The 48,970-nt window shown below is 69.5% G+C and carries 50 protein-coding genes and 3 tRNA genes; 21 read left to right on the top strand and 32 right to left on the bottom strand.

Features of this window, described 5'->3' with window-relative positions:
- Positions 1-465 precede the first annotated feature (465 nt).
- Positions 466-852: a 50S ribosomal protein L7/L12 gene (gene rplL, locus ABZZ22_RS18635; RefSeq protein WP_179660967.1), complete on the bottom strand. Its 387-nt coding sequence runs from the start codon at positions 850-852 to the stop codon at positions 466-468.
- A gap of 90 nt (positions 853-942) precedes the next feature.
- On the bottom strand, positions 943-1,524 hold the full coding sequence (gene rplJ, locus ABZZ22_RS18640) for a 50S ribosomal protein L10 (protein ID WP_179660966.1): 582 nt from the start codon (positions 1,522-1,524) through the stop codon (positions 943-945).
- 261 nt (positions 1,525-1,785) lie between these two features.
- Here rplJ and ABZZ22_RS18645 point away from each other — a divergent pair, with 261 nt between their 5' ends.
- Together ABZZ22_RS18645 and ABZZ22_RS18650 are read left to right on the top strand one after the other, a co-directional pair.
- Complete coding sequence (locus ABZZ22_RS18645) at positions 1,786-2,775, top strand: aldo/keto reductase (protein WP_354934012.1); 990 nt, start codon at positions 1,786-1,788, stop codon at positions 2,773-2,775.
- 192 nt (positions 2,776-2,967) lie between these two features.
- Positions 2,968-4,167 carry an MFS transporter gene (locus tag ABZZ22_RS18650; protein WP_354934014.1) on the top strand — a complete coding sequence of 400 codons (1,200 nt, stop codon included), beginning with the start codon at positions 2,968-2,970 and terminating at the stop codon, positions 4,165-4,167.
- Positions 4,168-4,370: 203 nt separating this feature from the next.
- Here the strand turns inward: ABZZ22_RS18650 and ABZZ22_RS18655 are convergent, their stop codons facing one another.
- From ABZZ22_RS18655 to ABZZ22_RS18665, 3 genes are all read right to left on the bottom strand, one after another.
- Positions 4,371-5,081 (bottom strand): maleylpyruvate isomerase family mycothiol-dependent enzyme, encoded by a 711-nt coding sequence (locus tag ABZZ22_RS18655; RefSeq protein ID WP_354934016.1) that lies wholly within the window; start codon positions 5,079-5,081, stop codon positions 4,371-4,373.
- Positions 5,082-5,091: 10 nt separating this feature from the next.
- Positions 5,092-5,967 (bottom strand): aminoglycoside phosphotransferase family protein, encoded by an 876-nt coding sequence (locus tag ABZZ22_RS18660; protein ID WP_354934018.1) that lies wholly within the window; start codon positions 5,965-5,967, stop codon positions 5,092-5,094.
- A 73-nt stretch (positions 5,968-6,040) separates the two neighbouring features.
- Positions 6,041-6,580, bottom strand: coding sequence for a CGNR zinc finger domain-containing protein (locus ABZZ22_RS18665; RefSeq protein WP_354934020.1), 540 nt, complete (start codon positions 6,578-6,580; stop codon positions 6,041-6,043).
- 64 nt (positions 6,581-6,644) lie between these two features.
- On the opposite strand from ABZZ22_RS18665, the gene ABZZ22_RS18670 reads away from it, so the two are divergent.
- Entirely contained in the window at positions 6,645-7,817 is a 1,173-nt protein-coding gene (locus ABZZ22_RS18670; protein WP_354934022.1) for an MFS transporter, read from the top strand.
- A 104-nt stretch (positions 7,818-7,921) separates the two neighbouring features.
- Here ABZZ22_RS18670 and ABZZ22_RS18675 read toward each other — a convergent pair whose 3' ends face one another.
- The 6 genes from ABZZ22_RS18675 to rplK all read right to left on the bottom strand — a co-directional run bounded on the left by ABZZ22_RS18675 (position 7,922) and on the right by rplK (position 13,294).
- On the bottom strand, positions 7,922-8,689 hold the full coding sequence (locus ABZZ22_RS18675) for an amino acid ABC transporter ATP-binding protein (RefSeq protein WP_354934024.1): 768 nt from the start codon (positions 8,687-8,689) through the stop codon (positions 7,922-7,924).
- A complete protein-coding gene (locus ABZZ22_RS18680) occupies positions 8,689-9,501 on the bottom strand; it encodes an amino acid ABC transporter permease (protein ID WP_354934026.1) in 813 nt (270 codons plus the stop codon). The genes ABZZ22_RS18675 and ABZZ22_RS18680 overlap by 1 nt, the downstream gene beginning before the upstream one ends.
- Positions 9,498-10,289: a transporter substrate-binding domain-containing protein gene (locus ABZZ22_RS18685; protein ID WP_354934028.1), complete on the bottom strand. Its 792-nt coding sequence runs from the start codon at positions 10,287-10,289 to the stop codon at positions 9,498-9,500. The genes ABZZ22_RS18680 and ABZZ22_RS18685 overlap by 4 nt, the downstream gene beginning before the upstream one ends.
- A gap of 78 nt (positions 10,290-10,367) precedes the next feature.
- Positions 10,368-11,933, bottom strand: coding sequence for a carboxylesterase family protein (locus tag ABZZ22_RS18690; protein WP_354934031.1), 1,566 nt, complete (start codon positions 11,931-11,933; stop codon positions 10,368-10,370).
- Between the two features lie 153 nt (positions 11,934-12,086).
- Entirely contained in the window at positions 12,087-12,803 is a 717-nt protein-coding gene (gene rplA / locus ABZZ22_RS18695) for a 50S ribosomal protein L1 (protein WP_354934033.1), read from the bottom strand.
- A 62-nt stretch (positions 12,804-12,865) separates the two neighbouring features.
- The gene (gene rplK / locus ABZZ22_RS18700; RefSeq protein ID WP_354934036.1) at positions 12,866-13,294 is read right to left on the bottom strand and encodes a 50S ribosomal protein L11; all 429 of its coding nucleotides are present in this window, start codon (positions 13,292-13,294) and stop codon (positions 12,866-12,868) included.
- A 234-nt stretch (positions 13,295-13,528) separates the two neighbouring features.
- Here rplK and ABZZ22_RS18705 point away from each other — a divergent pair, with 234 nt between their 5' ends.
- Positions 13,529-14,716 carry a lytic transglycosylase domain-containing protein gene (locus ABZZ22_RS18705; protein ID WP_354934038.1) on the top strand — a complete coding sequence of 396 codons (1,188 nt, stop codon included), beginning with the start codon at positions 13,529-13,531 and terminating at the stop codon, positions 14,714-14,716.
- A gap of 55 nt (positions 14,717-14,771) precedes the next feature.
- Here the strand turns inward: ABZZ22_RS18705 and ABZZ22_RS18710 are convergent, their stop codons facing one another.
- A complete protein-coding gene (locus ABZZ22_RS18710; protein WP_354934041.1) occupies positions 14,772-16,172 on the bottom strand; it encodes a LamG domain-containing protein in 1,401 nt (466 codons plus the stop codon).
- Positions 16,173-16,456: 284 nt separating this feature from the next.
- Between ABZZ22_RS18710 and ABZZ22_RS18715 the strand changes: the two genes are divergently transcribed.
- The 3 genes from ABZZ22_RS18715 (at position 16,457) to ABZZ22_RS18725 (ending at position 19,896) form a co-directional block, all read left to right on the top strand.
- A complete protein-coding gene (locus ABZZ22_RS18715; RefSeq protein ID WP_354934044.1) occupies positions 16,457-16,813 on the top strand; it encodes a winged helix-turn-helix domain-containing protein in 357 nt (118 codons plus the stop codon).
- Between the two features lie 98 nt (positions 16,814-16,911).
- Positions 16,912-18,627, top strand: a complete 1,716-nt coding sequence (locus ABZZ22_RS18720) for an alpha-glucosidase (protein WP_354934047.1) — start codon at positions 16,912-16,914, stop codon at positions 18,625-18,627.
- Positions 18,628-18,738: 111 nt separating this feature from the next.
- A complete protein-coding gene (locus ABZZ22_RS18725) occupies positions 18,739-19,896 on the top strand; it encodes a glycosyltransferase family 4 protein (protein ID WP_354934049.1) in 1,158 nt (385 codons plus the stop codon).
- Positions 19,897-20,067: 171 nt separating this feature from the next.
- Here the strand turns inward: ABZZ22_RS18725 and nusG are convergent, their stop codons facing one another.
- The 3 genes from nusG to ABZZ22_RS18740 all read right to left on the bottom strand — a co-directional run bounded on the left by nusG (position 20,068) and on the right by ABZZ22_RS18740 (position 21,316).
- A complete protein-coding gene (gene nusG, locus ABZZ22_RS18730) occupies positions 20,068-20,889 on the bottom strand; it encodes a transcription termination/antitermination protein NusG (protein ID WP_354934052.1) in 822 nt (273 codons plus the stop codon).
- A gap of 62 nt (positions 20,890-20,951) precedes the next feature.
- A complete protein-coding gene (gene secE / locus ABZZ22_RS18735; RefSeq protein WP_160025598.1) occupies positions 20,952-21,227 on the bottom strand; it encodes a preprotein translocase subunit SecE in 276 nt (91 codons plus the stop codon).
- Between the two features lie 16 nt (positions 21,228-21,243).
- Positions 21,244-21,316, bottom strand: a tRNA-Trp gene (locus ABZZ22_RS18740).
- 128 nt (positions 21,317-21,444) lie between these two features.
- Between ABZZ22_RS18740 and ABZZ22_RS18745 the strand changes: the two genes are divergently transcribed.
- From ABZZ22_RS18745 to rlmC, 5 genes are read left to right on the top strand one after another with little or no spacing between them, the layout of a single operon-like run.
- Positions 21,445-22,728 carry an aminotransferase class I/II-fold pyridoxal phosphate-dependent enzyme gene (locus tag ABZZ22_RS18745; protein WP_354934055.1) on the top strand — a complete coding sequence of 428 codons (1,284 nt, stop codon included), beginning with the start codon at positions 21,445-21,447 and terminating at the stop codon, positions 22,726-22,728.
- On the top strand, positions 22,725-23,771 hold the full coding sequence (locus ABZZ22_RS18750) for an adenosine deaminase (RefSeq protein WP_354934058.1): 1,047 nt from the start codon (positions 22,725-22,727) through the stop codon (positions 23,769-23,771). Before ABZZ22_RS18745 ends, ABZZ22_RS18750 begins: the two co-directional genes overlap by 4 nt.
- A 24-nt stretch (positions 23,772-23,795) precedes the next feature.
- Positions 23,796-24,401 (top strand): DUF4190 domain-containing protein, encoded by a 606-nt coding sequence (locus ABZZ22_RS18755; protein WP_354934061.1) that lies wholly within the window; start codon positions 23,796-23,798, stop codon positions 24,399-24,401.
- Between the two features lie 3 nt (positions 24,402-24,404).
- On the top strand, positions 24,405-24,809 hold the full coding sequence (locus ABZZ22_RS18760; RefSeq protein WP_354934064.1) for a DUF4190 domain-containing protein: 405 nt from the start codon (positions 24,405-24,407) through the stop codon (positions 24,807-24,809).
- Positions 24,810-24,812: 3 nt separating this feature from the next.
- Positions 24,813-25,940 carry a 23S rRNA (uracil(747)-C(5))-methyltransferase RlmC gene (gene rlmC, locus ABZZ22_RS18765; protein ID WP_354934066.1) on the top strand — a complete coding sequence of 376 codons (1,128 nt, stop codon included), beginning with the start codon at positions 24,813-24,815 and terminating at the stop codon, positions 25,938-25,940.
- Positions 25,941-25,955: 15 nt separating this feature from the next.
- On the opposite strand, the gene ABZZ22_RS18770 is transcribed toward rlmC, so the two are convergent.
- Complete coding sequence (locus ABZZ22_RS18770; RefSeq protein WP_354934069.1) at positions 25,956-26,330, bottom strand: DUF6223 family protein; 375 nt, start codon at positions 26,328-26,330, stop codon at positions 25,956-25,958.
- A gap of 171 nt (positions 26,331-26,501) precedes the next feature.
- On the opposite strand from ABZZ22_RS18770, the gene ABZZ22_RS18775 reads away from it, so the two are divergent.
- Complete coding sequence (locus ABZZ22_RS18775) at positions 26,502-27,611, top strand: sensor histidine kinase (RefSeq protein WP_354934071.1); 1,110 nt, start codon at positions 26,502-26,504, stop codon at positions 27,609-27,611.
- Complete coding sequence (locus tag ABZZ22_RS18780; RefSeq protein ID WP_354934073.1) at positions 27,608-28,279, top strand: response regulator transcription factor; 672 nt, start codon at positions 27,608-27,610, stop codon at positions 28,277-28,279. Before ABZZ22_RS18775 ends, ABZZ22_RS18780 begins: the two co-directional genes overlap by 4 nt.
- On the opposite strand, the gene ABZZ22_RS18785 is transcribed toward ABZZ22_RS18780, so the two are convergent.
- From ABZZ22_RS18785 to ABZZ22_RS18835, 11 genes are all read right to left on the bottom strand, one after another.
- Positions 28,257-29,297, bottom strand: coding sequence for a UDP-N-acetylmuramate dehydrogenase (locus tag ABZZ22_RS18785; protein ID WP_354934075.1), 1,041 nt, complete (start codon positions 29,295-29,297; stop codon positions 28,257-28,259). The two genes, ABZZ22_RS18780 and ABZZ22_RS18785, sit on opposite strands and share 23 nt — an antisense overlap.
- Positions 29,290-29,715, bottom strand: coding sequence for a MaoC/PaaZ C-terminal domain-containing protein (locus tag ABZZ22_RS18790; protein WP_354934078.1), 426 nt, complete (start codon positions 29,713-29,715; stop codon positions 29,290-29,292). Before ABZZ22_RS18790 ends, ABZZ22_RS18785 begins: the two co-directional genes overlap by 8 nt.
- Complete coding sequence (locus tag ABZZ22_RS18795; RefSeq protein WP_354934081.1) at positions 29,715-30,122, bottom strand: MaoC family dehydratase N-terminal domain-containing protein; 408 nt, start codon at positions 30,120-30,122, stop codon at positions 29,715-29,717. The genes ABZZ22_RS18790 and ABZZ22_RS18795 overlap by 1 nt, the downstream gene beginning before the upstream one ends.
- Positions 30,123-30,282: 160 nt before the next feature.
- Positions 30,283-30,453 carry a 50S ribosomal protein L33 gene (rpmG, locus tag ABZZ22_RS18800; RefSeq protein ID WP_292648570.1) on the bottom strand — a complete coding sequence of 57 codons (171 nt, stop codon included), beginning with the start codon at positions 30,451-30,453 and terminating at the stop codon, positions 30,283-30,285.
- A 46-nt stretch (positions 30,454-30,499) separates the two neighbouring features.
- A tRNA-Met gene (locus ABZZ22_RS18805) sits at positions 30,500-30,573 on the bottom strand.
- 50 nt (positions 30,574-30,623) lie between these two features.
- Positions 30,624-30,696, bottom strand: a tRNA-Thr gene (locus ABZZ22_RS18810).
- Positions 30,697-30,769: 73 nt separating this feature from the next.
- Positions 30,770-32,200: an amidase gene (locus ABZZ22_RS18815; protein WP_354934085.1), complete on the bottom strand. Its 1,431-nt coding sequence runs from the start codon at positions 32,198-32,200 to the stop codon at positions 30,770-30,772.
- A gap of 52 nt (positions 32,201-32,252) precedes the next feature.
- Positions 32,253-32,930 carry an LrgB family protein gene (locus ABZZ22_RS18820; RefSeq protein WP_354934088.1) on the bottom strand — a complete coding sequence of 226 codons (678 nt, stop codon included), beginning with the start codon at positions 32,928-32,930 and terminating at the stop codon, positions 32,253-32,255.
- Entirely contained in the window at positions 32,927-33,316 is a 390-nt protein-coding gene (locus ABZZ22_RS18825; protein WP_354934091.1) for a CidA/LrgA family protein, read from the bottom strand. The genes ABZZ22_RS18820 and ABZZ22_RS18825 overlap by 4 nt, the downstream gene beginning before the upstream one ends.
- Positions 33,313-34,248, bottom strand: a complete 936-nt coding sequence (locus ABZZ22_RS18830) for an ROK family protein (RefSeq protein ID WP_354934094.1) — start codon at positions 34,246-34,248, stop codon at positions 33,313-33,315. Before ABZZ22_RS18830 ends, ABZZ22_RS18825 begins: the two co-directional genes overlap by 4 nt.
- Before the next feature lie 44 nt (positions 34,249-34,292).
- Entirely contained in the window at positions 34,293-35,321 is a 1,029-nt protein-coding gene (locus ABZZ22_RS18835; RefSeq protein WP_354934097.1) for a pirin family protein, read from the bottom strand.
- A gap of 109 nt (positions 35,322-35,430) precedes the next feature.
- Here ABZZ22_RS18835 and ABZZ22_RS18840 point away from each other — a divergent pair, with 109 nt between their 5' ends.
- Positions 35,431-36,597, top strand: coding sequence for a glycosyltransferase (locus ABZZ22_RS18840; RefSeq protein WP_354934100.1), 1,167 nt, complete (start codon positions 35,431-35,433; stop codon positions 36,595-36,597).
- Between the two features lie 96 nt (positions 36,598-36,693).
- Positions 36,694-36,915 (top strand): hypothetical protein, encoded by a 222-nt coding sequence (locus tag ABZZ22_RS18845; protein ID WP_354934103.1) that lies wholly within the window; start codon positions 36,694-36,696, stop codon positions 36,913-36,915.
- A 2-nt stretch (positions 36,916-36,917) separates the two neighbouring features.
- Here ABZZ22_RS18845 and ABZZ22_RS18850 read toward each other — a convergent pair whose 3' ends face one another.
- Together ABZZ22_RS18850 and ABZZ22_RS18855 are read right to left on the bottom strand one after the other, a co-directional pair.
- Entirely contained in the window at positions 36,918-37,805 is an 888-nt protein-coding gene (locus ABZZ22_RS18850; RefSeq protein ID WP_354934106.1) for a DMT family transporter, read from the bottom strand.
- 69 nt (positions 37,806-37,874) lie between these two features.
- Positions 37,875-39,569 carry a hypothetical protein gene (locus ABZZ22_RS18855; RefSeq protein ID WP_354934109.1) on the bottom strand — a complete coding sequence of 565 codons (1,695 nt, stop codon included), beginning with the start codon at positions 39,567-39,569 and terminating at the stop codon, positions 37,875-37,877.
- 316 nt (positions 39,570-39,885) lie between these two features.
- On the opposite strand from ABZZ22_RS18855, the gene ABZZ22_RS18860 reads away from it, so the two are divergent.
- A complete protein-coding gene (locus ABZZ22_RS18860; protein ID WP_354934112.1) occupies positions 39,886-40,434 on the top strand; it encodes a type III effector in 549 nt (182 codons plus the stop codon).
- Positions 40,435-40,566: 132 nt separating this feature from the next.
- Here ABZZ22_RS18860 and ABZZ22_RS18865 read toward each other — a convergent pair whose 3' ends face one another.
- A complete protein-coding gene (locus tag ABZZ22_RS18865) occupies positions 40,567-41,745 on the bottom strand; it encodes a Fic family protein (protein WP_354934115.1) in 1,179 nt (392 codons plus the stop codon).
- A gap of 124 nt (positions 41,746-41,869) precedes the next feature.
- Between ABZZ22_RS18865 and ABZZ22_RS18870 the strand changes: the two genes are divergently transcribed.
- Both ABZZ22_RS18870 and ABZZ22_RS18875 read left to right on the top strand, forming a co-directional pair.
- Positions 41,870-42,820, top strand: a complete 951-nt coding sequence (locus ABZZ22_RS18870) for a metallophosphoesterase (protein WP_354934118.1) — start codon at positions 41,870-41,872, stop codon at positions 42,818-42,820.
- 94 nt (positions 42,821-42,914) lie between these two features.
- Positions 42,915-44,174 carry a serine hydrolase domain-containing protein gene (locus ABZZ22_RS18875; RefSeq protein WP_354934121.1) on the top strand — a complete coding sequence of 420 codons (1,260 nt, stop codon included), beginning with the start codon at positions 42,915-42,917 and terminating at the stop codon, positions 44,172-44,174.
- A gap of 24 nt (positions 44,175-44,198) precedes the next feature.
- Here ABZZ22_RS18875 and ABZZ22_RS18880 read toward each other — a convergent pair whose 3' ends face one another.
- Positions 44,199-44,834, bottom strand: a complete 636-nt coding sequence (locus ABZZ22_RS18880; protein WP_354934124.1) for a response regulator transcription factor — start codon at positions 44,832-44,834, stop codon at positions 44,199-44,201.
- Positions 44,827-46,083 (bottom strand): sensor histidine kinase, encoded by a 1,257-nt coding sequence (locus ABZZ22_RS18885; protein ID WP_354934127.1) that lies wholly within the window; start codon positions 46,081-46,083, stop codon positions 44,827-44,829. Before ABZZ22_RS18885 ends, ABZZ22_RS18880 begins: the two co-directional genes overlap by 8 nt.
- Positions 46,084-46,246: 163 nt before the next feature.
- Here ABZZ22_RS18885 and ABZZ22_RS18890 point away from each other — a divergent pair, with 163 nt between their 5' ends.
- A complete protein-coding gene (locus tag ABZZ22_RS18890) occupies positions 46,247-47,320 on the top strand; it encodes a gluconolaconase (RefSeq protein ID WP_354934130.1) in 1,074 nt (357 codons plus the stop codon).
- The gene (locus tag ABZZ22_RS18895; RefSeq protein WP_354934133.1) at positions 47,317-48,618 is read left to right on the top strand and encodes an ankyrin repeat domain-containing protein; all 1,302 of its coding nucleotides are present in this window, start codon (positions 47,317-47,319) and stop codon (positions 48,616-48,618) included. Before ABZZ22_RS18890 ends, ABZZ22_RS18895 begins: the two co-directional genes overlap by 4 nt.
- Positions 48,619-48,970 lie beyond the last annotated feature (352 nt).

Consider the following 48,970-nt stretch of genomic DNA (forward strand, 5'->3'; position numbering starts at 1 on the left):
GACGTCTTTCCAGATGAGCTGCTTACCAAAGCTCTTGGTCAGCCCTTCGATCTTTACGTCTACACCCATCCGGGCCGGCTCCCTTCCTGTTCGCGGGGGTCTCCCTCAAGTCCCCTACTGCCCGACTAACGGCAGAGTGTGACAGTGGTTACGCATTTCCCGCGACACGCGTCACACTTTTGTAAACCATAACGGCCTGCGAACGGTGACGGTGATCACCACCCGAGACGAAGTGCCCCGCTTGCGCCCGACGATCGGATCGGCGACCGGTCGGGGCTGGCGTGTGTTCAAGATAACGAAACAAACCGCAGGGGGCTACTCCCGAGTAGCCCCCCGCGGCTCGAACGATCGCAGAACTGCGCTGCAGTTTCACCGACATGTGGCGAAAATGTGCCCGAAATGTAGCAAGCCCGGGTCCGGCGGAATCCGCCGAACCCGGGCTGAGCTAGGGCCGAAGCCCTCAGATCACTTGACAGTGACGGTGGCGCCGGCGGCCTCGAGGGCCTCCTTCGCCTTGTCAGCGGTCTCCTTGTTGGCGGCCTCGAGGACAGCCTTGGGGGCGCCCTCGACGAGCTCCTTGGCCTCCTTCAGACCGAGGGAGGTCAGAGCGCGCACCTCCTTGATGACGTTGATCTTCTTGTCACCAGCGGCCTCGAGGATGACGTCGAACTCGTCCTTGGCCTCCTCAGCAGCAGCGGCCGGGGCGCCCGGGGCGCCGGCAGCGGCAACGGCGACCGGAGCAGCGGCGGTGACGCCGAAGGTCTCCTCGAACTCCTTCACGAACTCGGAGAGCTCGATGAGGGTGAGCTCCTTGAACGCGTCGAGCAGCTCTGCGGTGGTGAGCTTAGCCATGATGGCTTCCTTTCTTGGTGGCCCTCTGCGTTTGGTTTGAGTACGCAGCAGGGCCGGGTTACAGGTGGTGGTTAGTTACGACCGGGGCGATTACGCCTCGGCCGGAGCCTCCTCGGCGGCGGCCGGCTCAGCGGCACCACCTGCGAGGATCGAGGGGTCCTCCGCGGCCTTGGCCTCGAGAGCGGCAGCGAGCTGCGCGGTCTTCGTAGGCAGGGCGTTGAAGGCGTAGAGCGCCTGCGACAGCGACGCGGTCATCGCGCCGGCAAGCTTGGCGAGCAGGACCTCGCGCGACTCGAGGTCGGCAAGCTTGCCCACCTCAGCAGCGTCGATGGCCTTGCCGTCCAGGTATCCACCCTTGATGACAAGGTTGGGGTTGGCCTTGGCAAAGTCACGCAGACCCTTGGCCGCCTCGACGACGTCACCCTGGATGAAGGCGATCGCGGTCGGGCCGGTCAGCAGGTCGTCGAAACCCTCGATGCCGCTCTGCTTGGCGGCGATCTTGGTCAGCGTGTTCTTGACCACGCCATAGTTGGCGTTCTCACCGAGCGAGCGGCGAAGAGTCTTCAGCTCGCCGACGGTGAGACCACGGTACTCGGTGAGCAGGGCGCCGCTCGAGGCGCTGAACTTCTCAGCGATCTCCGCGACGGCAGCCTGCCTTTCAGCCCGCGCCATGGGTCTCCTTCTTCCGGGAATCGATCCCCCCGGCGACGGGCCCGCGAATGACAAACGCCCCGAGCGCAGGCTCAGGGCGTGACGTACGATCTCGTCTTGCTCTTCACCTACGCGGGCCGTCCGCATCCTGCGGAACCTTCGATCAGGTGCATGCACACCTGACAACCGGCGGTCTCTGGTTTCGAAACACAATTATGCGTACGCCGCGGGGCGGGGCCAAATCGGCGGGTTGGGTCGCCTGAGCACCGGTACGTTTGCGGCATGAAGAGTCACACCTTCGGCAGGATCGATCGCTCGGCGTCGGTCATCGGTCTCGGCACCTGGCAGCTCGGCGCCGACTGGGGCGAGGTCAGCGAGTCGGACGCCCTGGAGGTCCTCGAGGCCGCGGTGGGCGACGGCGTGACCTTCCTCGACACCGCAGACGTCTACGGCGACGGCCGGAGCGAGCAGGTGATCGGTCGGTTCCTCCGCTCGCACGAGGACGTCTTCGTCGCGACCAAGATGGGGCGTCGGGCGGAGCAGGTTCCCGCGAACTACACGCTGAGCGCCTTCCGCGAGTGGCTGGACCGCTCGCGCACCAACCTCGGGGTCGACATGATCGACCTGGTGCAGCTGCACTGCCCGCCCACGGAGACCATCGATTCCTCGGCCACCTACGACGCGCTGGACACCTTGGTCTCCGAAGGCGTCATCGCGGCGTACGGCGTCAGCGTGGAGACCTGCGACCAGGCCCTCGCGGCGATCGCGAGGCCCAACGTGGCCTCCGTCCAGATCATCCTGAACGCCTTCCGGCTCAAGCCGCTCGACCGTGTTCTTCCAGCAGCCGCGGAGGCCGGCGTCGGGATCATCGCGCGAGTGCCGCTGGCGTCAGGGCTGCTGTCGGGCCGCTACTCCGAGTCCACCACGTTCGCCGACGACGACCACCGCACCTACAACCGTCACGGCGAGGCCTTCGACGTCGGCGAGACCTTCTCCGGCGTCGACTTCGCCACCGGCGTGAAGGCCGCCCAGGAGTTCGCCGCGCTGGTGTCCGAGCACGGCCCCTCGGGCGCCTCCCCGGCTCAGGTCGCTCTCGCCTGGGTCGCCCAGCAGCCCGGCGTCACCACCGTCATCCCCGGCGCCCGCAACCCGGACCAGGCCCATGCCAACTCGGCTGCCGGCTCGCTCCCGCCGCTCTCCGAGGAGCTTCTCGGCGGCGTACGCCGGATCTACGACGCCCACTTCCGCGAGGCCGTCCACTCCCGCTGGTGACCGACCCCAGCCGAGACGTCACTCCGGTCGGCCGAGACGTCGGCTCTGCAGGCCGAGGCGTCACTCGCGTCGGCCGAATGGGCACCGAGTTGCCGATTCGGCCGACCTGGGTGACGTCTCGGCCGACGGGAGTGACGTCTCGGCGGGCGAAAAAATAGTGAGCATCGGTAAGGAATCCGGCAGAGTAAAGGGGTGACGACGGAGACGACGCCCGGGGAGTTCCGGTTCCGAGACATCGCGGTGGTGGCGTACGCCCCCTCGATCGTCAGCGCGATGGGGCACGGCGCGGTGATGCCTGTCCTGGCGCTGCGGGCCACCGACCTGGGCGCGGACGCGTCCATGGCCGCGTTCGTGGTCGCGCTGCTCGGCATCGGTTCGCTGGCCACCTCGCTGCCGGCCGGCTCGCTGGTGGCGAGGATCGGCGAGCGGCGTACGTTGATGGGCGCCGGGGCTCTCGACGCGGTCGCGATGACCGTGGCGTTCCTCAGCAGCTCGGTCGTCGTGCTCGCCATCGCGGTGTTCGTGAGCGGGATGAGCTGGACCGCGTTCCTGATCGCACGGCAGGGCTTCCTCATCGACGCGACCCCGCTCACCCACCGGGCGCGGGCGATGGCGCTGCTGGGCGGTTCCTTCCGGATCGGGGTCTTCGTCGGACCGCTGCTCGGCGCCGGGCTCATCCACGTCTTCGGTCTCCATGCGGTCTTCCTGTTCGCGGCCGCGATGTCGCTGTGCTCGGCGGTGATCGGTGGCTGGATGCCCGAGCTCGGCCGATCCCGATCCCGTGAGCACGGTCATCTGAGCGTACGCAGCGTGCTGTGGGCCTACCGCCGGACCTTCGCGACGCTCGGCGTCGCCGTGGTGATCATCGGGATCTCGCGGTCCGTACGCATCGGCCTGCTCCCCCTGTGGGCCCACCACATCCACCTCGAGGCATCGGTCGTCTCCCTCCTCTTCGCCGGCGCCGCGCTCGTCGACATCGCCCTCACCTTCCCCGGCGGCTGGCTGCTCGACCACAAGGGACGCCAGATCGTGGCGGTCCCGGTGGTGCTCTCCGTCGGCATCGGCTGTCTGCTGCTGCCCCTCACCGACTCGGCGCTCACGTTGGGTGCCGTGATGGCGCTGATCGCGATCGGCAACGGTCTGGGCTCGGGGATCGTGATGACGCTCGGCGCCGATGCCGCGCCGGCCGACGGTCGGGCGCAGTTCCTCGGCGGCTGGCGGCTGTGTGGCGACATCGGCGGCACCGGCGGACCGCTGCTGGTCTCCGGCCTGGCCGCGGTCTTCTCGATCGCCGCCGCGCCGGTCGCGCTCGGGATCTTCTCGCTCCTCGGGGCGGTCTGGGTCGGCCACTGGACCGGCCGTGCCGACCGGTTGCGGCTCACGGGGCGCTGACGACGCTCGCCGCTGGTCGACCGATCGACCTAGATGATTGATGCGCGGTCTGACCGGCCGCTTCACGCTCGGCATCCACGCTCGCGGCGTTGCCGCCCCTCGAAAGACACCCGGTATTCCTTCGAGGCGAGGTCTGAACGAAGTGGCCTTTGCGAGCGCGGCGCCGAGCGCGAATCGACTCGCCCAGCCCTTGCATCAATCATCTAGGGGACGATCGCGCGGGTCAGGGCCTCGTCGAGAGCGGCCGAGTCGCCGGTGACCGTCAGGCCGGCGGAGACCGGAGACAGGCGGCCCCACAGCAGGAGGGCCAGGTCCCGGGCGGACCCGGAGACGTACACCTTCTGCACCGCGTTCGGAGCCCCGATCGCCCAGGTGTGGTCGGTGTCGGTGGCGGTGAGCTCGATGCGGGTCACGATCTTCCGCGCGCGCTTCAACTCGATCTGCCGCGGATACATGACGGTGAGAACTTCGTCGACGGAGTCGACCCAGAGCTCCGGGGTCGCCTCGGGGGCGGAGAAACCGAGCGCCGAGCGGATGTCCCAGAGGTGGACCAGGGTCTCGTGTACCTGACGTCGGAACCAGAACGAGACCGGCCCACGGCCGTCCTCGGTCAGCCCGTTCAGGATCCGGCCGGTCGCCTCCGGCCCCAGCCCGGAGAGCGTCTCGTGCAGCTCGGCGGCCTGCGCCTCGTACGTCGCGACCAGGTCCAACGGGACCGGCAGCGGCTCCGCGGTCTCGTCGCGCGCCATCGCGGCCGCCCAGTGGTGCACCCCGGCCAGGTGGTCGGCGAGGTCACCGACGGACCAGTCGTCGCACGACGGCACCGGCCGGTCCGGGTCGGCCTGCTTCAACGCGGCCGCGAACTCGGACTGCAGGTCGCCGAGGGTCACCAGGAGGTCGTCAGGCGTCAGCACGCGGCCGACCTTACTTGCAGCGCGGCAGCACCGCAGCGAGCCGTTCTTCGAGCCTCACGAGCATTGCCGGATCGGACCAGATCGGCGGACGACCCGGCGGCGGCAGGAACCCGACGAGGTCCATCACGTCGAAGTACGGCTGGGGCGCCCGGCCGGTCCGCGCACCGTAGGCGTCCGCGAACGCATCCGCCGGCCCGCTGCCTTGGCGAACGGCGATGTTCGACGCACAGTGGGCCACGTCCAACCACGCCGGCCCTACCGACGTCTCGACCCAGTCGACGACGCCACTGATCCTGCCACCCGACCAGAGCACATTGCGCAGCGCGAAGTCGCGGTGGATGAAGCACGGGTCGTATGCAGGAGGGGCCGTACGGAGCACCGCGAAGGCGTCGTCCCACAGCCCTCGATCCGCAGCCCAGCCCGGGATGACGAACTTCTCCTCCCATGCCCACGACTGATAGTCCCGCAGAGGGATGGTCGGCTCGATCGCATGGATGTCGGCGAGCAGCTGCGCGAGCAGACCGAGCGAGTCGGTGTCCGTCCTCAGCTGGTCGACCTGCCCGGGAAGCAGCGTCATCAGGTGTGCCGGATGCTCACAGCGTTCCCCATGACGGTCCAGGGCAAGTGACCGCGGCGCGGGCACTCCACTTCCCTCCAGCATCTCCTGGATCTCGGCCTCTCGACCGTTGAGTGCCGCCCCGTGCGTACGCCACGGTTCGTTGGTCGTGAGCCGCAGGATCGACTCGGTTCCAGAGTCGGTCCGAAGCGCGAGCATCTCGCCCGTCGCCCCGCCGGCAAGGGCACGTACGTCCCGGACCGGCGCCCCCAGCACCTCCGCGACCCACTCGAGCGCAGCAGAGCAGTCCACCTCGGTGTCGGTTCGCACGCGGCAACCCTAGAAGGTAGTTCGGGACGTTCCTGCCCATTACTCGCCGGTAGATGGACAAGGACGTCCCGAACTACTTCTGGCGAGCGCGATGTGCGGCCGCCTTCACGCGACTCTGACAGCGGGTGGTGCAGAATCGGCGCCCGGCGTTCTTGGACGTGTCGACGAAGACCCGGTCGCACGGGTCGGCCTCGCAGACGCCGAGCCGGCCGGCCAGGTCGGAGCCGATGGCCAGCGCCAGCCCGGCCGCGATGCCGGCACCCCAGCCGATCACGAGCCCGGACTCGCGTCCGTGGAAGTGGAGCGCCCAACCTCCCCCGCGTGCCCGGTCGAGCTGCGGGACCGAGCCCATCTCCCGCATGAGCGCGTTGACCTGGGTCGCCGCGGCGTCGAGGTCGCCGTTAGCCGCAGCCTCGAACACCACGCGGAGCGATCCGGCCAGCGCGACCATCCCGTCAGCTGCGGCGTCGTCGACCCGCGGCTGGTGGTCGGGACGGGTCAACAGGGCTTGTACGACCCCGGCGCGCTGCCCGAGCGGTGGCGGCTCGACGGCGTGGGTGCCGTCGTGACCGGCCGTCAGCGCGTTGACGAGCTTGCAGGCTTGCTCCGTCACCGCATGCACGTGACTGTCGAAATGTATTTGACCAGTCACGGCCGCTGGATCTACGGTCTCACTCATGACTGCCATTCAACCATTGACCCGTCACGAACGCATGCGATGGCCACGTTCCCTCGTCGCACTGGTCATCGCCCGGGCGGTCAACCGGCTGGGCTCGTTCGCCATGGCTTTCCTGGCGGTCACCCTGGTCGAGGTCCACGGCGCCTCGCTCACGACCGCGGGAGCCGTGGTGGCCGCCTTCGGCCTCGCCACCATTCCCTCTCGGCTCCTCGGTGGCTGGCTGGCCGACGCCGTGGGCCGACGACCGACGATCGTCGTAGGACTGGTCGCCTGTGCTGCGGCTCAGCTGGTCATCGCCGCCTCCCCCGGAGTCATCGGCGCACTGGTCGGCGCGACGCTGCTCGGACTGGCCTATGAGATCTACGAGCCCGCCTCTCAAGCGCTGATCGCAGAGTGCGTCGAGCCGGAGCGGCGGCCGCAGGCGTACGGGCTCTACGGCGCGGCGATGGCGGTGGCCGGCGTCGCCGCAGGTGCGCTGGCGGCGATCCTGGGCGGCGTCGACCTCCGGCTTCTCTTCGTCGCCGACGCCCTCACCTGCCTCTGCGCGGCGGCGCTGGTCCTCGCGCTCGTACGCGACACCAGCAGGCCACGCTCGTCCCGGGACCGGTCCGGCGCGAGCCCCTGGCGTGACCGCAGGCTCCTGACGATGCTCGCCCTCGGCACCGGCTTCGCGACCGCATGGATCCTGAGCACGGTCGCCCTGCCCCTCACCGTCTCCGCTCGCGGCCACGACGCCGCCGCCACCGGCTGGCTGCTCCTGGTCGCCGCGCTGGCCACGATCGCCGGCCAACGCCTGCTCCGCGGCGCCGCCGGGCGGCCGTTCCCGCTGATGCGCGCGGGACTGGCCCTGATGGCGGTCGGCTTCGCCGTCATCGCGTACGCAGCGCCGTTGCCGTTGCTGGGGCTCGGCTGCGCGATCGTCGCCCTCGGCGAGGTGCTCCTGCTCGGCCCGCCGATCGCCCTCGTGGCAGGCCTGGCGAGCGACGCCTCGCGAGCCGGCTACCTGGCGGCGTACGGAACCTGCTGGGGCATCGCACAGACGATCGGACCGATGCTCGCGACCGGGCTGATGTCCCTCGGGACACCGATCGTCTGGCTCGCGGGCGTGGGTCTCTGCCTCGTTCTCGCAGCGGTCACCGCCGCTGTCGCCCGCATCTGTTCACCGAGGTGACTCGGTCAGCGCCCACTTCCTTCGCGGAACTCCACGAGGGAAGCGCGACCCGACCGAGTTACCCTTCGACAGGCTCAGGACATCGCCTCGGTGAACATCCAGCCTCAGAGCACGCGCGCCAGGAACTCCTGGGTGCGCTCGTGCTGGGGGTTGCCGAGGACGTCGGCGGGGAGGCCTTCCTCGACGATCACGCCACCGTCCATGAAGACGACCTTGTCGGCCACCTCGCGGGCGAAGCTCATCTCGTGGGTGACGACCATCATGGTCATGCCCTCGGCGGCCAGGTCCTTCATGACGGCCAGGACATCACCGACCAGCTCGGGGTCGAGCGCGGAGGTGGGCTCGTCGAAGAGCATCATGTCGGGGTTCATCGACAGCGCCCGCGCGATGGCGACGCGCTGCTGCTGTCCGCCGGAGAGGTGAGCGGGATAGGCATCGGCCTTGTCCGAGAGCCCGACCTTCTCCAGGTTGGCCCGGGCGATCTCGACCGCCTCGGCCCTCCCCCGCTTGAGCACCTTCTCCTGCGCGACCGTCAGGTTGCGCAGCGCGGTCATGTGCGGGAAGAGGTTGAACTGCTGGAAGACCATCCCGATCCGGGCGCGCAGCGCGTCCACGTCGGCGTCCGGGTCGGTGATCTCCTCGCCGTCGACCAGGATCGTGCCACTGGTCGGCTCCTCGAGGAGGTTCACGCAGCGCAGCAGCGTCGACTTCCCGGAGCCCGAGGGCCCGATCACGCAGACGACCTCTCCGCGCGCGATGTGGAAGTCGATGCCCTTGAGCACCTCGTTGTCACCGAAGTACTTGTGCAGGTTCTGTACGTCGATCACCGCCGCGCCGCGCTCGGCAGCCGGTGTCGTCTCGGTCTGGGTCATCAGCGGGCCTTCCCGGACTTGGCTTCCATGCGGCGTACGACGATCGAGAGCGGCACCGTGATCAGCAGGTAGCACAGCGCGATCGTGACCATCGGGGTCAGGTTGGCGAAGGCGTTCATGTTCTCGCGGCCGAACGCGGTCAGCTCGTACTCGTCCAGGGACAGACCGAGGATGTAGACCAGCGAGGAGTCCTTGGTGAGCAGGATCAGCTCGTTGGTCAACGGCGGCAGGATGATGCGGAACGCCTGCGGGATCACGATCGTGACCATCGCGCGCGTGTGGGTCATGCCCAGGGTGCGGGCCGCTTCGTACTGCCCCTTCGGCACCGCCTGGATGCCCGCGCGGATCGTCTCGGCCATGTAGGCGCCGCCGACCAGACCGAGCGCCAGCGTCACCGTGGGGATGTTGCCGAGGTTCACACCGAAGGCGATCGGCAAGCCGAGGCCGAGCACCAGGAAGACGACCAACGCCGGCAGCCCACGAAAGAGCTCGATGATGCCGGTGGAGATCCACCGGTACGGACCCACGCTCGAGAGCCGCATCAGCGCCAAGACCAGTCCCAGCGCCAGACCGAAGGCGAAGCCGCAGGCGGTGTAGATGATCGTGTTCTTGAGCGCGATCAGGATGACATCGGGAAACAGCTGCGAGGCGATGTCGACGTCGAGGAACGCCCGCCTGATCTCACCCCAGTCGGCGATCAGGGCAAGGACGACGACCAGCAGCACCAAGATGGCGTACTGGATGTAACGGACGAGCGCCGCGCGTTTGCGCGGCGACATCCGCTTCTTGGGAACCACTGCCGCGTCAGTCACTGCGCGGCAGCCTCCCCGAACCACTTCTTGTAGACCTCGTCATAGGCGGCCTTGTCGTTGATGCCCTTGTTGAGCGCCTCGAGCAGCTCGTCGTTGCCGCCCTTCTTGACGGTGAAGCCGTACGCCTCACCGGTCTGGAACTCGCTGGTGATCTCCATCTCCGGGTTGGACTTGACGAAGTCGTAGAGGAGACCGTTGTCGTTGACGCCGGCGTCGGCCTTGCCGGACTTGACCGCCTGCATCATCAGCGCCGAGTCCTCGAGGGTGATGATCTTGGTGTCCTCGGGGGCGTTCTCCTTGACGTAGTCGGCCCCGGTGGTGGCCTCCTGGACCGCGACGGTCTTGCCGGCGAGGTCGTCGAGCGAGGCGAAGCCGGCGCCCTTCTTGGTCATCAGCGCCTGGGTGGCCTCGAAGTAGGGCTCGGTGAAGTCCATGACGTTCTCGCGCTCTTCGGTGATCGTCATCGCGCCCGCGGCGACGTCACACTTGCCGGAGTTGAGCGCCTCACCGGAGACGATGGTCTCCCAGCCGATGTTGACGACCTCGGTCTCGAGCTTCTCGGCATCGGCCGCGATCTTGAGCACGTCGATGTCGAAGCCGACGACCTCGCCGCCCTCGTTGAACTCGAATGGCTTGTAGGGCAGGTGGGTGCAGATGGTCAGGGTGTCGGCCTTGACCAGCTTGGCACCCGACGGCGACGTGCCCCCCTCGTCGCCACCACCGCAGGCGGCGAGCGCCAGGGCGAGGGCGGGAACGGTCAGGGCAGCAGCGAGCTTCCGCAGATTCATGCGGCGCACTCTACGTGTCTTTGGCCACCTTTAGCCCGGGACCCTCGTGTAGAGGAGCCATCGTGGCCAGATTGTGAGTCAGCCGATAACACTCGCCCAGAAGGCGCAGTGGCTCGCCGCGGCGGTGTCGACCGGGCGGATCCCCGCCTTCCCCGGCGCCAGCTGAAGCACGTCGGCAGAGTCTCGGAAGGCCGGCCAGCGCGGAGCGTGCGGCGCGACCGGACGCCCGTGATGAGCGAACGAGGTCCAGTAGGCGACCATCGTGTCCGACAGCTCCTGCTGCGGCCCGTCGAGCTCACCCAGCAGGCCCGGGAACAGATAGGTCAGCTCCGTGGCGTGCTCGGCACCCTCGTCGTAACCAGGCATGTCGATCAGCGGCGGCGCGCCCCGGTCGGCGAACTGGTAGGCGAAGACCGGCACCCCGGCTGCCTTCAGCTTCGCGAACGCATCCTGGTGCGCACAGGTGGACAGCCCACCGGCCGAGTCGGTGCGGATGGCCGCCAGCGCGTGCCGCGGCTCGTCGAAGGCGCTGGCCGGGTAGAGCTCGAGGACGGCATCAGCGGCGGGGCCGTAGGTGCTGCGTACGATCTGCTCGTACTGGTCGACCGTGATCGGCTGCGGATACTCGAGTCCGACATAGAGCCGCATCTCGTCCAAGGTCGAGCCGTGCATCACCGGCATCCGGTTGAAGTGGCCGGAGTCGATGGCATCGGGATAGGTCCGCGGCAGCACCCGCGGGTCGCCGACGACCGGGCCGGCGTTGAGCCCCGCAGCGCCGAAGGCCTCGACCAGGTCCTTGGCCGGGGTCGCACGCAGACAGTCCGCGACGTCGGCCGCGTCGCCGCAGCCCACCGCGGCGGCGAGCCGACGGCCCTCGGCCTCGGCACCCGCGTCGCTCCGGGCACCGGCCGCGCAGCTCCCGCTCTGCGGGATCGCCTTGTGGAACAATCCGGCAGCGGCAGGCGAGGCGATCTGGGCGCAGGTGTCGATCGACCCGGCCGACTCCCCGAAGACCGTGACGTTGCGCCGGTTGCCGCCGAAGGCGGCGATGTTGCGCTGCACCCAGCGCAGCGCGGCCTGCTGGTCGAGCAGCCCGTAGTTGCCGGACTCGTACGCCCCGTCCAACCCGGCATGCGCGAGCCAGCCGATCGCGCCGAGACGGTAGTTGACGCTCACGACGACCACGTCACCGTCGACGGCTAGCTTGCTCCCGTCGTAGCCGGTGCTCGAGCCGGTGGTGTTCCCTCCGCCGTGGAACCACACCATCACCGGCAGCTTCCGCTTACCCGGCTTGTTCGGGGCGAACACGTTGAGGAACAGGCAGTCCTCCTCGAAGGTGGACTCGCCTCCGTACGCCGGAGCCAGCTGCGCGCACTGGCTGCCCGCTTCGGTGGCGTCCCGCAGCCCGGTCCACGAAGCGGCCGGCGCCGGGGCGCGCCAGCGGAGCCGGCCGACCGGCGGGGCGACGTACGGGATTCCCCGGAACGTCCGGAAGCCGTCGTGGGCGACGCCGCGGACCGCTCCCTTGTCGGTCACGACGACTGGGTCATGGGCCGCGGGTGGCGCTGCCGCCGCAGCAGACAGGCCTGTCGCAGTGAGGGCTGCGGCGGCGAGGATCGGGACGAGAACGCGAAGTCTGAGCACCGAGGTTCCTTTCGTCGACCTTCCGACCCTAGGGTCCCGACGTGGTCCTCGGGCAGTGACGGAGGAACAGAAAGAAGACGTACGCAGCGCACAAATGCATCGAGCGCCGCCGCCCGGTCTGGGCGACAGCGCTCGATGTGTGGTCGGAGAGACTCAGCTCTCGTCCTCACCCGCGACGTTCTTGATGCGGTTGGGGTCGACCTGGACACCGGGGCCCATGGTGGTCGAGACGGTGACCTTCTTCAGGTAGCGGCCCTTGGAGGAGGACGGCTTCAGACGAAGCACCTCCTCGAGAGCAGCGGCGTAGTTCTCAGCGAGCTGGGCCTCGGAGAAGGAGGCCTTGCCGATGATGAAGTGAAGGTTGGCGTGGCGGTCGACCCGGAAGTCGATCTTGCCGCCCTTGATGTCGGACACGGCCTTGCCGGGGTCCGGGGTGACCGTGCCGGTCTTCGGGTTCGGCATGAGGCCACGGGGGCCGAGCACGCGGCCGAGGCGACCGACCTTGCCCATCATGTCCGGGGTCGCGACGACGGCGTCGAAGTCGAGCCAGCCACCGGAGACCTTCTCGATCAGCTCGTCGCCACCGACGACGTCGGCGCCGGCCTCGCGGGCCGACTCGGCCTTGTCCGGAGCAGCGGCGAAGACGATGACGCGCATCGTCTTACCGGTGCCGTGGGGCAGGCTGACGGTGCCGCGCACCATCTGGTCGGCCTTACGGGGGTCGACACCGAGACGCATGACGACGTCAACGGTCTCGTCGAACTTCTTCTTGCTGGAGCCCTTGGCGATCTTGATCGCGGCCAGCGGGGCGTAGAGCTCGTTCTTGTCGAACGTCTCTTCCGCCGCGCGGTAGGTCTTGCTGCGCTGCATGGTGATTCCTTAAGTGGTTAAGAGGAGATGTGGTTAGCGAGCCAGCGCGGCTCTCCCACGTTTCAGTCGGTGGTGACGCCCATGGAGCGGGCGGTGCCCTCGACGATCTTCATCGCGGCGTCGATGTTCTCCGCGTTGAGGTCGGGAAGCTTGGTGGTCGCGATCTCGCGCACCTGGTCCTTGGTCAGCTTGCCGACCTTGTCCTTGTGCGGGACGGACGAGCCCTTCTTCAGGCCGGCGGCCTTCTTGATCAGCTCAGCGGCCGGCGGGGTCTTCGTGATGAAGGTGAACGAGCGGTCCTCGTAGATGGTGATCTCGACGGGGATCACGTTGCCGCGCATGGCTTCGGTCTGGGCGTTGTACGCCTTGCAGAACTCCATGATGTTGACGCCGTGCGGACCGAGCGCGGTACCGACGGGCGGGGCCGGGGTCGCGGCACCGGCCTGCAGCTGCACCTTGACGAGCGCTGCGATCTTCTTCTTCGGAGGCATTCTTGAGATCTCTTCCTTCTCGTGGTCATGACGAAGCCGCTTGTACGTTTCGGCCTCTGCCACCTGCTGTGTTGCTCTCGCAACTGGTCAATTGTCCGTGATCCGGTCGGGTTCGCGAAATCAGCGCAGGGCGGCCCACTGAGCGGGACCCCCTGAGTGACGCCCACCACTCCCGTTGGCATACTCCCCCAGGGATTTACAAAGGGAGCTCAATTGTTCAATCGCCGTCTGTCCATGTTCGCAGCACTCGTCCCGCTGGCCGCGCTCTCGGCCGCCTGGACCGCTGCCGCCACCGGGACCGGGTTCGATCCCGACGAGCCCGTGAAGCTGCCCGGCGGGGAGATCATGGCGACCTCGATGATCGAGCAACCCGCGAGCGTGACGGAGCCCGCGCCTGATCAGGGGGCTCGCAAGGGCGCCCGGACCGGCGCCGTCGCCGTCGCGATGGCGAACGGGAGCGGCATCCCGATGCCAGCGCTGGCCGCCTACCAGCGCGCGTCCGCCGTCGTCACCACCGCCGATCGCGCCTGCGCCCTCGACTGGTCGCTGCTCGCCGGGGTCGGGATGGTCGAGTCCGACCACGGGCGCCTGAAGAGCAGCCGCCTCGACGACTCGGGCAAGGCGACGCCAGCCATCTACGGTCCGGCGCTGAAGACTCCCGCCGGCGATCCGGCCCCCGACACCGATGCCGGCGCCGTCGACAAGCTCACCAGCGGAGACCGGGCCGTCGGGCCGATGCAGTTCATCCCCTCCACGTGGCCGCTGGTGGCCGTCGACGGAGACGGCGACGGCGTACGCGACCCGCAGGACATCGACGACGCCGCCCTCGCAGCTGCGGTCTACCTCTGCTCGGGCGAGGAGGACGTCTCCACCGATGTGGGGAAGCGAGCCGCGCTCACCCGTTACAACCGCAGCGAGGCGTACGTCGCAACGGTCCTGAAGATCGCCAAGGGCTACTCCGACAGCCCCTACGGCAGCGACGACATCGACCTGGCCGCCGCCGCCCCCGCGCACGCCGAGCCGAGCCCCACCGCGCGCGGACCGAAGGCGAAGAAGAGCGCGGACGGGAAGCCGGGCAAGAAGCGCCCGGACGACGCCAAGCCGAAGCCGAAGCCGAGCCCGACGGCCGGTGCCGACCCGGACAAGAAGCCGAGCTCGAGCCCCTCGACCACACCCACCCCCAGCCCAACCCCGACCGACGACGGCAGCTGGGCCTCGATCTCCGAGCGACGTGGGATCTGCGCCGCCGAGCTGGCAGCCCGCTTCCCCGACCTCGCGCCGGGCTGGGACACCAACCGCGCGATCGATGCCTGCGGTGTCCGACTGCTCGGCAGGACCGTCACCGAGACCAAGGCCGACGCCCCCGGAGTCGTCACCGACATCACCGGGTACGTCGAGTGGCTGATCGACACGCTCCCGTAGGCGGCGCTGTTGAGCGCCCTGCACCATAGGGGAGGCGCAGGGCGCTCAGCCGGGCTCAGTAGGTGGTGTCGCCGTTGCAGATCATGCGGATGTCCGACTCCGACTTGACCGAGGAGTAGAGGCGTACGTCGTCGACGGCACCGTGCCACTTCTGCGACTCTTCTCCCCCGACCCAGCCGGACCCGACCCGCACAGGCCCAACAGACGACGGCCCGGTCGACTCGACGGCGGCCGAGGTCGCCACCGGTACGCCGCTGTCGGCCGGGAACGCGTCCGGCGGAGTTCCGATCGCGCAGGTGTAGAGGGTCATCTTCTTCGCCGATGCGTCCCAGACCCCTGAAAGGTGGACCCACTCTCCTGCGGCGACCGGACGGGCGGAGGCCACCGCCGTGCGAGCGGTGGAGTCGTCCGACTGCATCCAGAACCCGAAACAGGTCGCCATTCCCTCGGGGCAGTCGCCTGAGGCGAGTCGGCCCAGCTGAGCGGCCCCGTTGACCTCTCCGCCCTGCGAGACGGCTGCCCTGGTCACCGAGGACGTGTCGTCGGCTCGCACGAAAGCGGACATCGTGAACGACGCCGAAGCGTCCAGCACGGCGCCCTGGGTGGTCGCACCGCTGTCATCGCCGTCGAACCCCAACGCCATGTCAGCCGGGAAGTCCTCCGGGAAGAACGCCCGGAACGTCCCGTCCGTCCGTTCGACACCGTCCGGAACGACCAACGGGTGCGCGCCTCCAGGAGCCGAGTCGAGCTCCGGGCTCGCGCCCGTGTCCATCCGCCAGTAGGCCCCAGTGGACACGGACTCGACACCGAATCGGTAGAGACGCGAGTCCGAGACGTTCCCGGCCCGGTCGATCGCCTCGACACTCAATCGGTGCGAGCCCGCGGTCGACGGGGTGAACGTCGCGGTTGCCGACGCACCGATGGCGGAAGGCTTCACGACCGCGGGGGTCGCCCCGTCGAACGAGTAACGAAATGCCTCCGTGTCGCTCGAGCCGTCGAAGACGAACGTGCCAGCAGTCCCGACTCCACCGGAGATCTGGTCCTCGGGATAGGTCGCGGACGTGACCACCGGGGCATCCGGCCGAACCGTGTCGACGGTGAACTCGCACGGTGCTGCCCACGGGCCCGGCCGGTTGTTCGTGTCCCGGCCTCTGGCTCGCCAGGTGTAGGTCATCCCGTCGGTCAGCGTGCCCTCGAGCACCGTCGCGGTGTGCGTGGAGCCCGAGGCGGCGGCGGTGTCATAGCCACTGTTCCACACCGCCGACCCACCGGAGAGCACCTCGAACCTCGCCGAGACATTGTGATCATCCGGGTCCGCGAACCTCGCCGACAGCACCGGGGTGGTGTCTCTCAGATAGGACCCTCCCGGGCACGTCGTCTCCGGACTCGTCGACATCTCCGTCGGCACGGAGGGGGCGGCGTTGAATGCCGCCGCCGACGCGGGATGGACACTCACAATCAGACCACACAACGCAGCACTCACGACAGCGAGAACGGACAGGCGCATCACACCACTCCAACCATGATCAGAACGACTCAGTACGACGCGGAAACGACCCCGCGTCAGCGGCCCAGTCCGCCGACGACCGCGCGGCCCTGGAGCGCCACGTCATCCTTCCCGAGGTCTGTTGATGATCGGCATGCCGGCGGCATCTGATTTGCATGCTGTTGGATTGCGGTTTCATGTCAGAGGGGCCCCTATTGATCCGCCCGGCTCCGCACAACGGGCAACATTCGACCATGCTCCTCGCAGTACCGGCCGCCCCCACCCGCTACCAGAACAAGCACATCGTCATCGACGCCCTCGACGGGCCGCTCATCTTGGATCTCGACGGAATCCGTCTGTACCGCGGCGACGAAGAGGTGGCCGTGACGATCACCGAGTTCCTCATCCTCCGCACCCTTGCCGAACGAGCCGGAACGGCCGTGGAACAGAGGCTTCTCCTTCGCGGGGCATCCCGGTTGAAGCACCCGCTCCACCGACGCAACCTCCCCCCGCACATCCGGCGACTCAGGACGAAGATCGAGGTCGATCCCAGTCAGCCGGTGCTCCTCAAGACTGTCCGCGGCTACGGGTATCGGCTCGACGTGCGGTGAAGGCCAGGCCTTTGCTCTCCGGATAGGCTCGCAGCAAGGCCACAGTCGTCCAGGTCATTCTCGACACTGGCATGGTGGCAGACCCGAGGCGGCGGCGCATGGCCACACCCGGCGCGGTTCGGTCGGCCTCGGAGAACGAGGCGTGGTGGAAGTCCGCGGTGGTCTATCAGATCTACCCGCGGAGCTTCGCCGACTCCGACAACGATGGCATCGGCGATCTCCCGGGCATCGTGGACCGGCTGGACTACCTCCAGGAGCTGGGGATCGATGTGATCTGGCTGTCGCCGGTCTATCGCTCGCCCCAGCAGGACAACGGCTACGACGTCAGCGACTACCAGGACGTCGACCCCCTCTTCGGCACGCTGGAGGACCTCGACCGGCTGATCGCCGCGGTGCACGTACGGGGCATGAGGCTGATCATGGACCTCGTCGTCAACCACACCTCGGATCAGCACCCCTGGTTCCTCGCCTCGCGCGCCTCACGCGAGGCACCCACCTCCGACTGGTACTTCTGGCGAGACGCCCGGCCGGGGACCGTGCCGGGCGAGCCGGGCTCGGAGCCGAACAACTGGGGTGCTTCCTTCGGCGGCTCAGCCTGGATGTGGGTGCCGGAGCGCGGCCAGTACTACCTGCACCTGTTCGACCCGTCCCAGCCGGATCTGAACTGGGACAACCCGGACACCCGCGAGGCGATCTTCACCATGATGAACTGGTGGCTCGACCGCGGGATCGACGGCTTCCGGATGGACGTCATCAACTTCATCTCGAAAGATCCCGAGATGCCCGACGCGCCGCTCAACCGCGACGGCTACGGCGACGGGATGGCGTACTTCAGCTATGGCCCCCAGATCCACGCCTACCTGGCCGAGATGAAGCGCCGGGTCTTCGACCCCCGGCCGGACACCTACCTCACCGTTGGCGAGATGCCTGGCGTGACTCCGGAACAGGCCCGGGAGTTCACCCACCGAGAGCACGGCCAGCTGGCCATGGTCTTCCAGTACGAGCACGTCTTCCTCGACGCCGACGGCGACAAGTGGACCCAGCGCCGGATGAACATCAACGACCTGCGGGACACGCTCGCGAAGTGGCAGACCGCCCTCGGCGACTCCGGATGGAACAGCCTCTACTGGAACAACCACGACCAGCCCAGGGTCGTGTCCCGCTACGGCAACGACACGACGTACTGGCGCGAGTCGGCCACCGCCCTGGCGACCGTGCTGCACCTGCACCGGGGCACGCCGTACGTCTACCAGGGCGAGGAGATCGGGATGACCAACGCCCCGTTCGCCGCACTGGACGACTTCCGCGACATCGAGTCCCTCGACTACTACGCGAAAGCCGTCTGTACGCACCATGAGGACCCGGCCGACGTGCTGGACATCCTGCGGCGCCGGAGCCGGGACAACTCGCGCACGCCGATGCAGTGGAGCGCCGTGCCTGGCGCCGGCTTCACCACCGGCAGTCCCTGGATCGGGGTCAATCCCAACCACAACTGGTTGAACGTCGCCGCCCAGCGCGGGACGCCAGGCTCGATCTTCGAGTACTACCGGGCGCTGATCGCCCTACGGCACCGGCTGCCGGTCGTCGTGGACGGCAACTTCGTCGCCGTCCACACGGGTCGTGACCAGATCTATGCGTTCCGGCGCCACCTGGGCGACACGACTCTCACCGTCCATGCGAACCTGTCCGACCTGCCCGTCTCCTTCGACCGCGACGACCTGACGGCTCGCGACCTGGTGCTGACCAACTACACCCTGAGCCGGAGCGGTCCCGGCCGGCTGGAGCCCTGGGAAGTTCGCGTCCACGTGCGGTGAGGGCCCACCGGCTACGCTGGAGTCAAGACTGCAGGACACCTGTCGCCCGCCGCGGACACCGCGGGAGGCACACGGCAGCGGTGTCGGCAGCAATCCGCAGACAGTTGGCAGATGCCTTCGTACCGCGACGATCGTCAGAAGACACTCGGAAACATCTACTTCGTGTGGAACCCGCACCAGCCACTGCCGGCCGGCACGGGTGGCACCGAGAACTACACGATCGGGCACGTCCGCGAGCTCAACCGCCGCGGTATCAAGGCCCATGTCGTCACCATCGGGGTCGGCCTGACCGACGGCCGCGACGAGTTCACCGACATCCCCTTCGTCTCGATGGCGTCCGTCGCTGACGTCGGCGACCTGGACGGGGTGGTGATCTTCGTGGCCGAGTTCCCCGTCGTGGCCACCAGGCGACCGGCGTACCAGATGCTGCACGTGCCGCCGCCGGACGGCGACGTCGACCGAGTGCGCATCGCCGCCACCATGCAGGACCGGTCGCTGATCGCGACCAGCCGGTTCGCCGCCGGCCTGTGGGCCGAGTTCCTCGACGTCGACGTGGACACGATCAGCATCGTCTACCCCTACGCCGAGCTCTGCTTCAGCACCGAGGTCCGACCGCCCGCCGGCGACGCCGAGATCCGCATCCTCTACGCGGGCCGGCTGAGCCCGGAGAAGGGGATCTACACATTGCTGGCGATGCTCGACCTGGTCCCCGCCGGCCGGGACCGGTCCTTCACCTGCACGGCCACGACCGCAGGCGCCGACAAGCCGCAAGGCCGCAACATCCAGCGCGTCCTCGAAGCCCATCCCAGGGTCCGGGTCGTCCCCCGTAGGACGACTCCGCGGTCGATGGCCACGCTGATGGCCCGGCACGACATCATCGTGATGCCCTCCAACAGCCAGTACTGGCACGAGACCTTCGGGATCGTCTCGATCGAGGCCCAGCACTCCGGCTGTCGCGTCGTCGCCTCCGACGACGGCGGGCTCCCCGAGACGGACTGCGGCTCGATCACCCTCGTCGCGCCGGACAACCCGGCCGCACTGGCGCGAGGCATCCGCGACGCCACCGCTCTCGGCGCGGTCGACGACCTCGTCAGGATCAACGCCGCTGCTCGGTTCACCGTCGACAACTCCGTCGACGGGCTCATCGACGTACTCCTGATGCCTTCCTCGATCACACCTGCTGCCGTCGTACGGGACTTGGAGACTCTCGTTCGGTTGCCCGCGGCCGACGATCCGCGGGAGCGCTCGACGTTGCCGACGCCGGCGTAGAGCTCAGGTCAGGGACAACGCATCAGGCCCCTTGCTCGCGGATGCGGGCAAGGGGCCTGATTGCTAAGGGAAAGTGGGTCTCGACCCGCTTCGCGGGTTCGCTTCGCTCACCCGCTGCGCTCGCTCGACCTCTTCGCGTTATGACCTGCGACTTCGTCGCAGGTCATAGGCTCAGACCTTCTCGATCTGGTTGAACGAGAGCTCGACCGGGGTCTCGCGGCCGAAGATCTCGACGAGCGCCTTGACGCGCTGGGACTCGGCGTTGAGCTCGGTGATGGTCGCGTGCAGCGTGGCGAAGGGACCGTCGACGACGGTGACCGAGTCGCCCTCGGCGAAGTCGACGACCTCGACGGGCTTCTTGGCGGTGGTCGCGGAGCCGCCGGTGGAGGACGCGGCCTCACCAGCTGCGGCAGCCTCGGCCTCGGCCTGGGCGACGACGGCCGGAGCGAGCATGTTCTCGACCTCGGTCATCGACAGCGGCACCGGCTGGTGGCTGTGGCCGACGAAGCCGGTGACCGACGGGGTGTGGCGTACGGCGGACCAGGACTCGTCGGTGAGGTCCATCCGGACCAGGACGTAACCCGGGAGAACGGTGCGCTTGACCATCTTGCGCTGGCCGTTCTTGATCTCCGGGACCTCCTCGGTGGGGACCACGATCTCGTGGATGTAGTCCTCCATGTTGAGGGAGACGATGCGGTTCTCCAGGTTGGACTTCACCCGGTTCTCCATGCCGGAGTAGGTGTGGATCACGAACCAGTCACCCGGCTTCGCCCACAGCTCCCGGCGGAACACCTCGAGCGGGTCGTCGTCAGCAGCCTCAGGGGTCTCGCCGTCGACGATCTCGTCGAAGGAAGCCTCGCCCTCGCCCTCGCCGGCGTCGTCGGACTCGCCCGACTCGTCAGCCTCTTCGAACTCAGCCTCTGCAGGCACGTCGGAGGCGGCCTCGGCCGTCTCGAGGACCTCGGTCTCCTCGGTGTAGTCCTGCTCAGACACGTCCTGCTCCAAACCGTTGATTGTGTGTATCGGGTGTGCTCCGCGGGCCGGGGCCCACGCGATCACGCGTCGCGGCCGCCGAACACCCAGAACATCAACTTGCCGAACCCGAGGTCAAGGCCCGCGACGATCGCCATCATGACCAGGACGAAGACCAGAACCACGATGAAGTACGTCGTGAGCTGCTGCTGCGTCGGCCAGACGACCTTGCGGAGCTCGGCCACGACCTGACGGTAGAACGTCGGGAGACTGGTGCGCTTCTCCGTCTTCTTGTCGTTCGGAGTCGGGACTGCCTTGCTGTCCGTCACGCCGCCACCTTCTCTCGAAAACGTTTCCATCGCTGGTCCGGCTTTGCAGGGCACGAGGGACTTGAACCCCCAACCTTCGGTTTTGGAGACCGATGCTCTGCCAGTTGAGCTAGTGCCCTACGGAGGTCTGCATCAGCGGCGCGGTTGAGGGCGCAACTAACCATGTGGGAAGACCACCAACGGTGAGTCTACGCACGCGGCTCAGCACGTTCCAAACCGGGACCCCTTGACCCATAGGATTGCTGGCATGACCTCAGATCCCCGCCCCCTCGCCGAGCTCTCGCGCGAGGAACTCGAAGCGTTCGCAACGGAGCAGCGCACGGCGTACGACAGCCTGGTGGCCAAGGGCCTGAAGCTGGACCTGACCCGGGGCAAGCCCTCGGCCGACCAGCTCGACCTCTCCGACGGCCTGCTCCAGCTCCCGAAGTCGACGACGGCCCCGGACGGCACGGACACGCGCAACTACGGCGGCCTGGCCGGCGGCATCGAGATCCGCGAGATCTACGCCGAGCTGCTCGGCCTGGAGACCGGCCAGCTCATCGCCGGCGGCAACTCGAGCCTCACCATGATGCGCGACACGCTGATGTACCTGTGGCTCCACGGCGGCGTCGACAGCGAGCGTCCGTGGGGTCGCGAGGAGACCGTGAAGTTCGTCTGCCCGGTGCCGGGCTACGACCGCCACTTCACGCTGCTGGAATGGTTCGGGATCGAGATGGTGACCGTGCCGATGGGCGCCGACGGCCCCGACGCCGAGGCCATCGCCGCTCTGGTCAAGGACGACCCCGCGATCAAGGGCATGTGGCTGGTCCCGACCTACGCCAACCCGACCGGCGACACCACGGCGCAGGAGATCGCCGAGCGGCTCGCCTCGATGCCGACCGCGGCTCCCGACTTCAAGATCTTCTGGGACAACGCCTACGCGCTGCACCACCTGACCCCGGCCGAGACCAAGACCGCCGACATCGTGTCGCTGGCCAACGCCGCCGGCAACCCGCACCGTCCGCTGGTCTTCGCCTCGACCTCCAAGGTCACCTACGCCGGCGCGGGCGTCGGATTCTTCGGCGGGTCGAAGGAGAACGTCGCCTGGTGGCTCGGCCACCTGAGCCACGGCGCGATCGGCCCGGACAAGGTCAACCACCTGCGGCACGCGGAGTTCTTCGGCTCGGCAGCCGGTGTCCGCGAGCACATGGCCAAGCACCGCGAGCTGCTCGCGCCGCGGTTCGCGGCCGTCGAGGACGCGCTCACCGACGAGCTCGGCGCGCTCGGCGTCGCGACCTGGACCAAGCCCGCCGGTGGCTACTTCGTCAGCCTCGACGTGCTCCCCGGCACCGCGACCCGGGTGATCGAGCTGGCCAAGGGGGCCGGCGTCGCCCTGACCCCGGCCGGTTCAGCCTTCCCCGGCAAGGTCGACCCGGAGGACACCAACATCCGGCTGGCGCCGTCGTTCCCGCCGTTGGAGCAGGTCAGCGGGGCCATGGAGGTCGTCACCGTATGTGTGAAGCTGGCCGCTGCGGAGAAGCTGCTCGCGTGACTTCTGTTGAGGCCCGCCGCGACCTACGTACGCTGCCGAAGGCGCATCTGCACCTGCACTTCACGGGTGCGATGCGCCATCAGACCCTGCTCGAGCTGGCCACCCGTGACGGGATCAGGCTGCCCGAGCAGCTGGTCGCGGACTGGCCGCCGACGCTGAGCGCGGCCGACGAGAAGGGCTGGTTCCGGTTCCAGCGGCTCTATGACGTGGCGCGCTCGGTGCTGCGCACCGAGGCCGACATCCGGCGGCTCGTCATGGAGGTCGCCGAGGACGACGTACGCGACGGCGGCAGGTGGCTCGAGATCCAGGTCGACCCGTCGGGCTATGCGGCGAAGTTCGGCGGGATCACCGCCTTCACCGACCTGGTCCTCTCGGCCGTCGCCGACGCCGAGCGGGCGACGGGGCTCGGGATCGCGGTGATCATCGCCTCCAACCGCACCCGGCACCCGATGGACGCGCGCACGCTGGCCCGCCTGGCCGGACAGTACGTCGGCCACGGCGTGGTCGGCTTCGGGCTCTCCAACGACGAGCGGCGCGGGCGCACCGAGGAGTTCGACCACGCCTTCCGGATCGCCGAGCGAGCCGGCCTGCGGCTGATGCCCCACGGCGGCGAGCTGCGCGGGCCCGAGCACATCCGCACCGTGCTGGGGTCGCTGCACGCGACCCGGCTGGGTCACGGCGTACGCGCTGCCGAGGATCCGGCGCTGCTCGACGAGATCGTGCGCGCGGGCGTCGCACTGGAGGTCTGCCCGACCTCCAACGTGTCGCTCGGCGTCTACTCCGACCTCACCTCGGTGCCGCTGCCGCAGCTGCTCGACGCCGGCGCGACCGTCGCGCTGGGCGCTGATGACCCGCTGCTGTTCGGGTCCCGGCTGGCGGCGCAGTACGCCACGATGCGGGCCGCCCACGAGCTCACCGACGAGACCCTCGCCGACCTGGCGCGGATGTCGGTGACCGCCTCGACCGCGCCCGAGTCGACCAAGAAGGGTCTGCTCGCAGAGATCGACGACTGGCTCAACGCGCCCTCGCAGCCCACGGACTGACCGAGTTAAGACAGAATGTCGGACATGACGAACCCGTCCGACGATCAGTCCGATCCCAACAACCCGGCCGACGGCTCCACTCCGCCGCCGCCGAGCCCGTCCGAGCCGGGCCAGCCGACGTACGGCCAGACCTACGGTGAGCAGTCGTCCAACCCCTACGGCGGCGCGACCTACGACCAGAAGCCGCCGGCGGCCGGTTACGGACAGACTCCTCCGCCGCCCGCCTACGGCGGTCAGCCGAACTACGGTGGTCAGCCGGGCTACGGTCAGGCGCCCTACGGCGCTCCGGCCGGGTACCCCGGCCCGGTCGGCACCCCGGACTCGGGGGCGACCACGTCGATGGTCCTGGGCATCATCGGGCTCGTCGGGTTGTTCATCTGCGGACTCCCGATCGTCCTCTCGCCATTCGCCCTGTTCCTGGGTCTGAGCGCCAAGAAGCGGATCGACGCTTCGGCCGGTGCACTGACCGGCCGCGGCAACGCACAGGCGGGCTTCATCCTCGGCATCATCGGCACCGTCCTGCTGATCCTGAGCATCCTGCTGATCATCGTCATCATCATCATCGGGGTCAACGGCGGGTTCGACTCGGGCTATGACAGCGGCTACGAGCCGTACGACAGCGAGTTCTGAGAGATGACGAGCACGCCCCCACCCGGCTACCAGCCTCCCCCCGCGCCCTACGGCTTCCCGCAGCCTCCGCCCCACCCCGAGGCGAACTCGGCGATGGTCTTCGGGATCGTCGGCCTGTGCCTGTCGGTCATGTGCGGCGGGATCGGCGTCTTCATCGCCCCGTTCGGCTGGATCAAGGGCAAGCGGGTGATGGCCGAGATCGACGCCAACCCGGCGGCCTACAGCGGTCGTGGCAACGCTCAGGCCGGGTTCATCACCGGTCTCATCGGGACCATCTTCGGAGCGCTCTACCTGCTCTTCATGATCGTCTACGTCGTCTTCATCATCGTGATGATCGTCGTCGCCGCCAACGAGAGCGACGTGACCGCGTTCGACAGCGTCAACGCGATCCTGAGCAGCCGAACCTGACGGATGGACTGCGGTTATTTCACCTCCGGCGCCTGTCGCTCCTGCCGCTGGCTGGAGATGTCGTACGCCGAGCAGCTCGCGCAGAAGCAGCGACGGGTCGCCACGGCGCTCGAGTCGGTCGGGCTCGGCGAGGAACGTTGGCAGGAACCGGTCTCCAGTCCGGAGGCCGGTTTCCGCAACAAGGCGAAGATGGTCGTCGCCGGCTCGGTGGAGGCGCCGACGCTGGGGATCCTGTCCCAGGACGGTCTCGGTGTCGACCTGCTCGCCTGCGGGCTCCACACACCTGGGCTGCAGGCCGCGCTGCCGGTCCTGTCCCGGTTCGTCACGACCGCGCGGCTCACGCCCTACTCGGTCCCGGAGCGGCGCGGCGAGCTCAAGCACGTGATCGTCACCGAGGCGCCCGGCGGTGAGCTGATGGTGCGCTGGGTGCTGCGCTCCACCGAGGCGCTGTCCCGGCTGCGCAAGCACCTTCCGGCGCTGCTGGACGAGCTCCCGGTCGGCGTCGCCTCGGTGAACATCCAGCCGGAGCACAAGGCCGTGATCGAGGGCCCCGAGGAGATCTTCCTGACCGCTCGTGAGGCGCTGACGATGGACGTCAACGGGATCGGCCTGCGACTGCGTCCGCACTCGTTCTTCCAGACCAACACCGCCGTCGCGGCCGCGCTCTACCGCCATGCCCGCGACCTGGTCTCCTCGGTGTCGCCGGGTTCGGTGTGGGACCTCTACTGCGGCGTCGGCGGCTTCGGCCTGCACGTCGCCGCGCCCGGCCGTGAGGTGCTCGGCGTCGAGGCCAGCGAGCAGGCCATCGAAGCCGCCGCCTCGACCGCCGCCGAGCTGGGCCTGCCCGGCACCAGCTGGGTGGCCGGGGACGCCGCTGCGTACGCCGTCTCCTCCGCCTCCGCCCCCGACCTGGTCATCGTCAACCCGCCGCGGCGCGGGATCGGCGGCGCGCTCGCGGGATGGCTGGAGCAGTCAGGCGTAGAGCACGTCGTCTACTCCTCGTGCAACGTCGACACCCTCGCCCGCGACCTGCGCGACATGCCCTCGTTGCGACCGGTCTCAGCGCGACTGCTCGACATGTTCCCCAACACCGATCACCACGAGGTCCTCGTCCTCCTGAACCGAACCTGACGCCGACTCGACGCCTCACCGTGGGACATTTGCGCCGACTCGGCGGGGTCTGGTCAGGGTCAGCGCGCCGAGGACGAGGGCGGCGAGACCGAGGAGGATCGCCAGCCCGCCGCCGACCACGCCGTTGCCGGTGCCGGGTCCGCCGTCGGCCACGAACAGGTTGACGATGCCGACGACCAAGGCGATCGCCCCGCAGACGAGCGCCACGAAGGCGCCGTTTCGGCCGCGGTTGCCGGCGCCGCGTACGGCCCAGGTCAGCGCCGCTGCGCCGGCCACCGCTCCGGCGAGGCCGACGAACGCGGCCAGCGTCGCCCACAGCCGGCCGGTGGTCAGTGTGTAGGCGCCGACGTCTGGGGCGGCGGCGCTGATGAGCACGTCATTGAGGAACATGGAGGACTCCTTCGTTCGAGGTCGATCTGATGACTCGATCGTCCCGTCGGCGCACGCCGGAGTCGTCCTGCGTATGTGGACTCTTCGGCGCCGTCGCTACTGCGTTCGTGGTAGCCGGAAGTCCTACGCCAGACGGACTCGCGGGCGGCGCCGCGGGCATATCCTGCTCGCATGGCCAGGCGGCGGATCACGGTCGGGGACTGGGTCATCGCCGCCGGTGTGGCCGTGGCCCAGCTGGCTGCTGCGCTGAGCGGCGATCGACCCGGTTCCGGCCTCGAGCTTCTCGGCTACACCGCCCTGGTCGCGAGCGGTCTGGTGCTGGTCTTCCGGCGCCGGACGCCGGTCGCCGTGCTGGTCACCTGCGGCGCGTGCGGGCTGGCCTTTCAGGCACTCGGGTTCGATGTCGCGGTGATCGCGTTCCTGGTCGCGGTCTACGCGGCCGTGCGGGAAGGGCATCGGCTGGTCACCCTGCTGGCGGCGGTGGTGATGCAGAGCGGGCTGTTCCTGGTCGCGTACGCCTCCGTGGGCGACGTCCGCGCCGCCTCCGAGCAGGCGCGCGCGGCCCTGGAGATCGCCTGGCTGATCGCGGCAGGCGCCGCCGGAGAGGCCCTCAGGCAGGCCGAGAGGCGCGCCGACGAGGCCGAGCGCACCCGGGAGGCCACCGCCCAGCGTCGGGCCGACGACGAGCGGCTTCACATCGCTCGCGAGCTGCACGACTCCCTCACCCACCAGATCTCGGTCATCAAGGTCCAGTCCGAGGCCGCCGTCCATGTGGCGCAGCGGCGCGGCGAGGAGGTGCCGGAGTCACTGCTGGCGATCCGGGAGGCCGGCCGCGAGGCGGCCCGTGAGCTGCGAGCGACGCTGACGGCGCTACGTGACGACGATCCGAACCCGCCGCGCGGGCTCGAGGACGTACGCGACCTGGTGGGATCCGCCGGCTCCACCGGGCTGGACGTCACGCTGACCGTCGACGGGCAGCCCGGCACTGTATCGGTCGCCGTCAGCCGCACCGCCTACCGGATCGTCCAGGAAGCGCTCACCAACGTGACCCGCCACGCCGCAGCGACCACCGCGTCGGTCCACATCGACCACCGACCCGACTCCCTCGGGATCCGGGTCGAGGACAACGGCACCGGCGTCCCGGACACGACCGTGCCCGGCGTCGGGTTGCTCGGGATGCGGGAGCGGGTCTCCGCCCTCGGAGGTCAGCTGCGGGCTCAGCCCCGCGAGGAGGGCGGTTTCTTGGTCGAGGCACGACTGCCGGTGGAGCGTACGCCGTGATCCGGGTGCTCCTGGTCGACGACCAGCCGCTCATCCGCAGCGGTTTCCGGGCGCTTCTCGACATCGAGGACGACATCGAGGTCGTCGCCGAGGCCGCCGACGGCGTCGAGGCGGTGGCGCTCGCCCGCGAGCACCTGCCCGATGTGGCGATGGTCGACATCCAGATGCCGGTTGCCGACGGTCTCGAGGCAACCAGGCGGATCGCCGCCGACCCGGCGCTGGCCGGTGTGCACGTCGTGATCCTGACCAACTACGGCATGGAAGAGTACGTTCTCGAAGCCCTCCGCGCCGGTGCTGCCGGGTTCCTCGTCAAGGACATCCAGCCGGAGGACTTCGTGCACGCCGTGCGGGTCGCCGCACGAGGGGACGCGCTGCTGGCGCCGACGGTGACCCGCACGCTGATCGACCACTACGTCAGCCAGCCTTCCCCTGCCGACGCTTCCCCGGGGCTCGCCGAGCTCACCAACCGGGAGCGCGAGGCGGTCACCCTGGTCGCCCGGGGCCTGACCAACGACCAGATCGCCGAGACCATGGTGATCAGCGTGCTGACCGCCAAGACCCACATCAACCGGGCGATGACCAAGCTGCACGCGCGCGACCGCGCCCAGCTCGTCGTCGTGGCCTACGAGTCGGGGCTGGTATCCGCTAGAGGGCCACGCCGAGCATGACGGGCTCGTTGACGAGCATGATCCCGTACGCCGCCTCGACCCCGTCACGCACCTCTCTCGCGAGGACGAGCAGGTCCTCGGTCGTGCCCTCGCCGCGGTTGGTGAGGGCGAGGGTGTGCTTCGTGGAGAGGGAGACGCGGCCGGCCAGGCCTTCGGGCGTGTGGCCCTTCTTGAACCCGGCGTGGTCGATGAGCCATGCGGCGGAGGTCTTGACGGTGCCGTCGGGCTGCGGATAGGCCGGAGCGCTCTCCGGCACATCCTCCGGTGCGACGACGGGGTTGGTGAAGAACGAGCCCGCCGACCAGGTGTCGTGGTCGGCCTCGTCGATGACCATGCCCTTGCTGCTCCGCAGGCTCAGGACGGCCTCACGGATCTGCTTGGACGGCACCCGGGTGCCGTGCTCGACGCCGAGGGCGCCGGCGAGCTGGGCGTACGCGATCGGGGAGCCGGTCTCGCCGTCCGTACCGAGCCGGAAGGTGACCTCGAGGACCACGTAGCGACCGGGAACGGCCTTGAACCGCGACCAGCGGTAGCCGAACCCGCACTCCTCGGCGGTGAAGCTCCGCACCTCGCGGCGTTCGCGGTCGAACGCCTTGACCGAGGTGATGGTCTGGGAGACGTCCTGGCCGTAGGCGCCCACGTTCTGGATCGGGGTGGCGCCGACGCTGCCGGGGATGCCGGAGAGCGCCTCGACACCGCTCCAGCCCTTGTCGACGGCGGTCGACACGAAGTCGTCCCAGGTCTCGCCCGCCGCTACCGTGACGAGTAAGCCGCCCTCGACCGTCTCCACCGACACGCCCGTGGTCGCCAGCTTGACGACGGTGCCCGGGAAACCCGCGTCGGCGACGACCAGGTTGCTGCCGCCGCCGAGGACGAGCACGTCCTTGCCGGCCGCCTCGGCCGCGGTCACGGCCTCGATGATCTCCGTCTCGGTGGTCGCGGTGACGAACTCCGCCGCCGGGCCGCCGAGGTGGAAGGTGGTGTGCCGGGCCAGGGGCTCAGACAGGGGCTCAGACACGTACGGAGACCTTCGGCATGCCGAGCACCTTCTGAGAATCCCCGGTGGTCGAGCCTGTCGAGACCACGGTGAGGGCGATCGTCGCCAGTCCGTCCTCGACCGACTTCACTGTGCCGCTGACCGTCACCGAGGTGCCCTCGTCGTCGTCGGGTACGACGACCGGGTTGGTGAACTTGGCACCGAAGTCGACGACCTCGGCACCACCGGTCCACTCCGAGACCGCTCGGGCGACCAGAGCCATGGTGAACATCCCATGGGCGATCACCCCGGGGAGGCCGACGGCGGTGGCGATCCGGTCGGACCAGTGGATCGGGTTGAAGTCACCGCTCGCACCGGCGTAGCGAACCAGCGAAGCCCGGGTCACGGGGTAGGTCTTCGGGGCCAACTCGGCGCCGACCTCCAGCACGGTGTCGGACATCAGGCGACCTCCGCCGCTCGGTGGACCAGGGTGGCCGAGGTCGTGCATACGACCGCGCCGGACTCGTCGGTGATCTCGGAGACGGTGCCGATGATGTCGTTGCCGCCGATCTGACGCAGCGAGGCGACGCTCAGGGTCGCGGTCAGCTCGTCCCCCGGGGCGATCGGCCGGACGTAGGAGAACTTCTGCTCACCGTGCACGATCCGCGACAGCTCCACCTCGACATCGTCCAGGAAGGCGTTCATCGCGTCGAAGGCGAGCACGATCGGGAACGTCGCCGGGACCCGGTCTCCGCTCTCCCAGCTCATCCCTGTGGCGGCAGCGAACTCCCGCACCTTCTCGTCGGTGACCCGATAGGGCCTGGTCGGAGGAAACGCGCGCCCTACGAGCGACCCATCAACTGCCATGCGTACAACTCTAGTGGTCCGCCGAGAAGTCGCCCCCGTCGAGTGACGCTTCGGCGAAATGACGAACGCCCCGCCTCCCGAAGTGCGGGAGCGGGGCGTTCGGAGCGCTGATCAGCGTCGCGCTCTGCTTTTAAGTGAGCACAGCCTATGAAGACAGACTTCAGCGGGTCTCGCGGTGAGCCCGGTGGCAACGGCACCGCGGGCAGTACTTGTTGAGCTCGATACGGTCGGGGTCGTTCCGACGGTTCTTCTTCGAGATGTAGTTCCGCTCCTTGCACTCGGTGCAAGCGAGGGTGATCTTCGGACGAACGTCGCTGCTCTTGCTGGCCACAGGAGTTTCCTTACGGTGCTGATCGAGGTGTTGCGGTCTTTGGCGGTAGCGGGGGCGGGGATCGAACCCGCGACCTCACGATTATGAGTCGTGCGCTCTAACCGCCTGAGCTACCCCGCCTCAACAGGAATCAGGCCCGCAACATTCCTGCTGCGGGACCCGAACTCCAGAGCCCCTTTACGGAATCGAACCGTAGACCTTCTCCTTACCATGGAGACGCTCTGCCGACTGAGCTAAAGGGGCGTTGCGTGAGAGAACATTACGGCAGGGGCGCCACGCTCACAAATCGAGGCGATCCTTCCGCGGATCACCCACATCATCGCAGGTCAGCGGGGTCCTCGGCGAATCCGCCGGGCTCCCAGATGCGCGCGAAACCCATCGCCTCCTCGAGCTCGTAGGAGAGCTCGAGCAGCATCCGCTCCTGCCCCGGTGCCGCCCCGAACATCATCCCCTGCGGCAACCCGGCCAACGTCTGCTGAACCGGCAGCGACACCGCCGGCCCACCGATGACGTTCTGCCACGGCGTGAACGCGACCCAGTCCATCAGCCGTTCCATCACCACCTCGTAGGCCTGGCTCGGTGCCAGCCGTCCGAGCTCCGGTGTCTGGTAGGCGACCGTGGGTGTCAGGACCACGTCGTACGCGGCGTGGAAGCCCTCCGCGATCGCCTGCGCTCTCCGCAGCCGGACGATGGCGGCCGGGACGTACTTCGCGTTCTTCAGGGTGTGCTGGGCCAGGCCGACGGTGAGGTTGTCGAGGCGTTGGCGGTCCCAGGTCTTGCCGCGGAGCGGCCCGGCGTTGACCAGGGCGACCGCAAGGGTTCCCCAGTAGAGGACGAAGTCGTCGGCGAAGGTCGCGGGCACCGGCGCGGGCACGCTCTCGACGGTGTGGCCGAGCTCTTCCAGCACCGCCGCGGTCTTGAGCGTCAGCTCGGTGACCTCGGGGCTGGCCTCGCGCCCGAGCGCGCCCGTGAAGATGGCGCAGCGGAGCCGTTTCGTCCCTGGACCGGTGACGTCCCCGATCGGCGGCAGTGAGGTGTGGTGAGCCTTCTCGGCCTCCCGGAAGAAGGCGGCGGTGTCGCGCACCGACCGGGTCAGGACCCCGTCGGTGACGATCTTGAGCGGCACCAGCCCGTAGAGCGGGTCCTGCGGCAGCCGGTCGCGGGTCGGCTTGAGCCCGACCAGCCCGCAGGCCCCGGCCGGGATCCGGATCGACCCACCGCCGTCGTTGCCGTGAGCGAGCGGCACGGCCCCGGCAGCGACCAACGCACCCGAGCCGGCCGACGACGCGCCCGCCACGCGGCCGGTGTCCCACGGGTTGCGCACCGCGCCGAGCCGCGCGTGCTCGGCGGTGCCCGAGAAGCCGAACTCCGAGAGCTGGGTCTTTCCCAGCGACAGCAGCCCGAGCTTGAAGAGCAGCTTGGTCATCTCGCCGTTGCGTGAGGCAGGCGGCATGACGTAGGAGTCCGTGCCGTTCCTGGTCGGCACCCCGGCGACGTCGGTGTTGTCCTTGATCAGGGTGGGCACGCCCGCGAAGAAGCCTGCCCTCGGCGCACGCGCCTGGACCCTGGCCCGGTCGAAGGTCCGGTACGCCATCGCGCCGAGGTGGGGGTCGACGGCCTCGATCCGCGCGATGGCCGCCTCGACGGCCTCCGCGGTGCTGAAGTCACCGCGCCGCAACGCCTCGGCGACCCCGACCGCGTCGAGAGTGCCGAGTACGTCGTCGGTGAAGGCGTGCACACGGGCCATGAGATCTACGTTAGAGGCTCCCCGGGCAGAGGCCGGGCCCAAGCCAACCGGCTCAGAGCAGCAAGTACGCCACCAGCGGGACCAGCAGACACGTGACCACCGCGGTGAGTCCCATCGCCAGCCCCGAGAAGGCGCCTTCGACGCGGCTCTCCTCCAGCATCCGCGCGGTGCCGATGCCATGGGATACCGCACCGACCGCGATGCCGCGGGCCCGCGGATCCCGAATCCCCAGCAGGTTCAGGAGGCGGGGCGCGACCATCGCCCCGACGATGCCGACCACGATCGCGAAGGCCGCCGACAGCTCCGGGTAGCCGCCCAGCCGTTCGGTCAGCGCGATCGTCACCGGAGCGGTGACGGCCTTGGTCGCAATCGTTCGCTCCAGCACATCGCTGCCACCGAGCCAACGCACCAGCAGGATGCCGCTGACCATCGACACGACCGCGCCGGCGGTCAGCGCGACCAGGACCGGGACCACCATCCCCTTCAGCCGCGCGGCCTGGTGGTAGAGCGGGATCGCCAACGCCACCGTCGCCGGTCCGAGCAGGAAGCTGATCAACGTCGTCGCGTCGGCGTAGTCGTCGTACGTCGTGCCGCTGAGCGCCAGCAGCGCCCCGACGATCACGATCGCGACCGCGACCGGTTGGGCCAGCGGCGAGTGGGTCCGTCTGCGCAGCCACCGCCCGAGCTCGTACGCAGCCACCGTCACGAACAGCCACAGGACGATGCTCATTCGATCTCCTCCCCCGGAGCGCCCTGGGTGCCGGCGACCTCGGGCACCCGGCGGAGGAACAGCCCGAGGACCCAGCCCACGGTGGCCAGCCCGAGCAGCCAGGAGCCGAGCAGCGCGACGACGATCGGCAGCGCGGCGTCGCGGATGATCGCAAGGTAGGCGATGACTCCGACCCCGGCCGGGATGAAGAAGAGCTGCAGGTGGGAGAGGAAGTAGTCGCCGACCTGGATGATCGGGTCGTCCTCGCCGTCACGGCGACGCAGGACCAGGACGAGGAACAGCAGCAGCATCCCCACCACAGGCCCGGGCAGCGGGATCCCGGTCAGCTCGACGATCGCGGTTCCGGCCAGCTGGCATCCAAGCAGCCAGAGGAGGCCGACGATCATTGCGTGGACAGAGACTCGATCGCCATCGCGGCGCAGCCGACCAGGCCCGAGGAGTCGCCGTGCAGCTGGGCCATGAAGGTGAGCTCGCGAGTGGCGATCGGGTTGGCGCGGGAGTAGACGCTCTCGCGAACCCCGGCGGTGTAGAGATCGAAGGCGCCAGCCATGTCACCGCCGATGACGACGACCTCCGGGTTGAGCAGGTTGACGGCGGTGGCGACGACCTCACCGAGCTGTCGGCCACCCTCGCGCAGCAGCCCGCGCGCCACGGCGTCGCCGGCGAGCGCGGCGGCCACCAGATCGCGTACGTGACCCGCGGGGACGCCGGAGTCGGTCAGCCGCTGAGCGAGCGCCCAGCCGGAGGCGACCGTCTCCAGGCAGCCGGTCGAGCCGCAGCGGCAGGGCCGGTCTCCGGCCGCGTCGATACGGGTGTGGCCGATCTCGCCGGCCGCTCCGAGGGCGCCGGTGACCACCTTGCCGTCGGTGATGATCCCCATGCCGAGGCCGGTCGATGCCTTGACGACCAGGGCGTTGCGTACGGGATGGTCGGAGTTGAAGAGCTCCGAGCGCGCCAGCGCGTGCGCGTCGTGGGCGAGGATCAGGGGCGCGTCGGTCAGCGCGGTGAAGTAGGGCGCCAGCTGGACACCGTCCCAGCCGCCCATCGCCGGGGTGTCGATGCTCATCCCGAGGTCGGGGTTGACCACGCCGGGCAGGCTCATCCCGATCGCCAGCACCGGCAGGTCGATCGAGGTCACCATCTTGGTCATCCGTTCGACGACCTCCGGCATCAGCGCCTCGGCGGAGATGCCGACCTCGTGGTCTCGGGTGTCGCCGGCCAGCTCGCGCCCGGCGAGGTCGAAGACCGCGGCCTGGCTGCGGCTACGGCCCACCGCCACCGCCAGCACGACTCCTGGGTCTGAGGATTCGTCGCTCACGACTGCAGTCTAAGCACGGGTCAGGACGCGGGCTTGGACGCCACCTAGGACCGCGAGCGGAGGCGCGCGTTGGGAAGCGGAGGTGCGGGGATCGGCTTCTGGTGGTTGCCCTCGACCACTCCGAAGCGCCCAGCGCCCACCTCCTGCGAGTCCTCGACCAGCTCGCCACCACGGATGATCTGCTCCTGCCACTCCTGGCGGTAGGCGACGACCTCGTCGTGGGTGCGGCCGACGAAGTTCCACCACATGATGATCGACTCTCCGAACGGCGGACCGCCGAGGAGGAGCAACCTGGTCCAGGCCTCGCCGGCCTGCAGGATCAGCGTCGTGGCGCCCGGAGGGGCGTAGGCGAGGGAGTCCTTCTCCACGTCGGCCGAGGCCGGACCGGACGGGCCGACACCGGTCATCGACACCTCGCCGGTGTCCACCAGCACACCGTGCTCGAACCGGTCGTCGACCGCGATCTCGAGCCGGGTGCCGGGCTCGAGCAGGATCTCGGCGCCGAGGATCTCGGAGTAGGTCCGCACCGGCGACGTCGCGCCCAGCAGCGACCCCATGAAGACCCGGACCGTCGCGCCCTCACGCTCGATCGGCGTCGGGCGGTGGTTCTCGAACGCCGGCTCGACGTCGCGGAACTCCTCGGGGAGGGCGACCCACAGCTGCGCCCCGTGGAGGACGGTGGTCTCGACCGTCGAGTTCTCCGAGTGGGAGATCCCGCGTCCGGAGGTCATCAGGTTGACCTCGCCCGGGCGCACCATCCCCACCGTTCCGACCGAGTCGCGGTGCTCGATCTCGCCGGTGAACAGCCAGGAGACCGTCGCCAGGCCGGTGTGGGGGTGCGGCGGCACCTCCATTCCCCCGGAGACGACGACATCGTCCGGACCGAAGTGGTCCAGGAAGCACCAGGCGCCGATCAGCGAGCGCGCGCGGGCGGGGAGGGTGCGGCGTACGTTCATCGCGCGTGGTCCACCCAGGGGCACGTCTCGCGGCGTGATGATCTGGATCTCGACGCCTTCGTCGCCGTTCCCGCCGACACACTCGACGGGGGTGGGGTGCGCGTCCAGGTTCGTCATGGCTCAACGCTACTCCCGAAGAGATCGCCTCGAGCCAAGACGTCACCCCGCCATGCCGGCGTCACATCGAGGTCGCCGAGGGGCTACCTCGATGCCACACGATGGGGCCGTGCTCATCGCTCAGCTCGCCAACTTCGTCGGCCCCACCTCCGGCGGGATGAAGACGGCTCTGGAGGCCCTCGCCCGCGGCTATGTCGGGGCAGGCCACGACCGGCTTCTGGTCGCCCCCGGCCCGTACGACGCGGTCACCTCGACCGACCTCGGGGACGTGGTGCAGCTCAGAGCACCACGTGTCGGCGGCGGCTACCGGCTGATCCTCGAGCCGTGGCGGGTGACCGACGTGCTGACCCGCTACCGCCCCACGAGCCTGGAGGTCAGCGACAAGCTGACGATGCTCCCGGCCTCCCGCTGGGCCCGACGCCACGGGATCGGGACGGTGCTCTTCTCCCACGAGCGCCTCGACGAGTACATGCCCACCTACACCGGCATGGACACCACCTCGAAGGTCTCCACCGCACTCCTGAACCGGATGCTGGTGCGCTCCTTCGACCAGGTGCTGGTGACCTCCGACTACGCCCGGCACGAGTTCGAACCGCTGGCCGCCACCGTCGACTGCCCGATCGCCCAGGTGCCGCTCGGTGTCGACCTGGACTTCTTCCCTCCCTCGCTCGGACACCGCGACGACACCCTGAGGCTCGTCCACGTCGGCAGGCTCTCCCGCGAGAAGTCGCCGGATCTCGCCGTCGCCACCGCGGTCGAGCTGCACCGCCGCGGATTCGACGTCCGGATGGACGTCTACGGCGACGGTCCGCACCGTGCCGAGATCGAGGCGATCGCCGCCGGTGCACCGGTCTTCTTCCACGGACACGTCGCCGACCGTCACCGCATCGGCCGAGCGCTCCGCGAGGCCGACGTGGCCCTCTCCGTGTGTCCCCGCGAGACCTTCGGGCTGGCGGTCCTGGAGGCCCTCGCCAGCGGTACGCCGGTGGTGACCGCCGACCGCGGCGGCGCCCGTGAGCTCGTCGACTCGAGGTGCGGGGCCTGGGCGCCCGCCAACCCGGCCGCGCTGGCCGACGCGGTCATCGATGTCGCCGAGCGACCGGTGGTGGCGACCCGCCGCGCCGCCCGCGAGCGGGCCGAGCAGTTCCCGTGGGCACGCACGGTCGAGGAGATGCTGGAGCTCCACGAGAGCCTCGCGCGGGAGACCACACCGACCTATCTCGTCGCGCGCTCGCGCCAGCGGCAGGCAGCCAGACGGACCCGGCGCTACGCCTGAACAGAACCGGGTCATCAGGGTGTCGGTCCACAATGTCTGTTGAGCAGTCGTTACTCTGCTGTGACCCTTCCAAGTCAACGACCACGTGAGGCGCACATGAGCGAGCTGACGACGCAGCAGCACACGCACTTCGCCGACTCCTTCGGGCCGGTGTGTCGGGCGTACGGAGAAGATCCGCTGACCACCTACGACTATCGAGGCGTCACCTGCAGCGACTGCCGGCATGCCGCGCCTTACATTAGCGCCCTGCCCGAGCACCTCAAGCCTCGGTCGACGAGGCGGCGCTCCTGGCCGCGCTCGATGCAGGACCGGGTCTAGGTCTAGGAAACCCCGATCTCGGCTCGCTTGTGCTGCGCCGGCGTCCACCTGACCGCCGACCGCGACCGGGCGAGGCCGACGATCCCGGCGACCAGCAGGGCACCGGCGCACACCGCGACCCACGGCGTGGGAGCGGAGGCGCCGAAGGCGACCACGGCCGCGACGTACGAGACGGTGGGGTTGGTGATCGTCATCGCCGCCATCGCCCAGGGCAGCGGCCCGGCGGCGAGGGCGGCCTGGGTGAGCACGATCCCGAGGCTGCAGGTGCACAGCAGCCCGTAGAACGCCGGCAGGGTGAGCATGCCTGGGAGGCCGTCCGCGGCGGCCCGGTCGGCGGTGATCTTCAGCAGCACCGAGGTGGTCGCGAACGAGCACCCGGCAGCGACCGCCGTGGTCGCCGCCGCGACCGGCGGCGGGAACCGATGAGCAGCCAGCAGGAGTACGCAGATCACCACCGCCACGCACCCCGCGAAGAGCGCGACACGGCCGACATCGGCATACGTGCCACCGCGATGTTCGTCGGTGACCAGCAGGACCACGCCGCCGCAGATCGCGGCGCCGCTGAGCCAGTCGGCCGGCGTCGGCCAGTGGCGAGCGGCGAGCGACGCGAAGACGAGGACGAAGAGGAGCTGAGTGGGCATCACCGACTGCACCACCGACACCGAGCCCAGGTGGAGCGCGACCGCCTGCATCCCGAAGCCGCCCGCGTTGATCACCGCCCCGGCGACCCACAGCGGGTTGCGCACCAGCGCCAGCATCAGCCGCTCGACCCCGGAGACCCCGCCGCTGCGCCCGGGCGCGAGCGCGCTGGCGCGCTGCTGGACCGCAGCGGAGAGGGAGAACAGGACGCATGCCGCGAGGGCCAGACCCACGGCCGCGGCATGATCCATGTCTCGACGCTAGACCGCGGAGGGGAAACCCTCCCGGTCGTCACGCGAGCATCGGATGAACCCTGGGAGTCAGCTCTTCACTCCGGCCCCCATGATCTCGCCGAACTCGAGCCCGAGGACCGACGGGTCACCGTCCTTCGGCACCAGCACCGCGACCGTCACCGCCGTGCGGATCGACAGGTTCTTGCCGGCCTGGCCGCGGAACTCGTCGAAGGGAGGGTTCCACTCCCACTCCGTGCCCTGCCCGCCGACGGTGGAGTCGACGGTGTACTCGAGCATCGCGAGCACGCCGTCGGGCGTCCGCACCATGCGGGACCCGGTCCCGTCGAACGGCTCGGCGGTCGTCTTGATCATGTCGACCCCCACCTCCGCCACGTACGCCTTCATCTCGCGGCGTGGGGCGGACAGCTTCTTGAACCCGTCGAGCCCGTCGATCTTCCCGGGCTTCTCGAGATAGGCGCTGATCTCGTCGGCAACGGCCTGGACCTGCTTCGCCTCGGCGGCGGAGACCGGGGCGGCGCCCTCGACCTCGGAGGGGATGGCATTCTCCTTGACCTTGACCTCGCCACGGTGCTTCCACGACGCGAGGGCGTCCTTCTGCTCGTAGACAGCCAGTGTGGCCTTCCGGTCACCGCTGTCGATCTCCACGATCGCCCACATCGGATACTCGGCGAGCTGTGCCGACCACACGCGGCCAGCGACTGCGGTGAAGCTGGACTGGCGCCTTCGCAGATCGACAGCCTTCGCAATGACGGATGCAGTCCGAAGCATGGCGAGCATGGGACCGCTGGCTGCCTGATCCCAGGCCTCGGCCTTCCACTTCCCGGGCCGGTTGACCTCGATCGCCTTGTCGCTGCGGATGTTCCAGTCCGCCATCACCTTGGCGGCCTCGGCCTTACGCAGCGAGACCTTGCTGGCCTCCTCGAGCTCCACGGCCGCGGGCATCGAGCACCCGGCGAGCGCGAACGTCAGTACGCCGATCCCGGCCGCCACGCCCAGGCGGCGGTAGAGCCCGGCCGGCGGTCGCGGCGCGGCCGGGTGGACCGGGCCCGGCCCGGTCATGACCGGACGCGCCGGCTGAACCGGCTGGGCCGGAGGGACGTACGAGACCGGTGGACCAGGCGGCTGCCACTCGTCGGGGCGCACGCGCCTACCGCTCAGCAGCGCGATGACCGCACCGCCCAGCAGCAGCGCACCCAACCCGGCGGCGCCCAGCGCGACCAGGAAGAGTCCCTCGAAGCGGTAACCGAAGGCCAGCTTGATCGGCGCACCGTCGCGGCTGGCGGCCAGGAACGAGACCGGCTCACCCTCGAGCTCGACCTCCAGTTCCTGGGTCCCGGTGCCGGAGACGGACTCGTGCCACCACGGCGCCTGAGAGGCGTCCGGGACCTTCTCCCCCGAGCCCGCGGCGCCGCTGACCCTGGTCAGCGGGGTCTTGGCGATCTCGACGGCGTTGGTGTCCTTGACGACGTCGAGCACGTCGACGGGGTTGCCGACACCGACGTACGTCTCCCCCATTCCCTGCACGCTCACGGCGACCGGAAGCCCGTCGAAGGCGAACGCCTCCGGCGTCGAGTACGCCGCCCCCTGCTCGATCGGGGTCTCCTTGCCCATCATCACGTCGTCCGGCCCGGCCGCGATCGCCAGACCGGAACCGAGCAGGAGCAGGGGCGCGCCGAACACTCCCAGGAGCACCGCGGCGACGATGCCGCCTCGTCTCTTCCGGCGAGGTGGGATCACGGGGGCGTACGTCGCCGGGCTCATCAAGGCCTTCCAGGTGGGGGTCCCGAGAAAGAGGACGCAGCAATGTAGCGCGCATCGTCGCTGGCCGGAAACGATTTCCCAGCGGCTCACCGAGGGCACTCCGCGAGGACGAAAGATGCCAGAACGGACGGGGCGGATCCGCCATGAAACGTTTACGTTTCCTTGGTAACCAAATTGCCGTGTCGGTGTTTCTATCCACCGTTGACTGTCCATAACGTCGTTGCGCGGACGTGGGCGTGTAGAGACGGCTGTTTCGTCTCGACCGGCCGCGACCGCTGAAGTTGTTTCGATTCGAATTGACGACGAAAGGCAAGAAATGAGCAAGAAGACAGGGATGCTGCGACGCGCTGCCGCCGTAGCCGCCTTCTCGGGTGTCGCCTTCGCACTGACGACCGGAGCTGCCACCGCTGCCCCGGCCTCTGCCGACGCCACCACCTCCGTCAGCACCTCTGCCAACGACATCTCGCCCTCGACGCAGAAGGCGTGGGACGACTTCATCGTCGGCGGCTCCTTCCTCGCCGGCGGTCTGGCCCAGATGGTCAGCGGTGCCTGGATCGGTGCCCCGGGCACCCTCATCTCCGGCGCCACCGGCGCCCCGATGACCCCCGAGCAGATGCAGGCCTGGGACAACTGGAACGAGGGCGCGCACAAGGCCGGCATGGGTGCCGCCATGCTCGTCTCGGGTGCCTACATCGGCGCGCCGGGCTACATCTTCGACAAGATCACCGGCGGGGCCACCCCGGGCGACCTTTCGCCCGAGGAGCTCGAGCAGGTCTCCTTCGTGATCCCGCAGGACAACCCCGTGTTCGACGGCGTGCCCACCGAGCAGGTCCCGAACCCGATGGCTCCGCTCGGATCCTTCTGAGCCAACGCCACTGAGGCAACGCGGCAGAGCCGGCAGTTCGAACACACCACGTTCTGACCGGCGCCGTCGCACAGATGGCCCCGGCGTGCACACTCCGTGCACCCCGGGGCCATCAGCATGTTCGGGCCCGGTTCAGCCGTACGCCAGCGGCTCCTCGATCACGTCCATCACCGCTCTGGCGAGCCAGTAGTGGCGCCCGCCGCGGCCCGACCGGCCGGCCGGCTCGACCCACCCGCGTCGCTCGGCGTCCTGGATCAGGTTGCGCGCTCCCTGGTTGGTCAGACCGGTCGCGTCCTGCACCCGCCCGACGGTCAGGTAGGGGTTGGCGAACAGCAGCGTGACCAGCCCGGAGAGGTTGGCGCGTGAAGTGGCGGCCTCCTCGAGATAGCTCTCCCGCAGCGCGACCAGCCGCTCTGACCTGGTCGTGGCGTCCTCGGCCGAGCGTCGCACCGCGGTGAGGAAGAACTGCAGCCACTCCTGCATCTCACCGCGTTCCCGGACGCTCTGCAGCCGTTGATAGTAGGTCTGGCGGTGGGCCTCGATGTAGCCCGAGAGGTAGAGCAGCGGCGTGGTCATCCGCCCCTCCTCCATCAGCATCAGGTTGATCAGCAGCCGTCCGATCCGGCCGTTGCCGTCGAGGAACGGATGGATCGTCTCGAACTGGTAGTGCATCAGTGCGCACCGCACCAGCGTCGGGCTGAGGTCGGGGACGTTGACGTACGCCTCCCAGTCGGCGATCAGCTCCGGCAGGTCGGCCGGGAGGGGCGGGACGTACGCGGCGGTGGTGGGGTTGTCGGTCGGCGACCCGACCCATACCGGGGTCCGCCGGAACTCGCCGGGGTGACGCTCGTGGCCACGGACTCCGGTGAGCAGCGTCTTGTGGAGCTCGAGGACGAGCCGCTGGCTGAGCGGCCAGGTCTTGATGAGCTCGAAGCCCTGGCGGGTCGCGGCGAGGTATGCCTTGACCTCGGCGATGTCCTCGTTTCGCACTGCTGTCGGGGCCGGCCGCCCGCCGGCCTCGGCCTGGAGGACCTCCTTGAGCGTGGTCTGGGTGCCTTCGATCCGCGAGGAGGCGACGGCCTCCTGGGTCAGGTACGGCCCGATCAGCAGCTCGGGGTCGTGGATCAGCGCGCTCACTCCCTGCAGGCGGCCCAGGGCGGCGTCCGCATCCGAAAGCGCTTTCACGGTGAGCGGCTGCAGCGGAAGGTCACGCGGGACGTGAGCCGGCCGGTAGTACCAGTACGCCCACTTGTTGCCCGGCTCCCTGGTCGCGTTGCCGAACTGCGGCGCGGCGTACCTGTCTGGATCCATATTCGGTGAACTTACCAGTTCAAGTGGTCTGGAGTTGGAAGTTTCCGGAGACTTCCAACCGACTCTTGGAAGCAGCCCGCCAACCTCCAACCGTCCCGATGACCCCCGCGACTAGGGTGAACACGTGCAGTTCGGTCAGTATCCCGCCCCGCGCCACACCATCGCCCACCTCTCCGACCCTCACCTCTACGCCGGCGACCGGCGGATCTTCGGCGAGGTGGATCCGGCGCCAGGGCTGGAGCGAGCCCTGGCGCGGCTGCGTGGGATGACGACGCCGCCCCAGGCGATCGTCTTCACCGGTGACCTCGCCGACCTGGGCGAGGAGGGTGCCTACGTACGCCTCCGGGAGCAGGTCGAGCCCTACGCCGACTCCTTCGGCGCCGAGATCATCTGGGTCATGGGCAACCACGACGAGCGCGAGGTCTACTCCCAGGTGCTCTTCGGAGAGGCGTCGGACGCCCCGCAGGACCGGGTCCACGAGGTCGCCGGGCTGCGGATCATCGCTCTCGACAGCACCGTGCCGGGATGGCACCACGGCACCGTCACCGAGCCCCAGCTGGAGTGGCTGGCCGAGGTGCTGGCCACGCCGGCGCCCCACGGGACGCTGCTGGCGATGCACCACCCGCCGATCCCGTTGCCGCTCAACGAGGCCAGCGTGATCATCGAGCTCGACGGCCAGGACCGGCTCGCCGAGGTGCTGGCCGGCACCGACGTACGCGCCGTTCTCGCAGGTCACCTGCACTACTCGACCAGCGCGACCTTCGCCGGCATCCCGGTCTCGGTCGCGTCCGCGAGCTGCTACACCGCTGCCCCTGCGACCACCGACCGCTACTCGGCCTCCGTCGACGGCCACCAGGCGATCTCGCTGGTCCACCTCTACGACGAGGGTGCCGCCGGTGTCCCCGGCGCCCCGGTCGTGCACACCACCGTGCCCATCGGCGAGGCCCCCGAAGTCGCCGGCTTCCCCTCCACGGTCCTGGAGAAGCTAGGCCCGATGACCCAGGCCGAGCGCCGCGACCTCTTCTCCCGCAAGGGCAAGGCCGCTCGCGCCCTGCGGCGTCAGCTTCGAGACTGACCGAAAGTATCTCGATCTCCGACTCGAGGCTGATGTGGACGCACGTCGGCCCACGCCAGGCTGGTCGCCACAGTCAACGACGACAGGAGCAGCCATGTCTCGGACCATCGTCCGCACGGGCACCGCAGCGATCGCCGCGGTGCTCCTTCCTCTGACCGCCGTCCCGGCCGCATCCGCCGATCCCGAGCCGGGCCCCGGGCCGGCGGCGATCTCACCGGACCCGACCGCGCTGACCCGGGAGGCGACCGCGATCGCCGAACGCGCCGCCGCCGAACGCCAGGGGCTCCGGACCCGGTCGGCCACGACACCGACCGCCGCCGATCTCGACCGCGCCGTCGACGCGCTCATCGCCGATGGCGCCAGCGGCGTCACCGCCCGGGTCGAGACACCCGATCTGGAGTGGTCGGGGGCCGGTGGCGTCCGCGAGGTCGGGAAGAAGAAGCCGGTCCGGCCCGGCGACCGCTTCCACGTCGCCAGCAACACCAAGACGTTGATCGCGACCCTGGTGATGCAGGAGGTCGAGCGCGGCAGCTGGACCCTGGACACCCCCGCCAACGACCTGCTCCCCGGCACCTTCCCCGAAGGCGTCACGATCAAGCACCTGCTCAGCCACACCTCCGGTGCCCCGCGCGGCCCCGAGGAGCTGATCTTCGATCGCATCGAGGACCCGACCTCGTGGGAGCAGTCGATCGACGCCCTCGGGCAGTACTACTCCGAGGCCGAGCACCTCGCCGTCATGCGCCACACCGGCTGGCTCTTCGAGCCCGGCACCGACTTCTCCTACTCCAACTACGGCTACGTCGCTCTCGGCGTCATGCTCGAGAAGGAGACCGGGGAGAGGGTCGAGGACCTCGTACGCCACCGGGTGCTGAAGCCCGCGGGCATGCGCCAGAGCGCGTATCCGACCGATGCCCGCAACCGCGGGCCGTTCCTCGAGGACGCCGCTTACTGCGAGGGCGAGTGGCGGCCGATGACCGACCTGCACCCGAGCGTCTTCCACGCCGCGGGAGCGGCCACGAGCACGACCGAGGACCTCGCCGACCTCAACGAGTCGCTCCTGACCGGGAGCCTGGTCAGCCCGGGAACCGTCGAGAAGATGCTGCCCCCGATCGCGGGCAGTGCCGACCCGACGTACGGACTGGGCATCTACGCTGTGCCGGACCCGTGCACCCCTGGCGAGAACCTCTACGGCCACGACGGCGCCCACTTCGGGGCTCAGTCGATCAGCTGGGGCTCACCCGACGGCACCCGCCAGATCACGCTCGGCTGGACCGGCCGCGACCTCTCCGGTGCCACCGAGCCGCCCTACGACCTCGCCCTGCTGCTGGAGCCGATGCTGCTCGCGACCTGCTGAGCCGCGCGCTGCGCCGTCGCCCGGTCAGGGTCGCAGGATGCGACGCTCGATGGCCGTGGCGACGGCGCCGGCGCGGGTGTCCACGCCGAGCTTGGTGTAGATGTGGGAGAGGTGCGACTTGACCGTCGCCTCGCTGACCAGGAGCTCGCGGGCCATCTCCTTGTTGCCGAGCCCGCGGGCGAGAAGCCGCAGGATCTCGACCTCGCGCGGGCTCACCTTCGGCGTCGGCGAGGCGGCCCGTTGGAGCAGGCGGTTGGCGACCGAGGGAGCAAGCACGGTCTCTCCGCGAGCGGTGCCGCGGATCGCCCGGAACAGCTCCTCGGGCGGAGCATCCTTCAGCAGGTAGCCGGACGCGCCGGCGTCGACGGCCTCGAGGACATCGGCCTCGGTGTCGTACGTCGTCAGCACGAGCACGTGCGGTGGGGACGGCAGCTCGCGGACCAGCCGGGTGGTCTCGGCGCCGCCCGGCCCGTCGCCGAGGCTGAGGTCCATCAGCAAGACGTCCGGCTGCGTCTCGCCGACGACGGCGACAGCCTGGGCCGAGTCGGCCGCCTCGCCGACGACGTCCAGGTCGTCCTGGGCATCGACCAGAGCACGTACGCCGGCCCGGACGACCGGATGGTCGTCGACCAGCACCACCCGGATGCGTTGTTCAGCCACGAGGTTCCTCTCGCTGGTTGGATGTCGACGGCCCGGCCGCGAACGAGACCGCGACGACCGTTCCCTCGCCCGGGGCGCTCTCGATGACCAGGTCTCCGCCCAGCAGGCGGGCGCGAGCCCTCATCCCCGCGAGCCCACGACCGCGCAGGCCCTCTGCCTCGTCCTTCAGATCGGCCGGGTCGAAGCCGGTCCCGTCGTCGCGTACGTCGAGCGCGACCGCGCCCTCGTAGAAGGTGAGGGACACGACGGCCGTGGTCGCACCGGCGTGCTCGGCGACGTTGGCCAGGGCCCCGCGCAGGGTGCGTACGACGGCGGTCGCCACGCGTCCGCCGACCTCGTGCGGGTCGCCGTGGACGTGGACCGGGACCGTGAGCCCGGCGGTGGCGGCGACGTCTTCGGCGACCTGGCGAACGGCGGTGACCAGGGCCGATCCGCCGGTCAGCTCCGCGGGCGCGAGGTCGCGGACCACGCGCCGCGCCTCGTCGAGCGAGGATCGCGCCATGGCGGCCGCTTGGTCGACGCGGCCGCGGGCGTCCGCAGGACGGGACTCCCACTCCTGGTCGGCCGCCAGGAGCAGCAGGTTGATGCTGGTCAGCCCCTGGGCGACGCTGTCGTGGATCTCGCGGCTCAGGCGGGCGCGCTCGGCCACGACGCCGGCTCGGCGCTCGGCGTCGGCGACCTCGTCCTGGGCCGCCTCGAGCTCGTTGAGGAGCGCCCGCCGCGTCGCCGCGTCGCGCTCCAGGGCGCGGTAGGCGGTCACCGCGAGCACCGCGACGCACACCGGGCCCAGGAGCACGGTCGGATCGGCCAGACCGGTCATCCGGCTCCAAGCGACTGCCACGACCGCGACGAGGAACACCGTGGCGGCCACCGCCCAACGGAAGGGCAGGACCCGCAGCGCCAGGAAGACCAGCGGCACCGCCGCCCACGAGAACGACGGCGCGATCAGCGCCAGCACCGTCCAGCAGGCGACCACTGCGGCCAGCCAGACGACTGCGGCCGTGCCGGTGAGACGGCGGCCCGCGGCGTACGCGACCAGGAGGAGGGCGGCACCGGGCAGGACGACCTCGGCCTGGTCGCCGAAACCGTGGCCCTGCAGGTAGCGGACCACCGAGGCGACGACGAGCACCACCAGCGAGATGTGGAGCCAACGGTCCAAGAGCGCCTGGCCCGCGAGGATCCCGCCGACGACGGGCGTCGGCTCTGGCCCTGGAGTCGGCCCTGGAGTTCGCGCGGCATCGGTGGACATGGTTGCTCCAGGCTAGGCGGCGATGAGGCCGGCCGGCATCATCCGATCGGCTATCCGGGTGTCGCCGTACGGCTATCCAGACGTCGCCGGTCACCCGATGCCCCGACCCCTCTCCGGCGGCGATGGTTGGTGCATCAGCTCGAACCACTTGAGGAGAACCATCATGCGTACGTCCCGGATCGCCGCCCTCGCCGGACTTGCTGGCATCGCCGTCTCGGCCACCATGTCCTTCACCGCCCTCGGCACGGGCACCGCGGCCAGCGCCGCGGAGGGCAACGGTCGCCCGGCGAGCTACCTGCTCGAGGGCGACGCGTCGGCCCAGGGTGGCTCCAAGTTCGAGGGCATCGGCGTGGACAAGGAGACCGGCGCGTTCTACGTCAGCGAGGTCACCGGCGGCGAGATCCAGCGTGGCTCCGCCGACAGCGTCCGGGCCGAGGAGTGGCTGGGCGGCGACGGCACCGACGGTCGCTACACCGCGCGCGGCATCACCGTCGACGACGAGGGCCGCATCTACATCGCCGGTGGCCCGAACGGCACCGGCAACGACCGCCCGGACCTGTGGGTCTACAGCCCCGAGGGCGAGCTGCTCGCCGCGCTGCGCGTCCCAGACGACAACGCGTTCCTGAACGACGTCGCGATCGGTCCTGACGGGGCTGCGTACTTCACCAACTCCAACGACCCCACGATCATCCGCGTCGCCGAGGGTCCCGAGACGACCGGAGCGAGGTCGAGCGGCGAGCTTGCTCGTCCGCTCGTGCCGAGCGAGGGAGTAACCGCGCGAAGCGCGGACGGCTGGCAGGCCAGAGAGTGGGCCGACGGCAGCTCGCTGATCACCCCGCAGGAGGGCTTCAACCTCGGTGGCATCGTGCTCAGCCAGGACCGCTCCGCGTTCGTGGTCGCCCAGGGCACCACCGGTCAGCTGTGGCGCTTCTCGATGGCCACCGGCGAGGTCAGCGAGATCGACACCGACGGCGCTGACCTGCGCAACGCCGACGGATTGGTTCGCCAGGGCCGCGACCTCGCCGTGATCCGCAACTTCGACAAGCAGCTCGTGCACCTCGAGCTGACCCCGTCCGCCACCTCCGCGGAGCACGTCTCCTCCCGTGCGACCGACCCCGATCGCGTCCTCACCACCGGCAAGCTGCTCGACGGTCGGATGCTGCTCGTCGACAGCCACTTCGACGAGCAGACCGCGCAGGGGCCGTACGAGATCGTCACCGCCCGGATGCCGCGATGACCGTGCCCACGTCGCTGCGGCCGCCCCGGTGGCCGATGGTTGCCGCGGCGCTGGCCGTGCTTCTGGCAGGCTGCGCCGCGGCGCCGTCGGAGACCGCCCAGTCGTCTCCGTCGCCATCGAGCTCTCCGTCGAGCTCTGCGTCCGACGACCCGAAGGCCGCGAGGACCACCCCCGACCCCGAGGAGCTGAAGCGGATGAACGAGCAGCTGATCAAGGCCGCCTGGGACAACGACGTGGCCCGTGCCCGTGACCTGATCCGGGCCGGCGCGAACGTCAACCACGCCGACGACACCCAGCAGAGCGCTTACCTCATCGCGGCGAGCGAGGGCTATGTCGACCTGCTCGACCTGACCCTCCGCAACGGTGCGGAGATCAACGCCAAGGACTCCTACGACGGCACCGCGCTGATCCGCGCCGCCGAGCGCGGCCACGCCGACGTCGTGGGCCGGCTGGTGCAGGCCGGCATCGACCTGGATCACGTCAACAACCTCGGCTGGACCGCGCTGCACGAGGCGGTCGTCCTGGGCGATGACGGCCCGGACGCGGCCGACACCGTGCGGGTGCTCGTCGCGGCCGGCGTCGACCTGTCGGTCAAGGCCGGCCGGGACGGGAAGACCGCCCTCGAGCACGCCGAGGAGCGCGGGTTCGACGCGATCGTGTCGACGCTGCGTACGGCCTCGGCTGAGTCCGCCGGTGGCGATCAGCAGTTCCTGCGGGCGGCGGCCTCAGGCGACGCGGACGCGGCTGCGGCTGCGCTCCGCGGCGGCGCCGACCTGGAGGCCCGAGACAGCAACCGGCGTACGCCGCTCCTGCTCGCCGTCACCGACGACCACCTCGTGACCGCCCGTCTGCTCGTGCACCTGGGGGCCGATCCGGACGCCCTCGACGGACAGCACGACACTCCCTGGCTGGTCACCGGCGTCACCGGGAGCGTCCCGATGGCTGAGCTGCTGCTCAGCGTCGGCCCGGACCTGACCGTGCGCAACCGCTACGGCGGCATCTCCATCATCCCGGCCAGCGAGCGCGGGCACGCGGAGTACGTGGAGCGGGTCGCGCAGACCGCCATCGACATCGACCATGTCAACGACCTCGGCTGGACCGCCCTGCTCGAGGCCGTGATCCTGGGCAAGGGGTCCGACCGCTGGCAGCGCATCGTCCGCAGCCTGCTCGAGCACGGCGCCGACCCGAGCATCGCCGACCGCGACGGCGTCACCCCGCTCGAGCACGCCCGCAACCGCGGCTTCACCGAGATCGCCCACATCCTCGAACAGCACAGTGTCGAGCAGGGCCGCGGCTGACCTGCCGCGTGGCCCGAAGGCGAGGCCCTGACAGGCGGTGCCCTGACCAGTTCCCCCGCTGGTCGGGGCATCGATGGCGTATTGGCCCCACCCGTGCTGGAACCCGACACGCGACCAACGGACACACATCCAGCCAACCCATACGCAAGCGGCCAGCGAGCAGCCGACGCCACGTCGACAACGCACTGCGGATCGAGTCGGCGCCTAGATGATTGATGCGCGGTCTGACCGGCCGCTTCGCACTCGGCATCCGCGCTCGCGGCGTTGCCGCCCCTCGAAAGACACCCGGTATTCCTTCGAGGCGAGGTCTGAACGAAGTGGCCTTTGCGAGCGCGGCGCCGAGCGCGAATCG

The organism is Nocardioides sp. NPDC006273 (assembly GCF_040613495.1).
In the GTDB taxonomy this organism is placed as follows: Bacteria; Actinomycetota; Actinomycetes; order Propionibacteriales; family Nocardioidaceae; genus Nocardioides.

Coding starts and splice junctions, on each gene's coding strand:
- ABZZ22_RS18770 (WP_354934069.1), bottom strand. CDS start 26,330: ATGTTCCTCAATGACGTGCTCATCAGCGCCGCCGCCCCAGACGTCGGC.
- ABZZ22_RS18670 (WP_354934022.1), top strand. CDS start 6,645: ATGACTGCCATTCAACCATTGACCCGTCACGAACGCATGCGATGGCCA.
- rplK (WP_354934036.1), bottom strand. CDS start 13,294: ATGCCTCCGAAGAAGAAGATCGCAGCGCTCGTCAAGGTGCAGCTGCAG.
- ABZZ22_RS18825 (WP_354934091.1), bottom strand. CDS start 33,316: ATGATCGTCGGCCTCCTCTGGCTGCTTGGATGCCAGCTGGCCGGAACC.
- ABZZ22_RS18645 (WP_354934012.1), top strand. CDS start 1,786: ATGAAGAGTCACACCTTCGGCAGGATCGATCGCTCGGCGTCGGTCATC.
- ABZZ22_RS18705 (WP_354934038.1), top strand. CDS start 13,529: ATGTTCGCAGCACTCGTCCCGCTGGCCGCGCTCTCGGCCGCCTGGACC.
- ABZZ22_RS18890 (WP_354934130.1), top strand. CDS start 46,247: ATGCGTACGTCCCGGATCGCCGCCCTCGCCGGACTTGCTGGCATCGCC.
- ABZZ22_RS18815 (WP_354934085.1), bottom strand. CDS start 32,200: ATGGCCCGTGTGCACGCCTTCACCGACGACGTACTCGGCACTCTCGAC.
- ABZZ22_RS18845 (WP_354934103.1), top strand. CDS start 36,694: ATGAGCGAGCTGACGACGCAGCAGCACACGCACTTCGCCGACTCCTTC.
- ABZZ22_RS18675 (WP_354934024.1), bottom strand. CDS start 8,689: ATGACCCAGACCGAGACGACACCGGCTGCCGAGCGCGGCGCGGCGGTG.
- ABZZ22_RS18860 (WP_354934112.1), top strand. CDS start 39,886: ATGAGCAAGAAGACAGGGATGCTGCGACGCGCTGCCGCCGTAGCCGCC.
- ABZZ22_RS18820 (WP_354934088.1), bottom strand. CDS start 32,930: ATGAGCATCGTCCTGTGGCTGTTCGTGACGGTGGCTGCGTACGAGCTC.
- ABZZ22_RS18725 (WP_354934049.1), top strand. CDS start 18,739: ATGCCTTCGTACCGCGACGATCGTCAGAAGACACTCGGAAACATCTAC.
- ABZZ22_RS18885 (WP_354934127.1), bottom strand. CDS start 46,083: ATGTCCACCGATGCCGCGCGAACTCCAGGGCCGACTCCAGGGCCAGAG.
- rplA (WP_354934033.1), bottom strand. CDS start 12,803: ATGCAGCGCAGCAAGACCTACCGCGCGGCGGAAGAGACGTTCGACAAG.
- ABZZ22_RS18745 (WP_354934055.1), top strand. CDS start 21,445: ATGACCTCAGATCCCCGCCCCCTCGCCGAGCTCTCGCGCGAGGAACTC.
- ABZZ22_RS18720 (WP_354934047.1), top strand. CDS start 16,912: ATGGCCACACCCGGCGCGGTTCGGTCGGCCTCGGAGAACGAGGCGTGG.
- ABZZ22_RS18790 (WP_354934078.1), bottom strand. CDS start 29,715: ATGTCCGACACCGTGCTGGAGGTCGGCGCCGAGTTGGCCCCGAAGACC.
- ABZZ22_RS18855 (WP_354934109.1), bottom strand. CDS start 39,569: ATGAGCCCGGCGACGTACGCCCCCGTGATCCCACCTCGCCGGAAGAGA.
- ABZZ22_RS18795 (WP_354934081.1), bottom strand. CDS start 30,122: ATGGCAGTTGATGGGTCGCTCGTAGGGCGCGCGTTTCCTCCGACCAGG.
- rplL (WP_179660967.1), bottom strand. CDS start 852: ATGGCTAAGCTCACCACCGCAGAGCTGCTCGACGCGTTCAAGGAGCTC.
- ABZZ22_RS18850 (WP_354934106.1), bottom strand. CDS start 37,805: ATGGATCATGCCGCGGCCGTGGGTCTGGCCCTCGCGGCATGCGTCCTG.
- rlmC (WP_354934066.1), top strand. CDS start 24,813: ATGGACTGCGGTTATTTCACCTCCGGCGCCTGTCGCTCCTGCCGCTGG.
- ABZZ22_RS18875 (WP_354934121.1), top strand. CDS start 42,915: ATGTCTCGGACCATCGTCCGCACGGGCACCGCAGCGATCGCCGCGGTG.
- ABZZ22_RS18865 (WP_354934115.1), bottom strand. CDS start 41,745: ATGGATCCAGACAGGTACGCCGCGCCGCAGTTCGGCAACGCGACCAGG.
- ABZZ22_RS18755 (WP_354934061.1), top strand. CDS start 23,796: ATGACGAACCCGTCCGACGATCAGTCCGATCCCAACAACCCGGCCGAC.
- ABZZ22_RS18760 (WP_354934064.1), top strand. CDS start 24,405: ATGACGAGCACGCCCCCACCCGGCTACCAGCCTCCCCCCGCGCCCTAC.
- ABZZ22_RS18895 (WP_354934133.1), top strand. CDS start 47,317: ATGACCGTGCCCACGTCGCTGCGGCCGCCCCGGTGGCCGATGGTTGCC.
- rplJ (WP_179660966.1), bottom strand. CDS start 1,524: ATGGCGCGGGCTGAAAGGCAGGCTGCCGTCGCGGAGATCGCTGAGAAG.
- ABZZ22_RS18685 (WP_354934028.1), bottom strand. CDS start 10,289: ATGAATCTGCGGAAGCTCGCTGCTGCCCTGACCGTTCCCGCCCTCGCC.
- ABZZ22_RS18775 (WP_354934071.1), top strand. CDS start 26,502: ATGGCCAGGCGGCGGATCACGGTCGGGGACTGGGTCATCGCCGCCGGT.
- secE (WP_160025598.1), bottom strand. CDS start 21,227: ATGGAAACGTTTTCGAGAGAAGGTGGCGGCGTGACGGACAGCAAGGCA.
- ABZZ22_RS18715 (WP_354934044.1), top strand. CDS start 16,457: ATGCTCCTCGCAGTACCGGCCGCCCCCACCCGCTACCAGAACAAGCAC.
- ABZZ22_RS18835 (WP_354934097.1), bottom strand. CDS start 35,321: ATGACGAACCTGGACGCGCACCCCACCCCCGTCGAGTGTGTCGGCGGG.